The sequence below is a fragment of the Paraburkholderia sp. 2C genome, from assembly GCF_054589215.1.
Window position 1 is genome coordinate 210,276 of the sequence record NZ_BAAILL010000050.1, and the last position, 55,722, is coordinate 265,997.

The window sequence follows — 55,722 nt, forward strand, 5'->3', positions numbered from 1 at the left end:
ATCGAGAAAGCATGCGGCAAGACGCCCCAGACCGCCGTTGCCGAGCGCCGCGTCGGGCTCGAGATCGGTCAACGCTTCCATGTCGACGCCGAGGCCCGCGAGCGCCTCCTTCATCTGGTCGTAGATGCCGAGCGCCAGCAGCGCATTCGTAAACGTGCGGCCGATCAGAAATTCCATCGACAGGTAATAGACGCGCTTCACGTCCTGCTCGTATTGCTCACGCGTGGTTTTCATCCAGCGCGTGACGAGCCGGTCGCGCACGGCAAGCGCGGCGGCGTGCAGCCAGTCTTGTGGACGCGCGGTGACGGCATCCTTGCCGACGCCGTACATCATGCGATTCGAAATCGAGCGCCGCAGCGCGTCGACGGTACTGTTGAGCTGGTCGAATTCCAGATCCACCGCTGTCATCGAAACCTCCGGTAAAGCGACGCGGCGCGCACCTGAAACGCGCGCGAGCGGTAAGGCGCAGGCGGCGCGAGCCGGTCTGGTGGATAAATAAGCAGATTAGGACATTTGGCGGGTCCCGTCATCCGCGACGGCAGTTTACGCAAGGTATATGCCCCGCCCGCGCGGGCTGGCCCGGATGCGGTGCGACCTTCGACCCCGCTTGCACTAGTATGGAATTGAAAGAAGGCATATCGGCGACAGCGCTCGAGGGAGGTCGACATGAATGCACAAGCGATGCTCGGAGTCGTGCACGCACAGGAACTGCTGATCGTGTCGCTGATCCGCGCGATGCCACCGGACGAACGTCGCAGGATTGCCGACGAATTCCAGCAACAGGTCGATCTTGCCGAAGCACCGCATCTGAGTTCCGGACATGACCGCGAAATCAACGAAGCGTTCAAGGCTCATATTCGAAAATTGTCTATTCTGCTTGCCTCCCTGAGCTGACTGCCGGTGCCCGGAGCCGCTCGAGGCGAGAATCGCGTGCGGGGCCACGCGATGGCTCGCGGACGCGCGGCGGGCCAGACAGTTAGTTGCATTTTAGACGACGAGATCGGATATGTCGCTGCACTTCATGGGCATGTTGTGGCTCCGCAAAATGCGGGCACAATTTCGAACAAAATGTGCGAAAACTGCAAGGTGAACGGCGCAAAAAGGACAATTTGTAAGAATTCATCCTCCTGCCCTAATCGGCATTGCGCGAAACCCATGGGCTGACACGCGAATTGGGCGCAAAGAAGATATCGAGTCACGGACGCACCTGCGAGCGCCCTCAGGCGAACCGGTGGTCGCACCGATGCCAGCCCCGTTAGAGACGAAGGCCGCCTCCGCGGAGAGTTGAACACGACAGCCGGGCAGAACCGCGTGCGCCGCCAGATCGCCCAAGGCACTCGCACTCATGTGCGCGGGCAGCGATATCGCCGGTTACCCGGTGCTGCCGCGTGCGCGGATATTGACGTAGATGCCTCCCCATCATGGGCATGCACCCGGGAGCCGACGCAAGGTCAGTCCTCCCCGGGCGTCCTCGCGAACCACCCGCCCTTGATCGTCGCGCCCGCACCCATCATGGGGCGGGGTCGCCTCGCTGCATGCAGCAAGGCAGGCATCTATTCCAGTTCCTGCAACAGTTGATGTAGCACCTCGACTCGCTGAAGATGCCCGTTCCCGCGCTCGCGCAATCGCTCCGCGACCAGCGAGCAGATCAGGTTCACCAATGCCGATACGCCCACCACGCTGTCGAACAGCATGAGTCCGTCCGTGTGACAGCGGATCACCCAGCGCGCAAGACGCGCCGGCTTCCCCGCGATCACATCCGACAGATAAAGCGTGCTGACGCCCGCTTCGGCGAGCGCCGTTACCGCAAGTGAGACCGCCGGCACGCGTCGCCGGAAGCCGATCACGATGGCAAGATCCTTCGCCCCCAGATCACCGATGTACTCTGCCAGCGTATCGCCGGGCGCAGGCAGCACGGTCACGTCGCTGCGCACCTGGATCAGTTCGCGGCGAATCATCATCGCGATGGTATGGCTGTGCCGGTAGCCGATGATGACGACCCGCCGAGCGCTCGCTATGCTGCTTACGACGTCGGCCAGCACCTGGCGGTCGAGCGAGCGATACGTGTTCGCGAGATTCGTCACCTCGTGATTCAGATGCGCTTCGATCAGCTCGTCGAGCACGCCCTCCGACTCCTTCTTGCCGCGCTCCTGCAAGTAAAGCGGCGAGCCGCTCACCAGCGCCGCGCGCGCCGTTTCACGCGCATCGTCGTATGACGCATAGCCGAGTTTCTGAAAGAAGCGCGTGGCGGTCGCTTTCGAGACGTGGGCACTGGCGGCGAGCTCAGTCGCCGTCTGCATGGCCAGCTGGCCGGGCGCGCTCAGAATCACGTCCGCCAGCCGCTGATCGATCTCCGATAACTGGTCGTAGCACTCCGCAATGCGGCTCTCGATAGACGACGGGCGTTTGTTCTTCTTCGCCTGTGATGAAACCATGAACGTTCATTTAATCCGGTAGAGGGAATAACACGCGGCTGTGCAGCGCCGGCACCACGCCTGTGCGCCACGTCGGCTTCGCACTCGCACAGTGCATGCACTCCGATCGCTGGCATTCCTATTCTGTCATAGGTCGAACCCTATCTGGAACATCAGTTTCACGGATTTCCTTTTAGAATCACGTGTTTCACAATGCATCATCAAGAAACTGTTGTTTCTAAGATCGAACTGGTATAGATCGTGCACTACATGCGCTGCCGAATACAAATCAGACCATACTTACGGAGTCCGACCGATGTTCACGCAGCGCTTTTTCCGTCTCGCGATGACGGCGCTTTTTCCGGCCGCCGCCCTGCTTTCTCACGCCGTCACGACGCGTGCCGATACGCTCGACGACATCAGGAGCCGCGGCAAGATGATCGTCGCAATCGACCCGACCTTCGCGCCGTACGAATACACCGATTCGAACAACGCGATCGTCGGCTACGATCCGGCCATTCTTGCTTCAGTGGCAAAACATCTCGGCGTGAAGATCGAATATCAGCGTATGGCCTTCAGCGGCATCATCCCCGGTTTACTGTCGCATTCGTTCGATCTCGAAGGCTCGGCGCTGAACGTAACGGCCGAACGAGCGAAGCGCATTGCGTACGTCGTGCCGACCAGCAAGACGGTCAACGGCGCACTGGTACGAGCCGATTTCTCGAAGATTCCGTCGAAACCGACACCCGAATCGCTCACGGGTCTGACGGGCGCCGTCAAAACCGGCAGCGCGCCCGAGCAGATCCTCAAGCAGTTCAACGAAACACTGAAGACCAAGGGCCTCGCTCCAATCAATATTCTGAGTGTGGATAGCGTCGATCAAACCGTATCCGCGTTAATGACGCGCCGCGCCGATTTTGTCTTCGACGATCTGACCGTGCTCGCCGACGTGATCAGGCAGCATCCCGGCAAGATGAAGCTGACCGGTGAACTCGGCCCGTCGCAATGGATCGCGCTCGCGACACGACCGGACGACACAAGCCTGAACAAGGCGATCAGCGACGAAATTCTTGCGATGAAGAAAAGCGGCGAACTCGCACGTCTGCAAAAGCAATATCTCGGTGTGACGTTCGATACGCCGGTGTCCGACTTCATTCCGGCGCAGTGAGGCACGACGGCATGAGCGAACCCATTTTCCCGCTGATCGTGAAGGCCGGCCATGGACGTGCATTCGAAGTCAAAGCCGGCCAGTTCTTGACGATCACCGATGTGGAAGGCCAGCAAGCCGCCGACTTCGTCGCCGTGGTCGCGACGAACAAAGGCGAGAAGCTGTCACCGACCCATACACGGCGCCAGTTGCGTTCGTTGTTCTTCGACGTGGGCGACATGCTGTACTCGTCGCTCGGCCGCCCGCTGCTGCGCGTGGTCGAGGACACGGTCGGCGTGCACGATGCGAATGTGCCCGCGTGCGACGACACGCGCTTCACGGTCGACTTCAATGTGACGGGGCATCGCAACTGTCTCGACAACATGCATATGGGGCTCGCGCTGCACGGCCTTTCGCCATTCGACGTGCCCGAGCCGTTCAATCTGTTTCAGAATGGCCCCGTCACGCCGGATCGCCGCATGCAGGTCACGGACCCGACCAGCAAACCCGGCGATCACATCACGTTCGAAGTGCTCGCCGACCTGCTTTGTGCGGTCTCGTCGTGTCCACAGGACATTATTCCTGGCAACGGTCTGCGCGTCACCGAGATCGCCGTTTCGATCCATGACGCGGCCCCGTCCCCGCGCCCCAACGCCTGAACGCACCGACAGACATGCTTCTCCTAAAAGACGCCCCCACCCGTTCGCCGCTGCCACCGACGCGCGTATTCGTGCCCGCCGGCGAAAGCCGCGCAATTGACGTGAAAGCCGGGCAGATTCTGCGCATCGAAGCAAAAGAAGACGGCGCGACGGCCGCGCTATTCGGTTTCAGCCGCGCGAATCCGGACATTTTCCTGTCCGTGCATCACACGCGTGTGTTCAGCAATTCATACGTGCTGCAGGCGGGCATGCGCATCGTCAGCAACCGGCGCCGCGCACTGATGGTGCTCGGCAAGGACTCGACAGGCCGGCACGATCTGCTGCTGCCCGCGTCGACCACCGCGTTTCTCGAGGAGAACGGCTACGCGGGTCAAACCGGCTGCGTCGAATCGGTCGCACAGGCGATCGCCGCGCAAGGTCTCACTCCGCCGAAACTGCCCGACCCGATCAATCTCTTCATGCACGTCGACTTGCATCAGGACGGCGCGATCGAGCCGCAGCGCAACGCCACGCGCGCAGGCGATTTCATCGCATGCCGCGTGGTGGCGGACCTGGTTTTTATCGTGTCCGCCTGCTGCACGGGAATTTCCGGCAATGACCGGCCCGCTGCGCTGGAACTGGCGGCGGCCGAAGAACTGATCGAGTTGTAGAGGCCAGAGAACTGCCGTATGTGGCTTGATCCTCAAGTGGTCCAGAGCGTGCCGTCCTTGTTCGACGGATGGCTGGTGACCGTGGAACTGACGCTGCTCGGTGCAGCGGGCAGTCTTGCGTTCGGCCATCTCGCGCTCGGAATGCAACTGACGCGCTTCGCGCCGCTGCGCTGGGCAGCGCGCGTCTACATCAGCTTCATGCGCGGCACACCGTCGCTCGTCCAGCTTTTCATGGTGTTTTTCTCGCTACCGCTGATCGGGCTGGGTGGACGGCCAATGCTGGCCGCCGCGCTCACGCTCGGCCTGAACAGCGGCGCCTACACCGCTGAAATCCTGCGCGGCAACATGCGCGTGGTGACGAACGGCCAGATCGAAGCAGCGACCGCGCTCGGCATGGCACCGTGGCGTATCGCGCTGCGTATCGCGTTACCCCAGATACTCAAGGCGAGCGTACCCGCGCTCGTCAACGAGTTCACGATTCTGTTGAAGACGACGCCGCTCGCGTCGGTGGTCGCGGTCACCGAGCTCACCTACGCAGGCCAGATGGTGATCGCGCGCATCTACACGTCATCGCAGATCATGTTGCTCGTCAGCGTCGGCTATCTCGCGGTCGTGCTGCCGGTGATCTGGTTCGGCAGGCATCTGCAACGCAAGCCGGCGGCGGCACGCGCAGCGCGATCCGCGATGCGAGGCACCTGAGATGACATTCGATCCCAGCGTCATCATCCGCTATGTGCCGACGTTGCTGCGTGGCTTCGGCGATACGCTGTGGCTATGCGTGCTCAGTGGCGCGCTGGCCGGTGTGCTCGGCATTGCGCTGACTGCCGGTCAGCGGCGCGGCCCGCGCGCGCTCGCCGCGCTGATCGACGGTTATATCTCCGTCACGCTCGCGCTGCCGCTGCTCGTGCTGCTCTACGTGACGTTTTACGTATTGCCCGATTTTGGACTTCTGCTGCCCGCACCGGTCGCCGGCATCGCCACGCTCGCGATCTACTACGCCCCGTATGTCGCGCAGGTCATTCATGCGGCAATCGATGCCGTGCCGCGCGGCTCGATCGAAGCGGGCGTCGCGATCGGCATGTCGCCGCTTGCGATCGCGCGCCGCATCGTCGCGCCGCAGGCCTTGCCGCTGCTTCTCCCCACGCTGACCGGCCTGATGATCGGTCTCGTCAAGGACTCCGCGCTGCTGTCGGTGATTTCCGTGCATGAGTTCATGTTTGCGGCCAAGGGCATCGTGTCGGATACGTATGCGCCGCTCGAGGTGTATTGCGTCGTCGCGCTCGTCTACTGGGCAGCGACCGCTGCACTCCATTTCACGATGCGCCAGTGGGAACGCCGCCTTGAGCGCGCCCACGGCCTCACCATGCTTATCCGATGAGCGACGATGAACCTGAACGAAGCTACCGTATCCGCCGCCTCACGTGCGCTCAGCGCGCGCGACATCGTCAAGTCGTTCGGCGCGCAGCGCATCCTGGACGGCGTGAGCCTCGACGTCGCGCGTGGCGAAGCCGTATGCATTCTCGGACCCTCCGGTTCGGGCAAGTCAACCTTGCTCCGCTGCCTGAACTGGCTTGCACCGCCGGATTCCGGCGAAGTCTGGATCGGCGCAGATCGTGTCGGTATGCGTAACACCTCCCGCGGCGTGCCCGTGCCGCGGCCCGAGCGCGAAATTCGCGCGCAGCGCAGCCGCATCGGCATGGTGTTCCAGAGCTTCAATCTGTGGCCGCACATGAACGTGCTCGAAAACGTGATGGAGGGGCTGCTTTCCGTCAAACGCATGCCACGCCTCGACGCGAGCGATATCGCCGTCGACGCGTTGCGCAAGGTCGGGCTGTCCGGCAAGCACACAGCAATGCCCGCGAGCCTGTCGGGCGGCCAGCAACAACGCGTCGGCATTGCGCGAACGCTGGCGATGGCGCCCGAAGTGATCCTCTTCGACGAGCCGACGAGCGCGCTCGATCCCGAACTCGTCGGTGAAGTGCTCGCGGTCATGCGCGGCCTCGCGGCGGGACAGACGACGATGATCGTCGTCACGCATGAAATTGGCTTTGCGCGCGAGGTGGCCGATCGCGTCGTCTTCATGGATGGCGGAAAGATCGTCGAAGCAGGGCCGCCCGAGCAGGTCATCGATCACCCTTCGTCGGCGCGTCTGCGTCAGTTCCTTCACCGTTTCATACCCGCAACCACCCACCCATGACTTCTTCCTCTACTCCGATTACCGTGCCCGCCGGTCACGGCAAGGCCGTCCGGCTCGCCGCCGGGCAAGCCGTGCGCGTCATCAACACGCACGGCACGCAAGTTGTCGATTGCTGGGCCTGGAATGCATATGACCTCTCCGAGTTTATGTGCATGGAGACCACGCGCGTCTGGAACCAGCGGCTCAACCCGGTGATCGGCGATAGCTTCGTGACGAACCACCGGCATCCGATCCTGACTGTCATCGAAGACACGACGCCCGGTGTGCATGACACCTTCATGGCGGCATGCGACCGCAAGCGCTACGAACTGCTCGGCGTGCGCGGCTACCACCGCAACTGCTGCGACAACATGTTCGAAGGCATGTTCGAGTTGGGCGTGACGCCGCCCCGCGCGAATCTCGCGTCGTTCAACATCTTCATGAACATCCGCGTGCAGCCCGACGGCATCACGCTGCACACGCTACCGACAGTTACAAAGCCGGGCGAATACATCACGCTGCGCGCGGAGATGGATTGCTTCGTTGCGTTCTCAGCCTGCCCGCAGGACATCGTGAAGATTCAGGGCCAGGGCGACAACACGCCCAGGCCGGTCGATGTCGTCGTGCTCGACGATTTCCGCTCCGATCTGCCCGGTACCCAAACCTGGGTGCCGGCACCCTGATTCACTCACGTCCTCCGAAAAATGACGCTTCCGACTCTCGATGCCGACTCGTCCGCCTTCGTGCGCCGTGCCATCAATCTGGCCGATCCGCGCCTGGGTGCACAAGCGGTGCACACGAGCGACGACTTCTTCGCGCCGATGGCGCGCATGCTGAACCCCGAGCCGGCCGTATTCGTGTCCGGTCAATACGATAACCATGGCAAATGGATGGATGGCTGGGAATCGCGCCGCAAACGCGGGAGCGGCCACGATTTCTGCGTCGTGAAACTGGGCGTGCCCGGCACACTCGTCGGTGCCGACATCGATACGAGCCATTTCACCGGCAACTTTCCGCCCGCTGCGTCGCTACAGGCATGCGTTTCGTGTGCCGACATCCCACCTGAAGACACGATGTGGGCCGAAGTCCTGCCTGCGGTGCCGCTGCGTGGCAATGCGCATCACTATCATGCGTTGCGAACTGGAGATGCGATCTTCACGCACGTGCGTCTGAACATCTATCCAGACGGCGGCATCGCGCGTCTGAGACTGTATGGACGGCCGCGTCCTGTGCTCGACTCCCTCGCGGAAATCGACCTCGCGCTGGCGACCAACGGCGCGCGCGTGATCGCCGCCAACAACGAGCACTTCGGACTCGCGTCGAATCTGCTTTTGCCGACAAAGGCGACGAATATCGGAGAGGGATGGGAAACGCGGCGTCGCCGCGAGCCGGGCAACGACTGGTGCATCGTGGAACTGGCGAAGCCCGGATCCCTCAAGCGCGTCGTCGTCGATACCGCGCACTTCAAGGGAAATTTTGCGGATCGTTGCTCGCTGCAAGCTGCATGCGTCGAAGGCGGCACCGACGAATCGCTCATTACGCAATCCATGTTCTGGCCAACGCGACTCGCCGAACAGCCGTTGCAGATGGATCGCGAGCACACGTTCGAACTGGAAGCGTCGCCATGCGTCACGCACGTGCGCTTCAACATCTTTCCTGATGGTGGCGTGTCGCGGCTGCGTCTTTTCGGCGTCGCCCACGACGATGGTCGATAACTGCGCTCGTCCGCCACAGCGCCGACAGGTGTCCCCTGATCAGGAAGGCCCTGCAGGCATGGCGTCTTGCGCCGAGCTTGCGTTGCATCGGTGCATGCGCTTTGGTCGAACGATTGGCCTACGCCGCCTCAACAACGAGATCGAACATCGCCTGACTGCTCGGCGATAAAGACCGGCCCTTCAACCAGACCATGTGCAAAGGTCGTTCGATGCGTAGGTCGTCGACAGCGATTGTCGTCAGTTCGCCGCGTCGTATTTCATCCTTCACGCTGAGTACCGACAGATACGCGAGCGCATGCCGAGCAAGCAGCATGCGTTTGATTGCTTCGGTATCGCTGACCGACATCAAAGGTTCGATACGCGATCCGGTCCGCGCGTAGGCTTCCTCGACAACCGCTCGCGTGCCGGATCCCGGCTCGCGCATGATGACCGCTTGATTGACGAGGTGACACGCTAGCAAAGACGTTCCCGCGCGCGGATGAGACGATGCCGCGACGATGGCAATTTCATCCGAGCCGATGCGACGCGCGTGAAAAATCGAATCGTCGAACGGACCCTCGATAAAGCCAAGTGCAAAGGTGAGGTCGCGTAGTCCGGCTTCGACGCGTTCCGTATTCGTCACCACCAGATCGATCGACACACGCGGGTGCTGCGCATTGAAACGGGCGATGATGTCCGGCACGAAATAGACGCCGAGTGTCGCGCTTGCCCCGATCGTGATATGCCCGGCGTCGAGACCGGACAGCTCCTTCAACCGGCTTTCCGCGCCGTCGGCCAACTTGAAGATCCGCTCTGCGTAGTCATACAAAATGCTCCCCGCCTCGGTCAGCGCGACGCCGCGGGGCAGACGATCGAACAGGATCAAACCGAGGCGATCTTCCAGTTCGCGAATTTCGCGCGTCACAGCGGGCTGACTCACGTGCAGACGCTCGGCACCGCCGCTGATGCTCCCGGCACGGGCAACTTCATAGAATGCGTAGAGGTGAACGAAGTTCATCAGGCTTCCTGGCGTGGGGTGAGACCACTCCCTGGTGGCGCGGGTACAAGCGTGCAAACACGCGCGTGCGCCGGTTATTCCCGTGAACCATGGATGTTTTCGCAGAATGGCGCCGTCTAATCCGGCGCGAGGCCGCTGCGACTTCATGCCACTCTCGAATAAACAGCGCAGCCGGACAATGAATCGCGAAACCAACATCGCGGCTATCACGAGTAGCGCGCCGGACACGCTGTTATCGGTACGTGTCAGCACCTCGGCCAGATAGATCGCAATACCGATCACTGCGGGGTGGTGCAGGATGCGGCGGCCTGGCAGCACGTTCATGGTTAGACCTCGCGGCCGCTAAAGGAATGGGACGTCACACCGTGCTGTGATGGCACCGGGCGGGTACGGCAGCCGTTGCCGCGGCAAATGCTTCCCCGTGGCATACACAGCGGTCACGGTGCCTCACTCGCCGTAGTAGACGTCGCAGAAGCTCGCGGGACCCACACATGACGACGTCGAATCGCGAGGCGCGGTAGCCCGCTTCCCGGCAGCCGACGTGCCGCTGTCAGCCGTGCCGCCGACTGCGTCATGCGACGTCTGCCGGGCTTGCTCGGCGGCGACTTTTGCTTCGGCTGCCTGAATGTTTGCCGGGTAATACACATCGTCTCCCGAGGCCGGGTTGTAGCCCGCCTGCTCGAGGCGAATCAGATCGGCTCTCACCTCGGCGCGCGTCAGCGGAGCCGTGTTTTGGGCGAAGCACAGAACGGGGCTGAAGAGCGCAGCAACGGCAATGGAAGCGAATGTGAGCGTTTTCATGATGTCGGGTCCTTCGTGTCATGGGTTGTCAAAAGATCCATAAAGACTCAGGCGTGATTAGCCGCCGAAATAGATGTTGCAGAAGCTCACCGGCCCGACGCAGTCGTCGGAACGCGCGTCGTGGCGAGATCGCTCCGGCTTGCCGGTTTGCGAACTGCCAGCAGGCGTGCCGCCGTTGCCGTCTGCCTGCCCGGTGGCGGATCTGGCCTGATGCGAATAGATAAGGCCGATGTCGGGGTAGGACGTCTCGGTCACGAGACGTGAGCCATTGTTTTCCGCGTCTATGAGTTGCTGGCGTACTTCCGCACGGCTGAGGCGCTGAGCGGAAGCAGTGGAGACACAGCCGGTTGCCGCGAGAGCGAGCAAAGCACCAATCGTGATTGCGGGATAGATACGCATTTCAATATCCTTATTTAAATCGACATCTATTCATCAACAAGGCAAAGCACAGAGATTCCTGATGGTTGCCGGAGACGGCTCACGGGTGCTGGCCGAGGCGGCCTGTCAAGCGCGATTCGTTGAGTGAAAGATTAGCCGGGTAAGGAAGAGGCGAAAAATACCTACTTGCGATGCGTCCCATGCCTTTGGCTTATGCCTGCTCCTCCACCACTCCCGGCGCGGTTCACCTTCTTTATCGTGTGCGCACCAGGCTAGACAGAAGAGTAGTCACGTGAATAAGCGCCCACCTATCGCTATAGCGCTTTGACGATGTTTTATAGCTGGCGTCATCGTGACGAAAATGCAGCGACAGTTTTCTGGCAGCCGATGGAATAAAACCCGTAATGGGGTGGTTTGCGGGGGTATCACGACAGACTCGTTACGACCATGATCCACTCCACCCTTCGCTTTGTCGGTATGCCGTTGCGAGTACGGCATCTTGTAGCCATCGCGGCTCTGTTCTCCACCGCCACGACATGGGCAGCGGGGCCCGCTGCGCCGGTAGCGCCTGCCGTATCGAACAGCGCGGAAGCGGCATTTCTTGTGGAAAACGATACGGCCATGTCGAACATGATGGACCACATGACCATCAAGCCATCGGGCGACGTGGACCGCGATTTCGTCGCGATGATGGTGCCTCACCACCAGGGCGCTATCGATATGGCACAGGCCGAGCTGCGTCATGGCAAGAACGAGCAACTGCGCCGTATTGCGCAGGAAATCGTAGTCGAGCAGCAACAGGAAATCGTCGCAATGCGTCTCGCGCTTGGGCAGACGTTGCCGCCATCCGCGCCCGCGCCCGACCAGGCGAAGCCGCAGTCATCCGCTGACGGTCTGCCGTCTCTCCAGCACCATCACAACATGAGCAACATGAACAACATGAACATGCGCCAGGAGCCATGATGCAACCACGACAAATTACCTTCGCTACCATTCTCAGCGCCACGGCAATGGCCGTCGCCCAGCTGGCCTGGGCCGGACAGGCGCCTGGTGCGCTGTCCGATGCCGATGTACCGGTCAGTCATCATGACCGCGTCTACGCCGCCGAACAGTTCTCCAACACGGTGTCCGTGACCGACCCGGCGGATAACAGACTGGTCGGCGTGATTCGCCTCGGCGACCCGTCGCCGGGAAACTTCAGCCCGCTTTATCGTGGCCAGGTGCTCGTGCACGGGATGGGCTTTTCGCCGGATCACAAGACCATTGCGGTCGTATCGATCGGCTCCAACTCGGTGTCGTTCATCGACACGCAGACCAACGCAGTGAAGCACGTGACCTACGTCGGTCGTTCCCCCCACGAGGCTTTTTTCACACCGGACGGCAAGGAGGTGTGGGTGACGGTGCGTGGCGAGAACTATGTATCGGTGATCGACGCCACTACGTTCGAGGAGAAAACACGCATCACCGTGCCAGCGGGTCCAGGCATGCAGATATTCTCGCCGGACGGCAAGTACGGTTATGTGTGTTCGTCGTTTAATCCGGAGACCGATGTCATTTCGGTCGCGGATCACCGGATCGTCGGCAAGGTGCAGCAGGCTAGCCCGTTCTGTCCGAACATCGCCGCGACGCCCGATGGCAAACAGGTGTGGTTCACGCTGAAGGACGTAGGCAAGACCCAGGTGTTCGACGCGCGTCCGCCGTTCACGTTGCTCAAGACGCTGGATACGGGACCGATCACCAATCACGTGAACATCGCCAGGAACGCGAACGGCATGTTCGCGTACGTGACGGTGGGTGGTCTGAACGAAGTGAAGGTATTCCGTACTGACGATTTCTCGCAGGTCGCGACGATTCCGGTCGGCAACCTGCCGCACGGCATCTGGCCGTCGGGCGACGGCAGCCGCGTGTACGTCGGGCTCGAAAACGCTGACGCGATGGCCGCCATCGATACGCTGACCAACAAGGTGATCGCCACCGTACCGATCGGGCAGGCGCCGCAAGCCGTCACGTACGTGTCGAACGCCGTTCCTGACGGCGACGGCACGCAGAACCTGCAGCCGCTCGGCCTTGCCGGTCAGACGGCGCACCTTGCGTTGCAACCCGTCGGCACAAAGGGGGCGAACCCGTCTGGCGCGCCGACCAGCGTCGCGCTCTTCGATCAGGGTTTGCTGCAGGTTTTACAGGCTTCGGTCACAGGCCTGCAGCCGAAGCAGCCGTACGTGCTTGGCCTTGCGGATAACGCGGACGGTAGCGGGCCGGTCGAGCCACTGGCGAACTTCATGACGAACCCGGCCGGCTCGGCGATCGTCAACGCGATCGGGCAGATTCGCCAGGTCGTCGCGGTGAAGGCGAGTCAGACAACCGGCACCGCCGCGGCGGATAAACGGCGCTATCTGTTGATCGCCCCACAGGTCGACGGCAAGGCAGGTGCGCCGGTTCAGGTGCAGGCGCTCTGAGTCGTCAACTGGTACCGGCTCCCACGGCAGTATGTCGTGGGAGATGCGCGATCCATCAAGGTCGACCATGTGCGCCCTGCACAACCATCTCGTCACGGAGGTGGCGTCGAGGCGCGAGACCGTCCTGCACAACACCCTTCCGTTCGTCCACGTGATGGCGTGGATCAACAGTCCCTGGGACGTGGTCAGCCTTGGTTCGGATTAAGAAGGATGGATTCGTGGTTCGTACCACCAAAAGAAGATAAACGATGCACTCTGCCGAGGTATTCGAATGGCTCTCATCGGCCACCTATCTTCAAGCGCTCCATCTTCGAGAGGTATTTCATGACCCCGCTGGCGGCTGTTGCAAGTATTCTTGGCACCCTTGTTATCGGCGCTATGAGCCCGGGCCCGAGTTTTATCGTGGTTGCGCGCAATTCCGTTGGCCTGTCGCGCAAGGCCGGACTCGCTACGGCGTTGGGTATGGGCATGGGCGGCGTAGTGTTCAGTGCATTGGCGTTGTTTGGCATGTACTCACTGCTTATGGCCGTCCATTGGCTCTATGCCGGGCTTAAGATTGCAGGGGGAATGTATCTGGTCTATGTCGGTGTCATGATGTGGCGAGGAGCGCGCAAGCCCCTCGTACTCGATGGCGTACATAACGGGATGTCAAACGGCGCCCAGCACGCTTTTCGAACTGCACTGCGAACTGGACTGGTTACACAACTCAGTAATCCGAAGGCGGCGATTTTTTACGGCAGCATTTTCGCGGCGTTGCTGCCCCAGCATCCGCCTGTCTGGTGTTACCTGGCGCTGCCGCCGGCGGTTTTTCTGATCGAGGGGGGATGGTATGCGGCGGTAGCGGTGTTTTTTTCAAGCCGGCATGCGAGGGATCTCTACTCGAAAGCCAAAACGGCGATCGATCGTGTCGGCGCCACGATCGTCACAGCCCTTGGGCTCAGACTCATTTTGACCGCACATCGGTCTGGCATTTGAATGGCGACCAAGACGGAGCAGATCCTGATCGGATCCCCCGCCCACCCGATACTTCGATACGCTGAGCGTTGATCGATCGGTTGTCTTCGCCAAGCAGGCTCGAAATCGTCGGCCCGACGTCGTCGGGCGCGTCGTCGGGCATACCCACGCAGCCAGGAGCGGTGATGCCGGCAAAGAACGGCTTGTGCTCAGCCATGACGATATCGGAAGCGCCGATGTCCAATCAGGCACGGCAAGTTGTGTGCGCGCCCTCTTTATGCCACCGACGTTCGGCGACTTCTACGAACTTCGCCACCATCGGCTAAAGCCGGCCGGCATCACGCTCACGTAGCGAGTCTCCTGTCAGGCTTATCCGGCCGCGGCGCATCAGAGCACAGGCGTTCCCGGCGCGAGGCCTAGCAGGATGCGGCCTGGGGGAATCATCATGCGCTCGGCGAAGTTGATGTGCTGGCAGGCTGCGTGAATATCTCGAAGTTGCGCGGCGAAGGGCGCTTCTTCGAGTACGGCGCTGCTGCCCGCCGCCGCGTACATTCTTCCCACCACCTGCTTGCCGATATCGCCGGCGTTGCAGCATGCCATGCGCAGCAGCGCCTGCTGTTCGAGCGACACAGTCTCGCCCGAGGAGGCCGAAGCCCAAAGTGCGCCGACGGCTTCGAAGGCAAAGGCGCGTGCCGCGAGGAGACGCGCCTTTGCCCAGGCGACTTCGAGCTGAATATGCTCCTGCTCATAAAGCGGTGCGGCGCTGAAGAACGGGGTCTTTGTTCGGGCCAAGGCAATCAGTGCGTCGATAGCGGCGGCGGCAATGCCGAGCGGAAGACCGATAATCGAAATGGCGAAGGCCGAGGACATCGGCAGGTTATATAGCGGGCCCGGCTGCCGGGAAGGCATGTCCATTGTAGTGGTGTAATCGTCGGGCACTCGTCCGTCGGTACAGGTGATGTCATGGCTGCCGCTTGACCGTAGCCCGCCGCTATTCCAGTTACCCACGACCTGCACCATGGCCGAAGGAAGCAACGCGGCGCGCAGCACTGGGCTGCCGTTGGCTGCAAGGCGCGGGGAACCGTTCTCCTGTTCGACACACACCAACGCGGTGACGGTGCTATACCGGCTGAAGCTTGCCCAGGTCCAACGACCGTCGATGTGCCAACCATCTTTATCGCGGGTAATAGTACCGGTGGGATTTCCGCTGCCACTAAAGGCGTGCATCTTGCCGGACGGCATCAAACGACGCATTGGCTCAATTGCCGTCAGCCCGGCGAATCTGGAAGCGGCCGACGAGATCAGCGCCGACCAGGCTACCGAGCCATCCAGTTTAGCCAGCGTTTCGATTACACGAACCAATTCGAGCGGATCGGTCTCCGAACCTCCAAGGGCACGCGGCAGCCAGAGCTGCGTGAGGCCTGACTGCACCAGTGCGTCGGCGATGGCGGGGGGAATATCGGGTCCCTTGCCTAGGGCTTCCCGATGGTCTTTGACTAGCTGTGCCAGTTGCTGGGCAGCCGCGACCGGATTGAAAGTCTGGGCGGAAATGGCAGCGGCGGTGTCGGTGGTGAGCACGTTATCCTCTCATTCATTGCGTGGATGACCTTTCTAACGCCTGGGATCGGACGCTTCGCGCTGTCCCTGCATGCGAACTCGACCTCGCCAGGCGGCAGATTACGTTAGTTCTGCGGCTTATCAAACTGATGCTATGGCGCCTTCTTCACTTCACCCTCATGCGCTCCGCAGGAGGGTAAAGGACCCGGTGCCGGACGCGTCTGCGCTTCCCTTGGCGAGACACCGAATCGCTCCTTGAACGCGCGGCTGAAATGCGATGCGGTCTTAAACCCGCACTCGAATGCAACCTCCATGACAAGATTGCGTCGCCACGGTGTCGCCGCAAGCAGCCGCGCGCCGCGTTCCATGCGCACCGACTGCACATAGCGCATCAACGACATGCCTTGGGCAGCAAATAGACGGCTCAGATGCTTTTCGGACACACATGCGTGAGCCGCGATCTGCGACAGCGAAAGATCCGCGTTGCCGACGTTGCGAGCAATGAACTGTTTCGCCTTAAAGACAATGGCTGCGGGTCCACGGCCCGTGCGAACCGCGGTGCGATCGTCGACGACGATATCGAGCAGATCGAGCAACTGATCGCCTAGACGCCTTCTGACTTCGGCGCTCGATGTGCCCGATTGCTGGCCCAGGTACTCGATAAACGCGCGAACCGCCTGCACATCCGGAGAAGACACGTCGGGCAGGTAAATGCCGCGCAATGTGCATCGGAAGCCGCGTTCGCGCAAGGCGGAGCGCGGAAAACGCAAGCCAAACCCCGATGCACGTTCGGTGACGATTTCGCGGTACGGTTCCTTCGGATCGAGCAGGACGACGTCGCCCTCGCGAATCACGCGTGTTTGTCCATGCTGTTCGATCATGCCAGAGCCGTTTTTGACGACCTTGAGAAACAGATGATCGTGTGTCCACGGTGACTCGTCCGGCGAGACCGGCGTGATCGTCTGATGGCGAAAATCGGCCGACAGAACCGCAATCTGTCCAGCGTTCCAGGCCGTCAAACCCGAATCGACCGAACGCAGCGGATCGGTGCGGCTGTCGATGCCGAACGCGCGCAGGCCTTGCCGCCATTCGTGCTCGCCAGCGGGCCCGCGACGATAGGAGAGGTGTCGGATTGGCGTGGTCATCGCTGTGTCTCAATGAAGACGGCTGCGCTAGCTCATATCCGTTTTGCGCTGCCGCGGTTTATAGTGAAACACGCGGTCGATAACGTTTATTCCGGACTTCAGATTTTCTCTTTCCAGCCGGGCATCTTCAAGGAGCACGCTGCTGCAAACAGGTCGGACTTCCGGGTGACCGGAGCGCGGCATCGCGTACCGCGTACCGCGTCCGCTTCCGGCCTTTGTCACGCGGTGGCGGAATAGCGTTTGTTGCAGCAAAGCGAGGCGCATATGGGGTGGCGACTGACCTCGTTCAACGAACGCTTTGCCGATCGGGCGGGACTCGACGAACGGTAATTGTCGCAATCAGCTCGAGATCGGTACGTCGATGAGGTTCGGCCGTCCCGAGCGAATGCCATCCTCTACGGCACCGGCAATGTCAGCCGCTCGCTCGACACGCCGCGCCGGCACACCGAGCGAACCGGCGAGTGCCACGAAATCGATGGTCGGGTCGGTGATGTCCATGCCGATGAACCGGTTGGTTCCGGCGCTGCGGTAGTTTGTCTGGGCACGGGCGTAGTTCTTCAGTATGTTGTATTCACCGTTGTTCAAGACCACGAAAGTAACAGGGAGGCGCTCGTGCGCTGCGGTCCATAACGCCTGCGGCGAGTACATGGCGGAGCCGTCCCCGACAAGGCACACCACGGGACTGCGATCCAGCCCCAGCGAGGTACCGACCGCCGCTGGCATGCCCCAGCCGAGGATCGCACTGCGTGTGAACAGATATTGTCGAGCTGAGGCCGAATTGAGGCATGCGCGCACGTGCGGAATCGTGACAGGGGCCTCGTCGACGATCGGGACGCCCGGTCCGACCGCCCGGATCGTTTCGAATGCCGCGACGAAGGGCGTCGTCGTCGGCGCGTTGAACTCGCGGGCCGAGCGTTCAACGGCCTCCGTGCGACGCGCATCGCGCTCGAGAATCGCCGCTTCGCGCAGCCTCGCGATCGCTCCAGCCTCCGGTTGAATTTTCCTTGCAAGCATCGGCAGCAGCGCTTGAAGCGAAAGCCGCAGATCGCCGACGAGACCCAGCGTCGTCTGGTGGACCCGGCCGACCTGGTGGCCGTCGCCCGTCAGCTGGAAGAGCTGGCAATGCGGCGGGACGGCGGGGCCTTCCGAATAGGGATAGGTGATCAGCGAATGACCGCCGAGAAGGAGGACGGCGTCGAAAGGTGCGAGTATCTCCCGGATTTCAGAAGCCTTCGGCGGCAGTGGTCCTCGCCACTGAGGATGGGCAGTCGGAAACGGGATGTGGCCAGGCCATGACGCGCCGAAGACCGGTGCGCCGAGTGCTTCGGCAAGCGCCACGGCTTCGAGGTCGGCATCTGCGGCGAAGACCTCCTCGCCAGCGACGAGCGCGATGCGACCATGCGTTAGCTCCGCCAGCGCGGTTGCCAGCACGTCAAGCATGTTGGCCACGGAGCTGCGCTCGATTCTCGATGCCTCACCGGCGCCCATGATCGTGCGACGCTCCATCGTGTCGACCGGCAATGACAGGAACACCGGACCGGCTGGCCCTGTACGGCAGTCTTGCAAAGCGCGGCGCAACAACATGGGGATGTGCTCGGGATGGCGGATTTCTTCCGCCCACTTAACGTTCGGGCGAGCGATCCCGACGAGATCGCCGTAAAGCAATGGATCTGTTACGCCGTGCCGTGTGTCCTGCTGTCCGGCAGTGACGACGAGCGGGGTATTCGCCATTTTCGCGTTAAGAATTGCGCCGATCGCATTGCCGAGGCCACCAGCCGTGTGAAGGTTGACCAGTCCCGGCCGGCCGGACGCCTGCGCATAACCGTCCGCCATGGCAACCACCGATGCCTCATGGAGGCCTAGAACATAATCTATGCCGGCGATGTCCGTCAGCGCGTCCAATAGCGGTAGCTCGGTCGTCCCCGGATTACCGAAGACATAACGCACCCCTTCGCTTTGCAGCACCTCTACGAACAGATCTGCGCCGCGCCGCTCGCTTGTACTCAGTGGTCTCGATGACATGGAGGCAGCCCTTAAAATTGTTGATCGTGAAAAAGTCTAGCCCTACCCGCTGCGTACGCGATTGCGAATTCGTAAAACATCGCGTTAAATAAAGCACGGGATTTCCCATTAACCATCTTTTGCGCAATCCAATGTCCACTAAACTCGACGCGCTTGATATTCGTATCCTTCGTGCACTTCAGCGCGATGGCAGACTGCAAAACCTGCAACTTGCGGAGACGGTGGGACTGTCGCCGTCGCCTTGCCTCAGACGGGTACGGCGGCTGGAGGAAGCGCGGGTCATCGAGCGCTACGTAGCCTTGCTCAATACCAGCGCGATCGGCTTGGGGCTGACGGTGTTCGCGCGCATCTCGCTGGTGTCACAGGATGCAGAAACCGTGGAGCGCTTCGCTGAAACGATGCGTCAGTTACCACAGGTCCTCGAGTGTTACATCATGGCCGGCGAATGCGATGCCCTGCTACGCGTCGTCGCCGCTGACATCGACGCCTATCGGCAGTTCCAGAGCACGCATCTGACCCGGTCCAACGGCGTGCAGACGGTGAAAACCGACATACCGATGCAGAAGATAAAGCAGTCCACCGAATTGCCGATCTAACGCCCGAAGAGTCCGCCCGAACAGTCCGCCCGAACAGTCCGCCCAGACGAGCGCATGACTACGCTTGTCAAGCAATCCTGGATAACTGAATGTTTCGTCCCGGCAATGGATGTACGCAAGCGCGTGAACCACACGTGCCGGCGCTTGCCAAGCGCATCGCCCGGCAATCTGATGTGCACCCTATGCACAGCCGGGCTTTAAGGCGACACGCCAAGCCTAAAAATTGAACTAAAAATTAAGCGCACGACTTGGCATCGCCAAGCACGCCGTCGGATCGCATCAAATCATTCCTCTCCCGTTCCCGTCGATAGAATCGCTCCGACGTGACGATAAGCGCGCCCGGTTTAACTTCCCGACACTAAGGCTTCCGATGAACAGTCTAAAACTTGCCATGGCGCTCGTCGCTCCGCTTTTTGGAATGACCGCACTCGCAACTGCGGCAATCGGGCAAGCGGACATTCAACGCTATGCGACGGAACCGATGTGCAAGACGATGGACCCGCAAACCCGCATCGAAGCCACCGCTCGCGAGCAGATCGCTAAAACGCCACGCGGACGTTTCGCTTATTACAGGCTCGGCAAAGGCAGCCCGCTCGTGCTTGTCACAGGCTTTCGTGCGACGTTGACCGAATGGGATGCGGCCTTTCTCACCGAACTGGCGAAGCACCACGATGTGATCGTCTTCGACAATCGTGGCGTCGGCCGCTCGGAGGCCGATACGAGCACGTTCTCGATCGGCGACATGGCGGGCGATACGGCCGCGCTGATCGATGCGCTGCATCTGCAAAAGCCGACAGTCCTCGGCTGGTCGATGGGCGGCGCGATCGTGCAACAACTGGCCATCGATTCGCCCGCGTCGCTGGGCAAGATCGTGCTGTTGAGCGCACCGGCGCCCGGTCGCGTCGGCACGCCCATCTCGCCACACGTTGAAGCGACGTTGTCCGGCAAGCCCGGCGTCGCGTTGCGCGACGTCATAAGCGTGCTTTTTCCGGCCGCCGATGTGAGCAACGCCGTGCGCTGCTTCAGGCAGGACATGTTTACGCCCACGGACTATGGCAGGCATCCGATTTCCTTCAAGCAGGACATGTTGACGCCCACCGACCACGGCAAGCACCCAATTCCCAGCGCCGTCACGGCAGGTCAAACCGAAGCGCTGCATAGCTGGGAGTCAAACGACAAGGCCGCTAAGGCGCTGCGTTCCGTGCTTATCCCGACGCTCGTGATGAGCGGGAACGACGATGCGGTCGTCCTTCAGAAAAACGCAGAAGCGTTGCAGCAGTTGCTGCCGAATGCCCGCCTGCTGCTGGTCGATCGGGCCGGTCACGCGATGATGTATCAATACCCGCTAGCGCTCGCACGCGCGATCAATTCATTTGCGGGCGAATGATACGCTAGCACGCCTGTGCTTCTCTTCAGGGCACTTTGCTCCTTGTCTTCGTGGCAACATCGTTCAGCCCCACCGCCCCTCCGGGTCCGCGTACGTCAAGTGCCTACTCTTCCCGAACGAGACCTTGACCGATCAATGCATCGACCGTCCGACAGGCACGCGAAAAGAGGTTAATCACGGTTCGGATCGGCATACGCAGCACTTCCGCCGTCTGCTCATAGGTCATACGTTCCGCAGCAACAAGCAGCATCACTACCCGTTGCGGTTCAGGCAAACGTTCGACTGCGCCGATGATCCGTGTATGCACAAGCGGTGTATCGAGGCCTTGATCACCCCTATCGTCGATGTCCTCTATCAAATCGTTATCCCGCTCCGACTTGAAACGTTTGCGCATGTTGTGTGCACGGAATTCGCCGACCCACGTGGAATGTACGATTGAGAACATCCAGCTGAGCGAAGCCGTTTCGACGCGCAACTGATCCGCGCGCTCCAGTGCACGCAGACAGGCACGCTCGATGAGATCTTCCGCGCAACGCTTGTCGCCTGTGAGGCGGAATGCAAACGACCACAACCGCGGCAAGAGGTCGAGTAGCGGGACGGGCAAGTGGGCACAACTCATCGGTCAACACTCCTGTTCTTGCTCGCCGCACCGTGCACCCTACGGAAAGCAGGCCGTCCTTGCCAGGGCCATGGGACGCTGTCTCAAACTGCCTGATTACCCTTCTGCTTGCAGGGTTGCGCCAACGAGGTCATTCGGAAACAGCGTGTCCCGCTTGAGCCAGCATTGTCACCCGACCGAACCTTCCATCTCCCGGGGAAGTCTCTTGTGCAGTCGAATAGCTAACTGTAACTTCAAGGGTGATCTCCGAGGTAGCGAAGATTTTTTGCACCTGATGTGAGTTAAATCGACGTCCTTAGCCAATTTCACAGCGGATAGCAATTTTCCTCATAGCCAGCACCAACTACAGCGCCAGATATCCATTTAGGAAACCTGGATAAATATAAAACCATCGGCACGTCATGACCGCTTGCCCCTGATCAGCGCCGCCACGCCGTATCGCGTCGACTCGCCGAGCAAGCCGATACACAATGACAGCGTCATGTCACACCATCACGTGGAATAACGCGTGAACGCAGGCTGTTCTTGCTGCATTGCCGTCCACCTTCACGCTTGTTGCGGTTCGCTTCCGACGGCGGCTATTTCGCCCGTCCGTCTACATCCGCACCACGAAGTCATCTCTCGGCAGGGCATGGGAGTGCAAGCATCGCGAACCTCACGCAGGAAGGCATGATGATGCTAACCGTCACGCACGAGCACGAAGGCAGCGAAGCGTCCCATAGCGTGGGATTGCTCAAAGGAATATTGCCTAAGAGCTAGCTGAGCACAAGTTGCAGCGTCGGCGACGCTGCCAGTGGCTGTCATGGCCTTTTCCTCGGCGAGCGATGACCGGACTCGTTGTCGGCGGGCAATAAGGCAAAAGACACGCCACCGTTTCGGCTCGCCATGTGCCGCATGGACATGGCCTGCCTCACGAAGGAGGAAAGCGGATCTAGCACTTTGAGACGCTATGGATTTATTAATAAATGCGCATGGTTATTTTCGTAGACTGAGCGGCAACCGCGTCCGCGATGGCTCATGCCACTGGACGGTCGCCTCGAACTGTTGCCGAGTGTTTTCATGTCTAAATTGCCGCCCGCCGATTCGTCGCCCGAAGTCGCGCTTATGCCTCACTCCTCCGCACGCGAAGATCTGACGCCAGACGTCCATGTCGAAGTTGACTGGGCACTCCACGAACTATTCTTTCGACGCGAGATGGCCAAACTCGTCGGACGGTATTCGAACTCGACTGAAACGCTACGAGAGGTCTTTCATTTGTTGTCGGAGTTTCTTGGCTTGAATCGTGGAAGACTTTTTCTCTTTGACCCTGTGCGCAGAAAGCTGGTTCTTCGATGTGCATACGGATTGACACACGACGAAATGGAACGAGGCGTCATCTCGCCTGGAGAGGGGATGACCGGAATCGCGTTTGAGTCTGGTCAGTTGATGATCGTACCGGATATCGATGCGGAACCGCGCTGCCTGTGGCGTACCGTGGCTCGCAGCGCGCTTCCGGCCGGTACCATAGCGATGTTCTTCGTGCCCGTTCCGGTTAGCGGTCAGACGAGAGGCGTTTTTTGTGTCAATCGTTTTCGGGGTATCTCGCGCACGCTCTCCGCCGATCTGGAAATCCTGAGCGAGGTCGCGTCACAGGCCTCACAACTGCTTCGGCTCGATGATCTCGTAGCGGAACGTATCCAGATCCGGACAGCCGCGCTCGAGCACCAGAATCCCGCGAGCCTTGACCCGCACGATAAAAGGATGCCGGGCTTCGGCGTAATCGGTGAGTCTGCCAGGATTCGTACCGCGATCCGCCAGATTGAACAGGTTGCGCCAAGCGATGCAACGGTCCTTTTGCTAGGTGAGTCCGGCACGGGCAAGGAACTGTTTGCGCACGCCGTACACATGGCGAGTTCACGCCGCAACGCTCCGTTTATCAAGCTCAACTGCGGCGCGGTACCCGAGATGCTTTTCGAGTCCGAACTGTTCGGACATGAAAAAGGCGCGTTTACCGGTGCGACCAGCGCTCGCCAGGGGCGTATCGAGGAGGCGCACGGCGGAACGCTGTTTCTGGACGAGATTGGGGACCTGCCTTTGAGCCTGCAGGTCAAGCTGCTCCGCACATTGCAGGAAAAGACCGTGACCCGTGTGGGCGGGCGGCGCGAGCAGCACGTGGATGTACGCATCGTCGCTGCCACCAACCAGGATCTGCGCAAGCGCGTGGGTGAAGGAACGTTCCGACTCGATCTGTTTTACCGGCTATACGTTGTTCCTCTGACCCTTCCCTCGCTTCGGGAACGTCCCGAAGACATTCCGCTATTGATCCAACACTTCCTGCAGGATGCCAGCAGGCGGTTCAAGAAAGACGTGCGGCTTTCGGACAAAGCGCTGACCGGTTTGATTCGATATACGTGGCCCGGAAATGTGCGACAGGTGCAAAACGTCGTTGACCGCCTGACACTGCTGACGGAAACGTCGGTCATCGATGAACGGGATGTCGCGTCGGTTCTCGAAGCAGAGGGCTACGCCATGATGCCGGTCCCGGAAGCGATGCTATCCGACAAGGCAGAACGAACGACATTTTCCCGTCAGATCAGCGACGAGCAGCGAATATACATCGTCGACGCATTGACGCAGGCGGGCGGCGTGAAGTCACGCGCGGCACAGCGCCTTGGATTGACGCTGAGCCAGTTGAACTACCGGATACGCATACTGGGCATCGATGCCGATATCGACCACTGAGCCGCGCCAGGACGCGTCCGCACCGGCAGATGCGTTGGCCGGGCAGTAATGGATTGACTTAACCGTTTGTGCATTTATTAATAAAGTCCTTGTGCCCGGGACATGTGGTTGAGTGGAATTTTTTAGTCTGAGTCCTCAAACACAGTGGCTGCAGGTCGCGTCATCCTGCAACAGGCAGCAACTGGCGCGCTATTTGCTCAAGGTTTCTTTCGCTAGCTATCGACTACCCGATAAACGGCGGTAGTCTTTTGGGCATCGGTCATTTGACCGATGCCCTTGCGACGTTTTACCTGAGATTCTCTCTCTGAGGCTGCCCTCAGCTAAATCAGGATCCGCCATTCGCGCTGCCGTACACCATCATTCTCTACCGTCCAAAAAACGCTCGGGTCCGGTGGGTTGTTTCAAAGCGGCCCCTTCTGTCTATCGATGGATCGGCCAGCTACGGCAGGCCCGTTTCGAGAGATGCGGCCTCGCTGTAGCGTCCATGCCATCTTTGGGGTGGTGATGAATTTGAATAAGATGGTGTGAGTTGAATCGACGTCTTGGCCTCATGCGCCGACTACCCCCGCTTAATGCGCTTCGTGCTTTCGATGCGGCAGCTCGTCAACAGAGCATTTCTGGTGCGGCACAGGAACTGCACGTGACCCACGGTGCGGTGAGCCATCAAATTCGCCAGCTTGAGCGTTGGCTCGGCAAAACGCTGTTTGTGCGCCATGCGGCCGGCGTACGGTTGACCGCTGAAGGGCAAAGCCTGAAGCAGGCGGTCGATCATTCATTTTCGATGCTGGCAGCCTGTTGCGCCGAGATCACAACCCAAGCGCCGATTACCGAAATCGTGCTCGGCGCACCCAGCAGCATCTTGTCAAACTGGCTTATCCCCCGGCTTGACCGGTTCGAGACGGCCTATCCAGACACCCGCGTCCGCTTGCAGACGATTACGACGATAGGCGACCTGCAACGACATGTCGTCGATTGCGCGATTGTCAGTGACCGAAACTGGCCCGCGGATGTCGAGGTAGTGAAACTCGTTGATGAAACGGTCGGCCCCATCTGTGCGCCGACGTGGCCTCATCGCATTGCAACGCCGGCGGATCTGATCGGGCAGGCGCTTCTACACACTACCTCGCGTCCGGACGCGTGGATAGAATGGGCATCGCGGAACGGGGTCGAACCAGCGATGTTTGCTGAGGGACGTCGATTCGACGACTCGTCGTTGCTCCTTGAAGCAGCGGCGGCTGGTCTTGGGGTTGCGATTGCTCCGACGTTGATCGTCAAGCGCGAACTGGCACAAGGAAGACTAATCGCGCCGCTTGGCTTCGGACCGAGCGATGCCGTCTTCGCTTTCTGCACGATGCGCGGCAGGTCGGACAAAGCACTTTCCAGTCTCCGTGAGTGGCTGGAAGACGAGAGAGCGACGTTTCACCGCTGCAGCCAGATCTGACGCTCGTGCGGCCAGTCTAGCGAAGAAAAGTTCGAGGGCGCCCAGTTGAATCGATACGAGCATGCGCCGCCAGACCGGTGCGCGCGAAAGCGTGAAGCGTGAACGCGACTTCCGACGACGCGTTGGCAGACAGCACTTTAGCCATGAAAACACCCGGCGACAGTTCGAGGCGGCTGTCCAGCAATGTGACCCGTTCGGACGCCGTTGCCATTCAGCTTTTCAAAAACAACAATGCGCGTTTACTAACAATTCGGTAGGGCCTTGGCGCCTTGAACCCGACTTCCACCTCCGCGCAATCGCTCGCGAAGCAAGCCGCGCCAGCACGCTATAGAGCGAATCGAGGGATGGCGCGTTCTTTGCATATGCTCCCCGGCAACGACGCGGCATTGGTTGCTCATTGAAATAGATGTTGTCCGTCAGTTATATCTTCGTTCACATCGGTATCGTACAGAGAAGCGCGCCCAGCATCGCTGATCGCTAACAGACTTGGAGAGAACCACGCCTATGGCAGACAGACCAGGTGATGCGAGCCGTAATAGCCCTTTCGAGGCGATGGCACCGTCCTATGAACGCTGGGCCGATCCCGTCACGACCGCATGGGCCGTCCCGGCGCTGGAATCGATGGGTGTGGCTAAGGGAATGCGACTGCTCGATATTGGAGCCGGCGCGGGCGGTCCTGCCGTTCTGGCTGCGGCGCGAGGGTGCGAGGTGGTCGCCATCGATAACGCTCCCACCCTGGTCCGGCGCCTGCGGCAACGCCTCTCACCCTTTCCGCAGAGTCGGGCAGAAATGCGCAGTCTTCACCACCTCGACTACGAGTCGGCCAGCTTCGACGCGGTGATGTCACTCTTCTGCGCTGCGTTTTTTGCCGAGGGGCCGGATATCTTCCGGGAGATGGTGCGGCTGACTCGGCCCGGTGGCTCGGTCTGCCTCGTTAACTGGACCACGGAGTACGGCGGCCCCCAGTTCAAAGTGCTGTCACAAGCCCTGGAGACGCTGGGTGGTCATGGGGATCTGCCCACTTCCCCCGGGGTATCACGGCTCCTCTCAGCGCCGGAGCTGAAGCAGGCTTTGCTGAACGCCGGCTGCGACGAGGTAGCGGTGGAAGCCGTGGAAGTTTCCTGTCCCTTGCCCGATCCGTTCGGTTTCCTGAAGGAACTGGAAATCTGGTTTGCTTCCGTGCCTGCCTTTCGCGGACTCACACTGACCGATAAAGAGCGGTTGCAGCCGTGCCTCGAAGAGGTATTCAAGGATATTCCCATGCGCAATGGTATTCATGCGCTTCCCGCGATTGCCCACGTCGCGATTGGCAGAGTCTAATTCCAGCCGCGTCGAGCCAAGCAGTGCCGGCTGCAATCGTCGCCTTTTCGCCCAGTCTGGACCCCACTCGATCCGGGGCGACGATGAGCAAGAAGGATGGTGTCGATCCTTTTTTTACCCGGGAAAGCATGGGGCACACCGACGCCATGCATCTCGCTGGCCGGAATCCAGCTTGTCCGTTGCTCGCGCCCGCTTTGCATGCCGATCTCAGCGGCGTCCCTCCCATGCTGCTTCAGGCCCGCACGAACGAGGTGCTACTTGACGACTCCGCGCGACTCGCGGCACGCGCCCGTGATGCCGACGTCGATGTGATCCTCGACGTCACCGCCGGGGTGCCACACGTTTTTCAATTTTTTTCGGCATGCTCGACGAAGCCGTTTTCGCACCGTGACGTGAGACAAATTGACATGAGCGGCCTTGGAATTTGCGGCCCGCTGAAACGTCCGGGTGTTGATGCCCTACTGAGCGCGCTCCGTTTTCAGCCATTCGCGAAGGCTGCCAAGCGCTTTGTCTGACCGGCCGCTCATCGTGCAGAACGCGAACACGGCGCCGCTCGGTCCGAAGCCAAGTGGAGCGACCAGTCGCCCTTGCGAGAGCTCGCGCTCGACAAGTAGCGCAGGGGCGATGGCGACACCAAGGCAGGCAGCCGCCGCTTCGAGAAGCAAAGACAACTGGTCGAAGCGACGACCGTCCGCCACCAATGCCGGTTCAACCTCATTGCGGGACGCCCACTCGCTCCACGCGTTGAGGCGTGACGTTGTATGCAGCAGCGGTTGATCCAACAGATCCGCCGGCGTCGCAATGCCATGAGGCCAGTCCGGCGAGCAGACGGGTCCGACGGTTTCTTCGAAGAGGGTCGTGACCTCGACATCCGCCGGCCAGCTCCGGTCGCTAACGATCAGGCAATCGACAACCTGTCGCTGCAGGTCGTCCATCGTCGTGCTCGTCTGCAAACGGACTCGAACCTCGGGATGCGCCGTCTCGAATCGATCGAGCCGCGGGATCAGCCAGTTCATCAGAAAGCTGCCAGGCGCGCCCAACACGATTTCGGTGATCTGGGCCTGCCCCACAATCTCCGCGCAACTGGCCTCCAACAACGAAAAAATATGGTCGGTGGTCAGTTGCAGCTTTTGCCCTTCGGCGGTCGATCGTACGCCGCCCGCGTGGCGCACGAACAGTGCTTTGCCTAGCCATTGCTCCAGTTGACGAACCTGGTGACTCACCGCACTATGGGTTACGTGCAGTTCCTGCGCGGCCGCCGAAAAGCTGAGCTGACGAGCCGCTGCGTCGAAGGCACGCAGCGCATTGAGTGGGGGTAATTGGCGCATGGGCTAAATCAAAGCTCAAGCAGCTTTGCGCCGCATGTCGCTCACGGACAACCATATCGCCGAAACCAGAAAGTAAATGGCGCCTACTGCGGCATAACCTGCCACCCTGGCGATCGCTTCAGGTGCCGGCGCGTAGGCCTGGGTGATAAAGAAGCCACCCGCCAGGGCCGACTGGGCGCCGCTCAGAATCATGGCCCATTGCGCACCGGACTCCTTCCACCGGCGCACGGCGGTGCCGAGCTGGAGTAACCCCGAGAGGACGGCCCAAACGCCAAATACCCCGAGCATGCCGGCCATGCCAGCCTTCAAAGCCACGATGACCGCAACGGTCGCCGCAAGACTCACGATTACATTGATCGCTTGCGTCCGGTTTTCGAGCGATCCACCGCTACGCGACATATCGATGTAGTTGGCGAGCGCATCCCATGCAGGATAGACGACGAACAGGGCGGCTGCGATGTCCGGCGAACGTCTGCCCACACCAAACGCAAGCGCCACCCAAACGACGGAAAACGCGGTCCGCAAAAAGTAATAGCGTTTTAACCATCTCTGCTTTTCAGCACGCGAAAGATCCGCTCTGCGATCTGGCATTTCAGTTCCTTTGGCAATTTGTAGAATAAGGTTCGGATCTCCTGGCGCGCGCGGATGTCGTCACCAACGGGATAATAATCACAGACGAGGCGCTGCAACGGTATCGGTCGAATGACCGATACCGTTGCATCTTTTCAGGCGCGAGGAACGTGAAGCTCGTCTAACCCCTTCCGCAGTAACGCCTGATGACCGGCCGATCCATCGACGGGCAAAAGCGTTCGTCTTGCAATCATCCACTTGCCATCGGACCGCACGAGCTCCCAGCGATTCACAACAACGCGGTGAATCCTGTATCCATTTGATACACCATGGTTCGGCAAATCGCGCGCTTTACCCTCGTGATCGAGGTGAACGATCTGCAGGTAGGACGTCACCACGGCGACATCGCCTCGCAGATCGATCAAAGGCAGGCTGGTGAAATGAGCGAGGCCGGCGCGAATCGCTGCGTGGTGCTCGGGTTTCTCGATGAATGCGGCGATATCTTTAGCGCCTTTCGCGCCATCCAGCGTCGGACCACGATCGAACACGCTGTTTTCGCGATAAACGGAAATCGTGTAGTCGGCAGCGCCTGTATCGGCACTTGGCGGATGCGATGCGATAAGCTCGTATATGGCGAGCTTATCTTCGACAATTTGCAGTCTACGTTGCAGTTCGGTCAAGCCAACGGAATTCATATTCGACCTCTCTCCGTTTTGGACAACGTTCAGGGGGGCGATCGGCCAGATAGTCTTCGGTTAGCTTATCGACTGCGGCGCGTGCGGCAACGTCCTGTTCTGAGCGACGTCGTGATTGACCCACAGTGTCGCGCCCTCCGACGCCAGCAGTTCATCGACCTTGTCCATCGACGCTATCGACTGCAGTGCATTCGCATTGAACGCCGGAACGCAGCGGCAACGAAAGTTGCGTCGATTGTGGGCGACATCGCCGCTTAACAGAATACGACCTGCGTCAGGCAGCGTGACAAGCAGCGAACAATGGCCGGGCGTATGACCAGGCGTAAAGATGATGCGCACCGCACTATCGCCAAATACATCGTGATCGCCGTCAATCAGCTCGATCTGGTTGTCGCGTAGCGAATCGTACAACTCAGGCCGGAAGCCATAGAGGTCTGGGTTTTCGCCAAACATCGCATCATATTCGGCTTTCTGGGCAATCCATTTCGCGTGTTTGAACAGCCGGCAATTGCCAACGTGATCGTAGTGAGCGTGCGAGATCGCGAGCGTGCCGATTTCATCCGGTTTCACACCTATCTCATGCAATTGCGACACCACCGTTCGCTTCACTGTGCCGCGAATGCCGTGAGCAATGACGCGCCCTTCCGGCTCTTCGATCAGATCGTCCTGGGTACCGGTGTCCCAAAGCATCCATTCGCCACGATGCCGAATCAGATAGACGTTGCAGCTTAGTGTCATCGGCTTGCCGACATCGACACCCGGAGAATAGATCGACGCGTCGTCGACCTGGGCAATGCCGCCGTCGAGAATATAGAGTCGTTCAATTGCCGTTTTGTCGTGCATCATGATTTCCTCGCTCTTGAGCACGTTCGCCGCTGTAGCCACGGCGAACATCTTCGGTTTGAGAAAGTCCGCGTAACCTCTTACCGTGGTTCGTCAAAACAAGATTCGCAGGTGGGCCATCACAGCGGTATCGGTCAAACAACCGATACTGCTGTGATAGTGATGGCCGTGCATTTTTTTATCATCCTGGTCGCTTTGGGAAGAGAATGCCTTCCTTGATTCGGCTCCCCGGTTTGACACGATCGCCCCGACGCAAGCTCCAACCCTGTTCTCCAGATGTGCCAGGTAATAATTGCGACTCGAGCATCTTGCCAGGCATCACCGCAGACAGCAGGTTGGACACGTTGTATATCGCTTCGAGCAGCGTATAGGGCACAGTATCCAGCCGGTCGTTCGTTACTGGCCCACCTTGACACTCATTCCGCCGTCCGCCATCACGACCGATCCGACCATAAAGCTGGCTCGCTCAGAAGCGAGAAATAACACGACCTCCGCAATCTCTTCAGGCTCAGCTGCGCGCTTGATCGGCGCGCCTTGCCCGTGGGCGGCTAACGCTGCGACGCCATTGCCCTCGGCAGCCACCGGATTGAGGATATTCGTAAGCACATCGCCGGAGCCGACGGCATTGACCCGAATGCCGTATTCGACCGCTTCCAGTGCGAGCGTCCGCGTAAGTTGCGCAAGTGCCCCTTTGGACGCAGCGTAAGCGGCGATCGCAGGAAACGCAAAATACGACGCGTAGGAAGCCACATTGACGATCGCGCCCGAACGTTGACCGATCATGGCCTTCATCGCTTCGCGCGAGTGCAGGAAAGCGCCGGTCAGGTTGACGTCGATGATCCGCTCCCAATCGGCTCGCGACATATCCACCACCAGTTTGTTGATGATGATGCCCGCATTGTTCACAAGCAGATCGAGCCGCGAAAATCGTTCAATCGCGAGCGACACCGCTTTTTCCGCGCTCCCGTCCGCGGAAATGTCGGCGACGAGCGGCACGACGTTGGGCTCTGCCAGCGCCTCGACCGCTGGATCGATATCCTCGGCCACCACACTTGCTCCACGAGCCACGAGCAGCTTCGTGACCGCTCGTCCAATGCCGCTTGCCGCTCCGGTGACGATCGCGACCTTACCTTCGACTTCGTTCATACCGTACATGTCATTTCCTCGAACCAGATTGTTTGGCAAGCTAAGCATCAGCTTGATATAGCAGGAGTAAATGTACGTGTGCCGGGCAACGCTAGCCATGGCTGCCGTTCTCGCACCCTTGCCTAAAAATATCAAATGAATAAACGGGGCTGCATATTGGCTAATATCGGCTATCGCGATGTAACGACACCAGAGGATGACGAATGCTTGCGCGACAAAGACGGATAGTCGGGTTGATCAAACGGCTCGCGCCTAACGAGGGATACACCGCCTCCATGCTGGAAGGCGTCAGCTTCATGCGCTCGAACCGTTCGCTCGGCCGCACGCAGGTCCTGTACGAACCGTGCATCGTGCTCGTCTGCCAGGGCTACAAACGGGGGTTTCTTGGCAACGAGGTTTTTCTCTACGACGCGAATCACTATCTGGTGCTGTCCGTGCCGTTGCCGTTCTCGACAGAAACCGAAGCCACGCCTGACGAGCCGTTTCTTGCCGTGACGCTCCGTCTCGATCCGGGCATGACCACCGACCTGATGCTGGCCGTGGATGCCACCGACACGGAACCGCGCGCGACGCCGCGAGGCATCTATTCCACGCCGTTCAACAGTCGGCTTTCGAGCGCGCTGCTGCGTCTGCTGGAGGCGCTCGGCTCAACGCTGGAGGCCCGGATCGTCGCGCCACTCGTTATGCGCGAAATATTCTTTCTGGTGCTGAACGGCGAGCAAGGCGACGCAATGCGCGCGTCGCTTGCCGCCACCGGACATTTCTCACAGATAGCGCGGGCGTTGCGACGCATCCATGCCGACTACGACACGCGTATCGATGTGGATGCCCTGTGCAGGGAAAGCGGCATGAGCGTCCCGACGTTTCACCGCCATTTCAAGGCGATGACTCACACGACGCCGATTCAGTATCTGAAGTCGACGCGTCTGCATCAGGCTCGCCTGCTTATGATCCGCACGGGGTTGACAGCGGCCGCCGCGTCGGCAAAAGTCGGCTATGAAAGCCCATCGCAATTCAGTCGCGAATTCAAGCGCCTGTTCGGCCGGGGGCCGAAGGAAGAGGTCGCACAAATGAAAACACCGTTCGCGTGGTCCGAGCCGATGCTTCAGACCGAATCGCCGTAGCCAACGCTTCCTGCGACACTGCCAGTCCCGCTGCTGACCACCTTAACGACGTCGCCACATCGCGTCGAACGAAAATCGACCGCTCGAACACGGCTTCGCTTGCAACGACCTTTCATCGCGTAAACCGCTTCGTGCACGCCATGCACGTGATCCAGCAAGAATTTTCTGTCTCTGCAACAATTGCAAAGTTCGCGCAGCGCTGCCGCGCGTCGCCGGTTTCGTACCGCGATCCGTACCGGTTCGCCGCCCCCGCCACTTCATGCAGAGCCCCGGTTTTGTCCGCACACGACCCCGCCCCCGATCTCACCCGCGTCGCCGATCAACCGATGTCCACCGGCCTGCGCTTCGCGCTCGTCGCCATCATGCTGTCCGTCGCGCTCGCGTCGATCGACACCGCGATCGCCAACACCGCTCTACCCGCCATCGGTGCCGATCTGCGCGCGAAACCGGCGGCATCGGTATGGATCATCAACGCGTACCAGCTCGCGATGGTCTCGACGCTGCTGCCGCTCGCCGCGCTCGGCGACATCATCGGCCATCGGCGTGTGTACATCAGCGGCATTGCGCTCTTCACCGTCGCTTCGCTGGGCTGCGCGCTGTCGCCGACCCTGGCGTGTCTCGCCGTCGCCCGCGTCGCGCAGGGCGTCGGCGCCGCGGCGATCATGGGTGTCAATTCGGCGCTGATTCAAACGCTTTATCCGCCGCATCGGCTTGGGCGCGGGCTCGGTCTGAACGCGCTCGTGGTCGGCGTGTCGTTCGCCGCGGGGCCGACCGTCGCTTCGCTGATTCTTTCGGTGGCGAACTGGCCCTGGCTATTCGCAGTCAACGTGCCGCTCGGCATCCTGGCTATTTCGTTTGCGCTGCCGGGCCTGCCGAAAACCGCGCGCGGCAAGCATCAGTTCGATCCCGTCGCGGCGGTGCTCAACGTCATCATGTTTGCCGCGCTGATCTTCGCGCTCGCGGAAGCCACGCAGCGCGCGTCGACACCGCTCGTGCTGACCGCGGCGGCCATTGCGCTGGTATTCGGCTTGCTGATGGTGAAGCGCGAGGCGGGACATCCGGCGCCGATGCTGCCCGTCGATCTGTTCAAGCGGCCGGTGTTCGCGCTTTCAGCCGTGACCGCCGTCTGTTCGTTCGCGGCGCAAGGGCTCGCGTTCGTGTCGCTGCCGTTTTATTTCGAAACGGTTCTGCAACGCAGTCAGGTCGAAACAGGTTTTCTGATGACGCCATGGTCGGTCGTCGTGGCGCTCGCAGCGCCGTTCGCCGGCCGGATGTCCGACCGCTATCCGCCGGGCCTGCTCGGCGCGATCGGGCTCGCGGTGTTGAGCGCGGGCATGGTGTCGCTTGCGCTGCTGCCGCCGCATCCGTCGGTACTCGACATCACGCTCAGAATGTCGTTATGCGGCGCGGGCTTTGGCTTTTTCCAGTCGCCGAACCTGAAGGCCATCATGGCGAGCGCGCCGCGCGAGCGCAGCGGCGGCGCCAGCGGCATCATCGCGACCGCGCGCCTGCTCGGACAGACCACGGGCGCTGCGCTCGTCGCGCTGAGCTTCGGTATTGCCGGCCGTCACGGGCCGACGCTCGCGCTCGCCACGGGCGCCGTATTCGCGGGCGCCGCAAGCATCGTCAGCGGCTTGCGGCTCTTCGCGCCGTCGCATCGCACGAAGCAGCGCGAAGGCGCCGAACCGCAGCCGCACGCTGCGCCGCCGGTGAAACCGCTCGGTCAGCGCGCGAAATAGTCCTTTACCGCGGCAATGAACGTGTCGATATCGGCACGCGAAACATCCTTATGCGTGACGAAGCGCGACGCGTACAGCATTTGCGTGAGGATGCCGCGCTCCTTGAGGAAGGCTTCGAGCGGCGCGCAATGCTCCTGCGGCACGTGCGCGAACACCATGTTCGTGGCCTGCGATTGAACCTTGATCGCGCCGATCTGCGCCAGACCGGCGGCCAGATGCGCGGCGTTGTCGTGATCTTCGGCGAGACGCTCGACTTGATGCTCGAGCGCGTACAGGCAAGCGGCCGCGAGCACGCCGGCTTGCCGCATGCCGCCGCCGAGCACCTTGCGCCAGCGATGCGCGCTTTCGAGCAGCGCCTTGCTGCCGACGAGCACCGAGCCGACCGGCGCGCCCAACCCCTTCGAAAAACAGATCGAGACCGAATCGAACGGCGCGCACAGCGCCTCGATCGGCTTTTGCGACGCGACCGCCGCGTTGCAGACACGCGCGCCGTCCAGATGCGTCGCGAGCCCGCGCTCGCGCGCGAACTGCGTCGCCTCGGCGACATAACCCGCGAGCAGCACCTTGCCGCCAATCGTGTTTTCCAGCGCAAGAAGACGCGTGCGCGCGAAGTGATCGTCGATCGGCTTGATCGCCGCGGCGATCTTGTCGAGCGGCAACGACCCGTCCAGCGCGTTTTCGATCGGCTGCGGCTGGATGCTGCCGAGCACGGCCGCGCCGCCGCCTTCGTACTTGTACGTGTGCGCGGCCTGGCCGACGATGTATTCGTCACCGCGCGCGCAGTGCGCCATCAATGCCGCGAGGTTGCTTTGCGTGCCGCTCGGAAAGAACAGGCCCGCCTCCTTGCCGGCGCGCTCGGCGACGGTCGCCTGCAGGCGCAGGACGGTCGGGTCGTCGCCCCAGACGTCGTCGCCGACCTCGGCGGACGCCATCGCGGCGAGCATGGCCTTGCCCGGCCGGGTAACGGTATCGCTGCGCAAATCGATCATGGGCTTTTCCTGTAAGGATGGCGGAAGTCGCGGCGCGCACGGGGCGCCGCGAACATGATTTGAATGCGCGAGTGTATCAATTCTTAACGATGCGAACCGCACGTAAGCCCGTGCGGTTCGCGAAGCAACGGGCGCCGCCTAGCGCGGCAGCCACGCCAGCGGATCGGCCGGACGGCCGTCCTGACGCACTTCGAACTGGATCGACCCGACGCCATTGCTGTCCTGACCGGCCTCGGCAACCGGCTGCCCTTGCGTGACGGCCTCGCCTTCCTGCACGAGCAGCTTGCTGTTCTGGCCGTAAGCGGTGATCAGCGAGTCGTTATGTTTGATGATGACGAGCGGCCCGTACGCGGGAATACCGGTGCCCGCATAGACGACGCGCCCTCCCGCCGCCGCCCTGACCGTCTCGCCGACACGCGCGCCGATCACGATGCCGTTCGTCTTGCCGGGCACGAAGCGCTTCAGTAGCGGCCCGCGCAGCGGCCAGGTCAGGACGCCCTGCTGCGCCGCGGCCGACGAAGGCGGCTGCGGCGCGCCGACCGGCGGCACCGCGGCCGCGCCCGGCGTGAGCGACGGCGGCGACACGCGCAGCACCTGCCCCGGCGTCACCGACGTCTCCATGCTCATGCCGTTCCAGGTCGCGATGTCTTGTGGACGCTGGCCGAACGCGCCCGCGATGCTTTGCAGCGTATCGCCGGGGTTCACACGGTAGAACCCCGCCGGCACACCGGTCGACGCGGCGCCGCCGGTCGCCGGACGCGCGCCGATGGTGGTGGGCGGCGGCGAAGTGCTCTCCCATGGCGGCGCAAACGACGAGCATGCGGAGAGCATGGTCGCCAGCGAAAGGAGAATCCAGGCTTGCGTATGTGCGGTATGCCACTTGCCGGTCATTTTTAATGATCCTCGACACGGTCCGAAACAAACGTTGAAAAACCATTATGCCGTCGCTCGATGGGAGTCGTCACGCGCGGCGGCGCACGAACTTCATGAACTTTAGCGGTGTCGTGTCGGGCATTCCTACATGCTTGCCGCGCATGCGTCGCGAGACCGACGTGTTTCTCGCGCATGTCGAGAATCCCGGGCGGGGCGACTCGTCAGATCAGCTTGCATCGTTTGCATTGCAGATCAATTAGCGTCGGTCGCTTCTACCTGTTGATGCTTTACCTGGCACCGCTTTACGTGTCGGATTTCACACACCTTCACAATCTACACACTGCCTTCAGATTCGACGACGAGAATACGCGCCTCACCGACCGGGTGCGCGACATGCTCGGTGCCGACCGACGCATGAAACACATCTCCGGTTTCGAGCATCGTCGACTGCTCGACGCCGTTTTCGCGGTAGCGCATCTCGACGCGGCCATCGAGCACGGCGAACACTTCTTCGCCGTCGTTGATATGCCACGTGTATGGTCGATCGGTCCAATGCAGGCGCGTCGTGATGCCGTTCATGGTCGCGATATCGAGTGCGCCCCAAGGACGTTCAGCGGTAAAGCTGCGGCTGCGAATGATCTTCATGGTAGCCAGGCCTGACGATGATGTTGCAAGCCCACCCATTATAGGGGCCGCAAAGCTCGACGCCCGCCGCCTGCGGATTCGTGCGACCATTGCTTCCCACCACCGCTCGCCTATACTGGTTCAAGCTGCCGCAATGCACAGCGGGCGAGCAAGCCGCCGCAATGTCCTGTCCATGAGGAGTTCGAGCATGAACAAAGCCATGTTTCTGGCTGTGCAGCTCAGTGTCGACGATGTTGCGTCGTCACGCAGTCTCGTCGAACTGTTGAACACGCATCTCGTGTTCGCGGCGGATGTCGCCGAGGCCGCCGACGCACTCGTGCAGCTTGCCAGCGTGTCGCGCCTGTCGAGCGGCGTCGAACCGACCGTCGAGATTCCCGCTGTTGCGATCGAACGTCTGCGCGATGCGCTCGACACATTGAGCGGCTACGACGAATCATGGCTCTTCGCACTCGAACCGAGCCACGCGCTATTCGACGAAATTACGCGCCCGCAACGCACGCTGCACTAGCCCGCCGCTTCATCGGCCCCGCTTGAACCAGAAAAAGTCTCCTTACGTTGCAGCATCGACCCATTAGTTAGCTATCCGCACGAATATGGAGGTGATGCCTTGAAGCTGCTTCTGAACCGGCGCCGTACGGTGCCCGCCGCCGATGGCATTACGCATCTGGTGCGTATCGATCGCAACGCCTCTTTATCGGCCGATGCGATCGTCGATGCGCCTGTGCACGATGCGCCGCCCGCTGCGTCCTCCGCGTCCGGACAGGCGGCCGAACGGCCCGTGCGGCCAGTGGCGACCTTGCATCCGATGCCCGCGATGCCGTCGCAATCGAACGGCCGCATCGCCCATTTCGCCGATCCCAGGGAGATCGAGTGGCTTGTCGAAGCCGGCGCGCTGACGCCGTTTCGCGTATTTCGCGCGTTCGACTATTCGGTGAGTCTGCTGTTTCACGCGAAGGAGTTGAAGTACTACGTCGCGCTATATCAGGACGGCACACCGTGGCGCGCATTGCGAGCGAACGACCTCGATGCGGCGCAAGGCATCTTCTTCCAGTTCGAGCAGCAGGCGATGCGCCTTGCCGACGGACAAACGCGCCGCGTGCAGCTCGAAGCGCAGAACGAGCAGTTGACGAAGATGATCGCGCAATCGGAGGCGCAGGCCGAGCAGTTGCGTAAGGCGCTGCAGCGATCGTCAACCCAGGAGCAGGCGGTAACGAGCCGCCAGCATCAGGTGCGCCGCGAGGTGGCGCAACTGGAAGCGCAGCGCGTCGCGGCGCAAGCACAGTTGAACAAGGCGCACCGGCAGATCCACCAACTCGATCTGGCCGCGCACGACGGCGTGCCGCATCTGACAAGCCGCTAGCTCGCGCGGGCGCGCCGGCAAGCGCACGGCGAGCGCACATGAAACGACGCCGGCCAGATCGCTCTGGCCGGCGTCGTTCTTCGTTCTGTTTCGTCGACCCGGCGGCATTCGCCCGCCGCGCCGCTTACCTCGGCATTCAGTGGCCTGCTTGCGACGTGCCGCCTTCCTGCGCACCGTAACCGCTCGTGTCGCCGTGAGCCACGGCGTTTTGCGCCTTTTGCGCCTGCAGGCGCGCTTCGGCCGCCTGGATGTTGCGCGGATATTCCTGACGGTCGCTCAGCGGGTCGTAGCCGGCGTTTTCCAGCGCGATCAGTTCGGCGCGCACTTGCGCGCGCGTCAGCGGCTGGTTCGACTGCGAAGACTGCGCGAACGAAACAAGCGGAGCGGCCAGAAGCGTGGCGACCAGTACTGCCGGAATCAGCGTTTTCATGACTTATAACCTCCGAGACTTTTTGTTGTCGGTATGCCGGGAACATGAAGTTCGGGGCGTTGACAGAAGTCTACGGGAGGGCTCCCCTAGGGTAAATACCTAGTCAGGCGATACACCATTTCTATTTCAACAATAATTGCGCAGTCAAATAATGATTTTTCTTATCCTATATTTTGCGGCGCAACAATAATGGGCCCAAGCCGCCCGCAGCAGAAAAAACGGCGGCGCCACCGTGTAGTGGCACCGCCGCCGTCTTTACGCTTCACGCCGCGAAACACACGCCGGCCAACGAACCTGCCTCCTGCTCAAGCCCACTCGGCGTGAAAGCTGCCCGGCTTGTCGATGCGCTCGAACGTATGCGCGCCGAAGAAATCGCGCTGCGCCTGCACGAGGTTCGCCGGCAGCCGCTCGGAGCGATAGCCGTCGAAGTACGCGATCGCCGACGAGAACGCCGGCACCGGCACGCCCGCCGCGACCGCCGCCGTCACGACGTCGCGCAATGCGCCCTGGTAGTTCGCCGCGATGTCGCGGAAGTACGGGTCGAGCAGCAGGTTCGCCAACGCCTTGTCTTTCGTATAGGCGTCCGTGATCTTCTGCAGGAAACGCGCGCGGATAATGCAGCCCGCCCGGAAAATCTTCGCGATCGTGCCGTAGTCGAGATCCCACTTGTACTCTTCGGACGCCGCGCGCAATTGTGCGAAGCCCTGTGCGTACGAAATCACCTTGCTGAAGTACAGCGCGCGGCGCACCGACTCGATAAACGCCTCGCGATCGCCGGCGAACGGCTTCGGCTTCGGCCCTTCAAGCACCTTGCTCGCGGCCACGCGCTGTACCTTCAGCGACGACAGCACGCGCGCAAACACGGCTTCGGTGATCAGCGGCAGCGGCGCGCCGAGGTCGAGCGCGTTCTGGCTCGTCCATTTGCCCGTGCCCTTTTGCGCGGCGCGATCGAGAATGATGTCGACGAGATCCTTGCCGGTCGCGTCGTCCTTCTTGCCGAAGATCTTCGACGTGATTTCGATCAGGTAACTGTCGAGTTCGCCCTTGTTCCACTCGGTATAGACGCGGCCCAGTTCCTCGTTCGAGAGGCCGAGCACCTGCTTGAGCACCGCATAGCTCTCGGCGATCAGTTGCATGTCGCCGTATTCGATGCCGTTGTGCACCATTTTCACGAAGTGGCCCGCACCGTCCGGTCCCATGTACGCGACGCACGGCTCGCCGTCGTCGGGCGCCTTTGCAGCGATTTCGGTCAGGATCGGCGCCACGAGGTCGTACGCGTCGCGCTGGCCGCCCGGCATGATCGACGGGCCTTTCAGTGCGCCTTCCTCGCCGCCCGACACGCCCGTGCCGATGAAGTGCAGCCCCGCTTTCGCGAGATCCTGGTTGCGCCGGATCGTGTCGGTGAAATGCGTGTTGCCGCCGTCGATCAGGATGTCGCCTTTTTCAAGCAGCGGCTGCAGCGCGGCGATCGTTGCATCGGTCGGCGCGCCGGCCTTGACCATCAGCAGAATGCGGCGCGGCTTTTCGAGCGACGCGACGAATTCTTCCATGGTGAAAGCCGGTACCAGCTTGCGGTCGGGAAACTCGGCGATCAGCTCGTCGGTTTTCTCGCGCGTCCGGTTGAACACAGAAACCGCGTGACCGCGGCTTTCGATGTTGAGCGCCAGATTGCGGCCCATGACCGCTAGCCCCACTACGCCGATTGCCTGTTTGCCCATGTGAGTTCTCCAGATTTCCGGGTGACGTCAAGCCGCGCGAGCCTGCATTGCGCGAGGCGCGCGCGGCGTCGAGGATGAAAGAATAAAAGAAATGAACGAGCGATGCTCGAACTACCGCTTCCGGCACGGCGCACGCAGCCTGCGCGACGCGCGAGACGTGCGGCACGCATCAGCGTTTGCGGAACACGAGGCTGAAGTTGTTCGCAGGCATCGCGATCGGCTCGTCGCATGCGAAACCCGCCGCGTCGGCAAGCTGCACGACCGCCTCCATATCGCGCACGCCCCATGCCGGGTTGCGACTCTTCAGATGCTGATCGAATGCCTCGTTGGACGGCGACGTATGCGCGCCGTTGCGCCGGTAAGGGCCGTACAGAAAGAGCACCGCGCCGCGCTCGCCGAGCACATGCGATGCGCCATCGATCAATGCTTCGGTGGCCGCCCACGGCGAGATATGGATCATGTTCAGGCAGAGCATGGCTTGCGCGCTATCGATGCCCCATGGCTTGCGGCAGACGTCGAGATCGAGCGGCGGGCGGATATTCGTCAGACCGCCAAGCGCCGTCCATGCCTCGATCGAGGCACGCGCGCCCGCTTCGGCGTCGCTCGGCTGCCAGTCGAGCTCGGGGAACGCCGCGGCAAAGTGGATCGCATGCTGGCCGGTGCCGCTCGCGATTTCGAGCACGGTGCCGCGTTGCGGCAGCACGGTGCGCAGCACGGCGAGAATCGCGTCGCGATTGCGCTCGGCCGACGGCGAGTGCTCGCGTAAATCGGAAGTCCTGTGGGTCGAATCGGTGCTCGTCATGACTGTCATGCCTCGTGGGATTCGGTTTCTATAAACATCAGTAGAGGCTCGTGCGCAGTCTTTCCGCGAGGTCGAGATCGTAGGCTTGCGCATCGAACGACGGCCCGTTCAGCCGCCGATGAATCTCGCCGGCGGACGGCAGCCGCGAACGCTCGACATGATGCGACGGATCCCACAGTTTCGAACGCGCGAGCGCTTTCGAGCAGTGATAGTAGACCGCGTCGATATCGACGATCAGCACGGCGCGAGGCCGTTTGCCGTTCACCGCAAAACTGTCGAGCAGTTCGCCATCGACGCTGATGCGCGCGCGGCCGTTGACGCGCAGCGTCTCGCCGACGCCGGGTACGATAAACAGCAAGCCCACATGCGGATTCGCGACGATGTTGCGCAGGCTGTCGATGCGGTTGTTGCCGATGCGGTCCGGAATCGCGAGCGTGTGATGATCGACGATGCGCACGAAGCCCGGCGCATCGCCGCGCGGCGAACAGTCGAGCCCCGCGGGGCCGCTGGTCGCCAGCATGACGAGCGGCGCGTACTCGATAAACGCGCGATAGTCCTCGTTGACGAATGTGATTTCCTTGCGCACCGAGCGTTCGTGCGGCGAGCCGTAAATCGCTTCGAGTGCTTCGATCGTCGTCACCGTCGACATGGTTTGATCTCCCGTATTGGCGTCATTCGCGTGCGTCGTTCTTGCAAGAATCGCTGCACTTCAGTCGATCGCCAGCTGCGCGGCCAGCGCGGTCAATGTGTCGGCGCATGGCGCCGCGATTTTCAGCGACAGCAATGGGTCCGCGCGCGTGAGCCCCAGATTGATCGCGGCAATCGGCTTGCCCTTCTGTTGCGCCCACACGCAAAAGCGATAACCCGAATACACCATCAACGACGACCCGACCACCAGCACCGCATCCGATTCATCGAGCGCGCGCGCGGCCGCGTCGACGCGCGCGCGCGGCACGCTTTCGCCGAAGAACACCACTGACGGTTTCAGCAATCCGCCGCAATGCGTGCACGCCGGCACGCGGAACGTATCGAGCGCGTGCCATTCGAGATGCGCGTCGCCATCGGCGGCCGGTTCGGCCTCGGCATCAAGCAGCGCAGGGTTTTCCGCTTCGAGTATCCGTTGAATCGACGCGCGCGTATGCTGCGCACCGCAATCGAGACACGTCACCGCACCGATGCTGCCGTGCAGTTCGATCACCTTCGTGCTGCCGGCCCGCTGATGCAAACCGTCGACGTTTTGCGTGACGAGCGCCGTGATATGCCCGGCCGCTTCGAGCCGCGCGAGCGCGTGATGCGCCGCGTTCGGCTGCGCCTCGCCGACGACGGGCCAACCGACCATGCTGCGCGCCCAATAGCGGCGCCGCGACGCATCGGCGTCGAGAAACGCCTGCAGCGTGATGGGCGGCGAGCGCTTCCATTGACCGTTTTCGTCGCGATAGCCGGGAATGCCGGAGTCGGTGCTGATGCCGGCGCCCGTCAGCACGAACAGGCGCGGATAGCGCACGACGAAGTCGTGCAACGCGTGGAGCGTGTCGGGTTCGATCGGCGGGATGGCAAGTTGAGTCATAAAGCGCGGCTGTCAAGCAAAACGCGAGCAAAGCGCGAACGATGCACGGCGTTCAAACCGCACTGCTCGGACTTGCACACGCTATCGCACACGCACTATCGCGCACGCGAGCCGCGCCGCTTTTCCCACGCGGCGAGCGCGGCGTGATAGCGCTCCAGCGCCTCATTGTACAGATCGAACACACAAGGATCGCAACCGCTGCGGCAGCAGTCGTCGGCGGAAGGCCGAACCGGCGGCTCGGGGCGCGGATCGTCCTGCACGGCCGGCGTGTCCCTGCGCCGGGACCTGCTCACGTCATCGTCACCCGCTACCTTCGAATGCACCCTTGCACCCTCGCAGCCACCGTCACCCGCGGCCGACAAACGGCATCTTGCTCGCCATGATCGTCATGAACTGCACGTTCGCCGAGAGCGGCAAATCCGCCATATGCAGCACCGCATCGGCCACATGCCCGACATCCATCAGCGGTTCGACGGCCACCTGGCCGTTCGCCTGCGGCACACCCCTGGCCATGCGCGCGGCCATCTCGGTCTCCGCATTGCCGATATCGATCTGCCCGCACACGATGTCGTACGGACGCCCGTCGAGCGATACGGATTTGGTGAGCCCGGTGATGGCGTGCTTCGTCGCCGTGTACGCAATGCTGTATGGACGCGGCGCATGCGCGGAGATCGAACCGTTGTTGATGATGCGCCCGCCGCGCGGCATCTGCGCTTTCATCATCGCAAAGGCGGCGCGCGTGCAGAGGAACACGCCCGTGAGGTTCGTATCGACGACGGCGCGCCAGTCTTCGATCGAAAGCGCGTCGATTTCGACCGGCGGCGCACCGCGTCCCGCGTTGTTGAACAGCACGTCGAGACGTCCGTAGCGCGCGCGGATCGCATCGAACAGCGCGGCGACGCCGTCCGCATCCGCCACGTCGCACGCGTGCGCACACGCGTCGAAGCCGCTCGCGAGCGCCTCGGCCGCGAGTTCGTCGAGCGGCTGTTGCCGGCGGCCCGTCAGCACGACGCTATAGCCGTGCTCGAACAGCTTGCGCGCGGTCGCGCGGCCGATGCCGCTGCCCGCGCCGGTAACGAGCGCCACCTTGCCGACCGCGGTTTGCCGGGTTCTCGGCGCATCCTGCGCGCCGAACGCCATCTGTGCTTCGCGGACATCGTCCGCGCTATGTTCAGCCACTGTGCCCTCCTTCGGTTGAGCACGCGGTGCTCGACTGATGCATGGATCATGCGCGCAACATCATGACGCCACTGAACGCGCACGGCCTTGCCGCAATGCATGCGTGGAATTGGCGCGAGAAACGCATCGCGCATGCTTGCGCCCCCGGTTGCAGCTCGATGGCCGCAAACCGGGGGCACCGACGAGGCCCATGATGACCGATTCGCACGCGCCGCGCAGTCGGGCCGGCAACACATGAAGAAGCATGCGCGGCGGGTTCGGGCAACCGCGCAGGCAACCGCGCGGCCGACTGCGCAGGCAACTGCGGGGACAACTGCGGGGACAACTGCGCGGACAACCGCGCGGGCAACTGCGCGCCGCAGCGGTTAAGGCGCGATTACATCCGTCTGCGGATCAGGCCGTAAATGACGAGCAGCACGATCGCGCCGATCACCGATGCGATCCAGCCCGCACCCTGTCCCGGCTGATACCACCCGGCCGCACGCCCGACGTAGCCCGCAATCAGCGAGCCGGCGATGCCGAGGATGATGGTCATGATGAGACCCATCTTGTCGTCGCCGGGTTTGATCGCGCGCGCGATCAGGCCGACGATCAGGCCGACGATCAACGTCCCGATGAATGAAAGCATATGCACCTCCCTCTTTAGTGAAGCCACGTGTCGTGGCCGGATGGCACGGCGTGCCGTGAAACAACCGGTTAGCGCGTCCGCATACGGAATCTAGATGCGGAAATCGGCGGCAAAGTCTTCGTCGGTGCGCGCGTCGAGCGCGCCGCTGCGGCATGCTTTCAGGAATGCATCGTAGTCGCGCTCGACCTGGTCCGCATAGGCGGCGGCGTACTGGGCCAACGCCTCGGCGAACTGATCGTTGCGGCCAATATAGGCGGCGATCCCGATCGCCTGGCCGCTCGCTTTCGCATGCGCTCGCGCGAGCGCCCAGCCGCATACGCGCGCGTAACCATCGAGCAGCTCCGCGTCGACGTGTTCGATATTCGGCGACAGCTTCATGTCGAGCACTTGCCGCACGTAGAACGGACGCCCGCCGGGCCCCGTGGCCCAGCCGAGAAAAATGTCGCCGGCCGCCTGCAGCATCTGCTGCCCACGCACGACGCGCTCGCCTTCGTGACGCGGCTCCTTCGACTTGAAGTAGCGCGCGACGACCGAAGGCTGCGCTTCCTTCAGCTGCAAAAACAGGGGCTTTTCGGTGGGGTCGACGGCCAGCAGCATGAGACAGCGCGCACCGACGCCGCCGACGCCGGCCACCTTGAACGCGAGGTCCTGAATCGCGAACCGGTCGAGCAGCGCGCGCCGGTCGGGCGGCACCGTCTGCAGATAGCCCGCGAGCATGCCGTCGACCAGCGTGTGCCAGTCGTCGATGCCGAACCAGTCGTCGCCGGGGGTGAAAAGCGTCCCCGCGCTATCCGGATGAAACAGGCTGGGCGGCATGTCGCGCATCGCGAAGCGGCCGTCGACGCGCTCCGCGATCTTGTCGAGCATGTTTTCCGGCGTGCGCGTCACCGCCTTTTCCATGCCGCGGCGAATCCGGCGGCGCGCTTCGGGCGTCAACGCCGCTTCGATCATGCGGTCGAACGTGATGCGCTCGTGCCAGAGTTCGAGCGCGCCCGACTGCGCGTAGTGCGCCATGCGGTCGCGGTACTGCAGCACCGCCGACATCGCCGTATCGTGCGCGGCGCCGCGGCTGAAACCAAGCTGACGCGCGGTGACGGTGAAGCTCGCGACGAGACGCTTCAGGTCCCATTCGAACGGACCGTGCGCGGTTTCGTCGAAATCGTCGACGTCGAAAATCAGTTGCCGCTCCGGCGTTGCAAAGCCGCCGAAGTTCAGCAGGTGGCTATCGCCGCAGATCGGCTGCACGAGCGAGGTATGCGGCAGCTGGCCCAGATCGTGCGCCTGCAGAATGGCGCTGCCGCGAAAGAAGGCGAGCGGCGAAGCGGCCATGCGGCCGTAGCGCAGCGCAACGAGCCGCTCGATGCGGCCCGCGTTGCTTTGCGCAAGCAGATCGAGCGGGTCGCGGCGAATCTCGCCGATGCTGCGATGGCTCGAGCGTTTCGAGTGCTCGCGTGCGGTCCGGCCAGCGGCTTCCCGTTCCGCAATGGTGCTGCCCTTCATGCGCCTCTCCGTTCTTGTTGATCGTCGTGCCGCGGGTAGCCATTGAATAGCCTGTCGAATTCTAGCAACAATCACTGTGATGTCAGCGTTGGCTAACCATCTTTGACAAACCTGGCCTCGCGCCGCGCGGGCACGCTGTGCAGTACGCTGTAAAAGCGATAACCGGTCACCGGGGCATAACCGGACCTATGGAGCAGTGCAACATGTCGATCGAAGTCGGTACCGCGTCGTGGACGGACGCCACGCTGATCAAGTCCGGCAAGTTCTATCCGAAGGGCTGCACGAGCGCCGAGGCGCGGCTGCGCTTTTACGCGGAGCATTTCCCGATGGTCGAAGTCGATGCGTCGTACTACGCGATGCCGAGCGCGGCCAATAGCGCGCGGTGGGCGCAGCGCACACCGCCGGGCTTCACGTTCAACATGAAGGCGTTCCGGCTCTTCACCGGCCACCAGACAGAAGCGAGGTTCTTTCCGCCCGACATCCAGCAGGCGCTGCCGCAAACGGGCAAAAAGAACCTCTACTACCGCGACATTCCGCCCGACATCATCGACGAGCTATGGGCGCGTTTTTTTGAAGCGCTCGAGCCGCTGCGCGCCGCGGGCAAACTCGGCGCGGTCCTGTTCCAGTTCGCGCCATGGATCACCACCGCGCCGCGCGACAAGGCGCACGTCGCACATTGCGCGGACCGCATGGCGCCGTATCTGACCGCGTTCGAGTTTCGCAACGCAAGCTGGTTCGACGAGCGGCACCGCGCGTCGACGCTCGCGTTCGAACGCGAGCACGGGCTCGTGCATGTGGTGATGGATGCGCCCGACGTGGCGACGCGTGCCCATACCGTTTGGGAAGCGACGTCGCCGCGCCTTGCGATCGTGCGTTTGCATGGCCGCAATGCCGAGACATGGTCCGGCAGCACCACTGCGTCCGGGCGTTTCAACTACGACTACAGCGATGAAGAGCTCGAAGAGCTGATCATTCCGATTCGCGAGATCGCGCGAAGGGTGGATCGCACCGATGTCGTGTTCAACAACTGCTTCGAAGACTCGGCGCAACGCAACGGGCTGTCCATGATGCGGCTGCTCGGGCAGCGCTATGCGGGGTCCGGGTTCGAGTTTGGGTGAGCGAGAGCCGGCAAACTTCGCCGGCGTACCGCGGCGGCGCGTTATGGCGATGCATGGGAGAGCCGGCAACTTCGCCGGCATAGCGCGGCGACGCGTTGTGGCGATGCGTTACTGCGATGCATTACCGCGATGCGTTACTGCGGCGCGTTACTGCGATGCGCCACTCGCCGCACCGGAAGGCGCGGCGGCCCCGTTCGTGTGCTGATTGATCCATTGATCGAGCGGAGTCTGCCCGGACGACGACGCCCCACCCGGCGCACTCGGAACCGCCGACGCCGAACCGGGCAGCAAGCCGCCCGCGGCCGCACCGCTTGCGGATGCCGCGCCTTGCGCACTTTGCGCACTGTTACCGTTCGCCGCGCCAGGCGGCGACAGCAGCGGCGGCACCGACGCACCGTGCGGCGCAACGACCTGCGGCGGCTCGACATCGCGCGGCTCAGCCGATGACGCAACCGGCGCCGGACCAGCGGGGACAGCCACCGTTGCGGGCGCCCGTCGCGGCGCGCGCGGCGGCGCCGACGCCGGCGCGGGCTTGTTCTCCGCGCCGAACAGATGCCCCCACCACGTACTGATCGTGGTACGCAGCGAATCGAACACGCCCGTCTGTTTCTCCTCGACGAACTTCGCGCGCGGATCGACCAGCCGCGAGCGCAGCGCGCGCTGGAAGAAATCGCCGACGATCGGCAGCGCGCTATGCGCGCCCTGCCCCCAGTAATCGCTGCGCAGCGTCACGCGACTATCGTTAAAGCCCACCCATGCGCCCGCCACCAGTTGCGGATGCATCAGGATGAACCAGCCGTCCGCATCGTCCTGGGTCGTGCCGGTCTTGCCCGCCACATCGCCGCGAATGCCGAAGCGCGTGCGGATCGCGGTTCCCGTCCCTTTATCGACCACGTCGCGCATCACGTCGAGCAGCGTCTGCGCGGCGGCCGGCGGCAGCGTTTGCTCCGGCCGCGCGGGGCGGAATTGCGCGAGCACGTTGCCGTCGCGATCTTCGATCTGCGTGACAAACATCGGCGGAATATAGGCGCCGCGATCGGCGATCGTGCTGTACGCCGAGACCATTTCCTTCAGCGTGACCGGGCTCGTGCCGAGCGCGAGCGACGGCACCGCGTCGAGCCGGCTGTCGCGCACGCCCATCGAATAGGCGAGCCGCGCGACCTTCGACGGGCCGACTTCCTCCATCAGCTGCGCGGTGATGCGGTTCTTCGAATACGCGAGCGCGTCGCGCAGCGTGACGGGTCGGCCGCTTGGCGGCGTATCGTCGGTCGGCTTCCAGATTTCACCGCCCGCGAGCGTGATTTCGACCGGCTGATCGACGAACGTGTCGTCGGGCTTCGCGCCGTTTTCGAAGGCGGCACCGTACACAAACGGCTTGAACGTCGAGCCCGGCTGGCGCCGCGCCTGCTGCACATGGTCGTACTGATCGTCGCTGAAATCGCGGCTGCCCACATAGGCCTTGATCTCGCCGTTGCGCGGATCGATCGCGATAAACGCCGCCTGCACGCGCGTCTTGTCGTCGCATAGCGACTGCATCAGATGGCGGTCCGCTTCGACCTGCTTGAGCGCCACGTCGTCGGCGAGGCCCGACTGCTTTGCCGCGCGATATTCGGGCGTCTCGCGCACGAACGCGGCGAACACATCCTTGTGCGCGGAACACGCGTTACGCGTGCCCCACACCGAATTCGCGACCGTTTGCAGCTGGTTGCCCTGCCAGACGAGCGCCTGCGTGGCCATCGTTTGCAGACGCGAATCGAGTGTCGTGCGCACGATCAGGCCGTCGGAGTAGATGTTGTAGTCGTTCGCGTCGGCCCACGCGATCAGCCACTTGCGCAATTGCTGGGCGAAATGCGGCGCCGGACCGGGCGGCTCGGTCTGGCGCTCGAAATCGACGCCGAGCGGCCGGCGCTGCAGCGTCTGATACGCAGCGGGCGTGAGCCGCTGGTACTTCACCATCTGCGCGAGCACGATATTGCGGCGCTGCAACGCGCGCTCGGGATTGATCACCGGGTTGTAGTAACTGTTGCCCTTCAGCATGCCGATCAGCGTCGCGCTCTCGATCACCGTCAGGTCGTGCGCCGATTTATCGAAGTAAGTGCGCGCGGCCATTTCGATCCCGTACGCGTTGTACAGGAACGGCACCGTGTTCAGATAGGTTTCGAGAATCTCGCTCTTCGTATAGACCGCTTCGATCTTGAAAGCGGTGATCGCTTCCTTGATCTTGCGCGTGAGCGTCGGCGCGCGGCCGATTTCGTCAGGGTACAGATTGCGCGCGAGCTGCTGGGTGATCGTCGAGCCGCCCTGGCGGTCGCCCGAAAACGTATGCAGCGCCGCCGACGCGGTGCGCTTGAAATCGATGCCGTGATGCTCGTAGAAGCGATGGTCTTCGGTCGAGATCAGCGCGTCGATCACGTGCGGCGACACATCCTGCAGTTTCACCCATTCGCGGTTCGACGGCTTGAACGTGGCGAGCAGCTTGCCGTCCGCGGAAAGCACCTGGGCCGGCTGTTCGACCTTCGCCTTGCGAATGTCGCCGATGCCCGGCGTAAACGGAATCAGGATCAGCACGTACAGCAGCATCAGCGCCGGCACCGCGGCGATCGTCAACACGACACCGCGCCGTGTCGGATGACGCGCGCGCTCGAGCGCGCGCAGTGCGTAGGGCTTGAGGAAGTCGAGCGTCGTCGCGCAGAGACTACGGACGAACGGCGCGATGGGTCGTTTCACGCGAGGCTTACCGTCGGCAGAAAAGGCTGCATCGTACCAAACCAGTGCGCATAGGCCGGCGTTTTTGCGTTGAAACGACGGTCGCGGCGCGATACGGCATGCGCAAAACGAAAACAGCCGCCTGAATGTCACTCAGGCGGCTGTGTTTCAACAGGCTAGGTTGCTGGCGCTTATGCGTTCGCCTGCACCACTGCGCGCTTCGGCGTCACCACCGACACCGCGAACGTCACGACGATATTCGCGGCGAGCGCGATCAGGCCGATATAAAGCGGCCAGCTCGCATCGCCGATATGCACCGTGAACACCGGTTTCAGACCCTGCGCGATCGCGAGTCCCGTGCCGAGCACGATGCCGACCAGCCAGCCGAAGAACAGCCCCGCCGTATTGAGGCGCCGCGTGTACAGCGTGAACACGATAGCCGGGAAGATCTGCAGAATCCACACGCCGCCGAGCAGTTGCAGGTCGATCGCGTATTGCGTCGGCAGGAACACGATAAACAGCAGCGCGCCGAACTTCACGACGAGCGACACGAACTTCGCCGTCGACGCTTCCTGCGCGGGCGCCATATTCGGCGACACGAGCGGACGCCACAGGTTGCGCGTGAACAGGTTCGCGGCGCCGATCGACATGATCGCGGCCGGCACGAGCGCGCTGATCGCAATCGCGGCCGCGGCGAAGCCGACGAACCACGACGGGAACAGCGTGCCGAACAGCGTCGGCACGACGTCGGAAGCCGACTTCACATGGATGCCGGCGGCGATCGCCATATAGCCGAGCAGCGCGATCAGGCCGAGCAGCAGCGTGTACGCGGGCAGGAAAATCGCGTTCTTGCGCACCGTGCGTGCCGACGACGACGACAGCACCGCCGTCATCGTATGCGGGTACATGAACGCGGCGAGCGCCGAGCCCAGTGCCAGCGAGGCGTACGCGGTGAACTGCGTCGGCTTCAGGATGATGCCGGTCGCGCCCCCCTTCGCCTTGAAGTAAGTATCCGCCGCATCGAACACCTGACCGTAGCCGCCGAGCTTCTGCGGAATCAGCCAGATCGCCGCGATCACGACGATATAGATCATGATGTCCTTGACGAAGGCGATCATCGCCGGTGCGCGCAAGCCGCTCGTGTACGTGTAGAGCGCGAGGATCACGAATGCGATGACGAGCGGCAATTCGCCGGATACGCCAAGACCCTTGATCACGACCTGCATGCCGACGAGCTGCAGCGCGATATACGGCATCGTCGCGACGATGCCGGTCAGCGCGACCGCCGCCGGGAACCACTTGCCGCCGTATTCGCCGTGCACGTAGTCCGCCGCCGTGATGTGGTTTTTCGCATGCGCGATTTTCCACAGCTTCGGCATCACGGCGAACACGAACGGATAGACGATGATCGTGTACGGCAGCGCGAAAAAGCCGTACGCACCGACCGAGTAAACGAGCGCGGGCACCGCGATCACCGTATAGGCGGTGTAGAAGTCGCCGCCGACGAGGAACCACGAGATGATCGTGCCGAACTGGCGGCCGCCGAGGCCCCACTCGTGCAGCTGCGTGAGGTCGCCGCGCTTCCAGCGCGCCGCGAGGAAGCCGACTGCCGTAACCAGCACGAAGAAGGCGATGAAGACGGTCATCGCAACCGGGTTGACGGGGTTCAGGTCGCTCATCGGATACCTCGGTAGACGACGTAGATCAGCAGCGACGTGAGCGGAACCCACAGGAACTGATACCAGTAAAAGAACGGAAAGCCGGCGAAAGATGGACGCGTGTCGTTATAGAAAGGCAACCACAACAGCGCGACATAGGGGATCAGCAATATAAGCCAGAGCCATGAACGGCCGGCCTGATCTGATTGTTCCACGATTGTCCCTCTTGATTTATATAGGAAAAACGAATATTCCCCGCGTCGGCGGCAAGGTCTGAGCCTTGCCGTTCGGTCAGCCCCCGCGCAAAGGTACGCGCATTATCCAGGAATTTGTTCGTCAATGCCTATGTTTAGAACAGGGACGGTTTAGTGCAGTGCGTCATGATCGGAGCGGGCCCGCGGCGCGGTCTACGGGCCCGCCCGATCGCACGACGCCTTCCGCACTACGTCTTGTCGCCGACCATCCGGCTGCCCGCCGCCTCGAGTTTCTGCTCGAGCGCCTCCATGCGCGCCGCGAGCTTCTTGCCGAGCGCGCCGAGGTCGGCGCCGCTCTTGCGCAGCTCCGGAAAGAGGCTCTTCTCCTCTTCCTCGACGTGATGGCGGACCATCTCCGTCAGCACCTTGAACGTCGCATCGAAGCCGCGCTGACCCGGCTTTAAGGTATCGAAGCGCGCAATCAGCGTTTTCACGAGGAAATGCTCGACATACGCCTCGTCGACATCGATCACGTCGCGGACGTTGAGCGCGTCGTGCGCGGCCGGATAGAGAATCTCTTCCTCGACGATCGCGTGGACGGTCAGCTTCTCGCAGGCGCGCTGCGCCAGCGCGCCCTTCGCGTCGTGGTCGTCGTCGGCGGCGCGCTCGAACGCGTCGAATAGCTTGTCGACCGCGCGGTGGTCTTCCGTCAGCAGCGCGATCGCATCGGTGGCCGCCTGGGCGGTGGCTTTGGTGGGCGTGGCAGTACTCATCGTGGCTCCTGTGGGGTCGGTGTCGGGGCATACGCGAAGGCATACCCCCAGCTTCGCGAGGCGCTCGACGGCGCGTTCGCGGCGCCTTCGAAGGCGCTCGTATCACCGACGCGCAAGGGATGTTCCACGACCGCGCGACGCGCGAGGCGCATGGGAATAAAGCCTGCCGCCGCGTTTTCACGGCTACCGCTACGGTGACGGCCGGACTCACGCACGGAGGAACGCATCGTGACCACGCAGCGCAAAGCTGCACATCGACATATCGGGCTGGCGATACGACGGATGGCGCGGGCGCAAGCGCCCGAGGCCAATCAGGCACGCGGCTCCTGAGTGAACCGCTCCCGCAGAAACTGCGTGAACGCGCGTATCGTCACCGAGCTTTGCCGGTGCTGCGGATAGACCGCATAAAGCGTGATCGGCGGCGAGGCGAACGCTTCGAGCAACGGCACGAGCCGCCCGCTCTGAAGCGCGCCCGCGACGATAAATTCGGGCAGCAGCGCGATGCCGATGCCGGCCATCGCCGCATCGCGAATCAGCTCGCCGTTGTTCGCGCGCAGCGGCCCGTGCACTTCGATATGCCGCACCGCGCCGTCGATCCCGAACGCCCAGCCGGTACGCGCTTCCTCGCCGTACAGCAGGCACGGATGACGCGCGAGCTCAGCCGGCGTCACGGGCAGGCGCCGCGTGTTGCGGTACAGCGGGCTGCAGCACGCAATCATGCGGAATTCCGCGAGCTTTTGCGCGATCAGCGTCGAATCGGCGAGCGTGCCGATGCGCAGCGCCATGTCATAGCCCTCGCCGACCACATCGACAACACGATCGCTGAGTTCCATATCGATCCGCACCTCCGGGTTCGAACTCAGGAACGCGCCGACGAGCGGCGACAGATGCACCATGCCGAACGATAACGGCGCACTGACGCGCAACAGGCCGCGCGGATACGCGCGCTGCGACGACATCGCCAGTTCGGCGTCGGCGACGTCCGCGAGGATTCGCGTGGCGCGCTCGTAGAACTCGTAGCCGAGGTCGGTCACCGCGAGCTTGCGCGTATTGCGCACCAGCAGCCGCACGCCGAGGCTCGCCTCGAGCGCCATCACGCGGCGGCTGACGAACTGCTTCGATAACTGCAGGCGGTCCGCGGCAACCGTGAAATTCCGTGCATCGACGGTCGCGACAAAGATTCTCAGGTCATCGAGTTGCATCGGTAGGGTGCCCCATTGTCAACTTGAACATGACAGTCAATCCCGTTTCAACGTGATTATAGCCATCTGAATTGACCTAAACTTCGATTCAACGCGTGAGGCTTCGTCGCTGACATCGAAGCCGCCACCTTTACGGAGATCGCCATGATTGAAATCAGACATGCCAACGAACGCGGCCACGCCAATCACGGGTGGCTCGATTCGCACCATACGTTCTCGTTTGCGAGTTACTACGACCCGAAGCAGATCGGCTTCTCGGACCTGCTCGTGATCAACGACGACCGGGTCGCGCCGGGCCGCGGCTTCGGCAAGCATCCGCACCGGGACATGGAAATCTTCTCGTACGTGCTCGAAGGCGCGCTCGAACACAAGGACTCGATGGGCACCGGCTCGGTGATCGTCCCCGGCGATATCCAGTTGATGAGCGCCGGCACCGGCGTCGCGCACAGCGAGTTCAACCATTCGGCCAACGAACTCGTCCATTTCCTGCAGATCTGGATCGTGCCGTCGGTGAAAAACGCGACCCCGCGCTACCAGCAGCAGCATTTCGCGGCCGAACAGAAGCGCGGCAAGCTGCGCCTCGTCATTTCGCCGGAGGGCGCCGACGGGTCGCTCGAAGTGCGTCAGGACGTGCGCGTCCATGCGGGGCTGTTCGACGGAGCGGAAACGGCTGACGTCGAACTCGCGGCGGACCGCTACGCGTATGTGCATGTCGCTCGCGGCGCAGTCACCGTGAACGGCGTGCGTCTTGCCGAAGGCGATGGCGCGCGTATCCGCGACGAACGCAAGCTCGCCTTCAGCGCTGGCGACGACGCGGAAGTGCTCGTGTTCGACCTGCGCAACAACGAAGTATCGGAACTGTGGTCGTGAGCGCTCGCGCCGCGATCGTCATTCGCCACGCTATATAAAGAGAGGAAAAAAGCATGAACAACCTGATCGACCAACGGCGCGACGCGATTCTGCTCGTCGCTCGCGTGCTGCTGATGGTGCTATTCGTCGTATTCGGCTGGAGCAAGCTGACCGGTTTTTCCGCCGCCGCGGCGTATATGGCGACGACCGGTGCGCCGGCGCCGTCGGTGGCCGCGGCGATCGCCGTCGTGATGGAACTGGGCGTGGGCGTGCTGCTCGCCGTCGGACTGCTGACGCGGCCGCTCGCGTTGCTGCTCGCGCTCTATACGCTCGGCACCGCGCTGATCGGCCATCACTTCTGGACGCAGACCGGCATGGAGCAGTACGCGAATATGGTCAACTTCTACAAGAACATCAGCATCATCGGCGGGCTGTTGCTGCTGGCCGTGACGGGGCCTGGGAAGTATTCGTTCGACAGGCGGTAGAGGTTGAACGCGGCGGGCGGCCCAGGCGCCGCTTGTCGTTGGACGAAGTCCGGGCGGCCAAGGTGCCGCCCTTTTCTTGTTTGCGCGCCTACGCCGCGCCGGGCGGCCGAACGCCCGGAACCCTGAATCCGAACGCTATTCGGCGAGACAGTAAAACCCGCCCAACCGGTCGATCCAGATAATTTCCTGCGCCTCTTCGAGCCGGCGCCATTCTTCGTCCGTCACCATGACCTCGGCCTCGTCGCCGAGCTCATAAAATTCTTCGTCTTCTTCGGTGAACTGCTGAACCTTGACCGTTCGCATCGCCGCACCTCGCGCTTGAGATGAACCGCGCCTGCCGCAGCCGGCCGCGCGCTTCGCGTGCGGCCGGCACGATTCCAGACGCGGCCATTCTACCGGCATTGTGCGCATGCAAAATTAACTCGCGCGCACCACAAAAAAGCGGG

At 62.1% G+C, this 55,722-nt stretch carries 57 protein-coding genes (1 of these 57 cut by a window edge); 25 read left to right on the forward strand and 32 right to left on the reverse strand.

The genetic code is table 11. From position 1 onward, the window contains the following. On the reverse strand, window positions 1-408 hold the 5' portion of the coding sequence (locus ACYPXD_RS27855; protein ID WP_459719115.1) for a glycogen/starch/alpha-glucan phosphorylase. 2,046 nt of this gene lie to the left of the window's left edge; only the first 408 of its 2,454 coding nucleotides appear in the window; the start codon lies at window positions 406-408; the stop codon falls past the left edge of the window. A gap of 258 nt (window positions 409-666) precedes the next feature. Between ACYPXD_RS27855 and ACYPXD_RS27860 the strand changes: the two genes are divergently transcribed. Beyond that, on the forward strand, window positions 667-894 hold the full coding sequence (locus tag ACYPXD_RS27860; RefSeq protein ID WP_219801666.1) for a hypothetical protein: 228 nt from the start codon (window positions 667-669) through the stop codon (window positions 892-894). 659 nt (window positions 895-1,553) lie between these two features. Here ACYPXD_RS27860 and ACYPXD_RS27865 read toward each other — a convergent pair. After that, the gene (locus ACYPXD_RS27865; protein WP_459719120.1) at window positions 1,554-2,435 is read right to left on the reverse strand and encodes a MurR/RpiR family transcriptional regulator; all 882 of its coding nucleotides are present in this window, start codon (window positions 2,433-2,435) and stop codon (window positions 1,554-1,556) included. A gap of 295 nt (window positions 2,436-2,730) precedes the next feature. On the opposite strand from ACYPXD_RS27865, the gene ACYPXD_RS27870 reads away from it, so the two are divergent. From ACYPXD_RS27870 to alc, 8 genes are read left to right on the forward strand one after another with little or no spacing between them, the layout of a single operon-like run. Beyond that, window positions 2,731-3,582: a transporter substrate-binding domain-containing protein gene (locus tag ACYPXD_RS27870; protein WP_459719123.1), complete on the forward strand. Its 852-nt coding sequence runs from the start codon at window positions 2,731-2,733 to the stop codon at window positions 3,580-3,582. A gap of 11 nt (window positions 3,583-3,593) precedes the next feature. Continuing rightward, window positions 3,594-4,220 carry a DUF1989 domain-containing protein gene (locus ACYPXD_RS27875; RefSeq protein WP_459719126.1) on the forward strand — a complete coding sequence of 209 codons (627 nt, stop codon included), beginning with the start codon at window positions 3,594-3,596 and terminating at the stop codon, window positions 4,218-4,220. A gap of 14 nt (window positions 4,221-4,234) precedes the next feature. Next, window positions 4,235-4,870: an urea carboxylase-associated family protein gene (locus ACYPXD_RS27880; protein WP_459719130.1), complete on the forward strand. Its 636-nt coding sequence runs from the start codon at window positions 4,235-4,237 to the stop codon at window positions 4,868-4,870. Window positions 4,871-4,888: 18 nt separating this feature from the next. Next, window positions 4,889-5,569, forward strand: a complete 681-nt coding sequence (locus ACYPXD_RS27885) for an amino acid ABC transporter permease (RefSeq protein WP_459719133.1) — start codon at window positions 4,889-4,891, stop codon at window positions 5,567-5,569. Window position 5,570: 1 nt separating this feature from the next. Beyond that, window positions 5,571-6,248, forward strand: coding sequence for an amino acid ABC transporter permease (locus tag ACYPXD_RS27890; protein WP_459719136.1), 678 nt, complete (start codon window positions 5,571-5,573; stop codon window positions 6,246-6,248). Between the two features lie 6 nt (window positions 6,249-6,254). After that, window positions 6,255-7,067, forward strand: coding sequence for an amino acid ABC transporter ATP-binding protein (locus ACYPXD_RS27895; RefSeq protein WP_459719140.1), 813 nt, complete (start codon window positions 6,255-6,257; stop codon window positions 7,065-7,067). Beyond that, a complete protein-coding gene (locus ACYPXD_RS27900; protein WP_459719143.1) occupies window positions 7,064-7,729 on the forward strand; it encodes a DUF1989 domain-containing protein in 666 nt (221 codons plus the stop codon). Before ACYPXD_RS27895 ends, ACYPXD_RS27900 begins: the two co-directional genes overlap by 4 nt. A 21-nt stretch (window positions 7,730-7,750) precedes the next feature. After that, the gene (gene alc / locus ACYPXD_RS27905) at window positions 7,751-8,761 is read left to right on the forward strand and encodes an allantoicase (RefSeq protein WP_459719146.1); all 1,011 of its coding nucleotides are present in this window, start codon (window positions 7,751-7,753) and stop codon (window positions 8,759-8,761) included. 118 nt (window positions 8,762-8,879) lie between these two features. On the opposite strand, the gene ACYPXD_RS27910 is transcribed toward alc, so the two are convergent. From ACYPXD_RS27910 to ACYPXD_RS27920, 3 genes are all read right to left on the reverse strand, one after another. Next, complete coding sequence (locus tag ACYPXD_RS27910; protein ID WP_459719655.1) at window positions 8,880-9,758, reverse strand: LysR family transcriptional regulator; 879 nt, start codon at window positions 9,756-9,758, stop codon at window positions 8,880-8,882. A gap of 447 nt (window positions 9,759-10,205) precedes the next feature. Next, a complete protein-coding gene (locus ACYPXD_RS27915; RefSeq protein ID WP_459719658.1) occupies window positions 10,206-10,562 on the reverse strand; it encodes a DUF4148 domain-containing protein in 357 nt (118 codons plus the stop codon). A 54-nt stretch (window positions 10,563-10,616) separates the two neighbouring features. Beyond that, window positions 10,617-10,958: a DUF4148 domain-containing protein gene (locus ACYPXD_RS27920; protein ID WP_459719148.1), complete on the reverse strand. Its 342-nt coding sequence runs from the start codon at window positions 10,956-10,958 to the stop codon at window positions 10,617-10,619. Window positions 10,959-11,414: 456 nt separating this feature from the next. Between ACYPXD_RS27920 and ACYPXD_RS27925 the strand changes: the two genes are divergently transcribed. The 3 genes from ACYPXD_RS27925 to ACYPXD_RS27935 all read left to right on the forward strand — a co-directional run bounded on the left by ACYPXD_RS27925 (window position 11,415) and on the right by ACYPXD_RS27935 (window position 14,368). Next, window positions 11,415-11,900, forward strand: a complete 486-nt coding sequence (locus ACYPXD_RS27925; protein ID WP_459719661.1) for a DUF305 domain-containing protein — start codon at window positions 11,415-11,417, stop codon at window positions 11,898-11,900. After that, window positions 11,897-13,393 carry a YncE family protein gene (locus ACYPXD_RS27930; RefSeq protein ID WP_459719151.1) on the forward strand — a complete coding sequence of 499 codons (1,497 nt, stop codon included), beginning with the start codon at window positions 11,897-11,899 and terminating at the stop codon, window positions 13,391-13,393. Before ACYPXD_RS27925 ends, ACYPXD_RS27930 begins: the two co-directional genes overlap by 4 nt. Before the next feature lie 324 nt (window positions 13,394-13,717). After that, on the forward strand, window positions 13,718-14,368 hold the full coding sequence (locus tag ACYPXD_RS27935; protein WP_459719154.1) for a LysE family translocator: 651 nt from the start codon (window positions 13,718-13,720) through the stop codon (window positions 14,366-14,368). A 366-nt stretch (window positions 14,369-14,734) separates the two neighbouring features. Here the strand turns inward: ACYPXD_RS27935 and ACYPXD_RS27940 are convergent, their stop codons facing one another. The 3 genes from ACYPXD_RS27940 to ACYPXD_RS27950 all read right to left on the reverse strand — a co-directional run bounded on the left by ACYPXD_RS27940 (window position 14,735) and on the right by ACYPXD_RS27950 (window position 19,071). Then, window positions 14,735-15,925, reverse strand: a complete 1,191-nt coding sequence (locus ACYPXD_RS27940; protein ID WP_459719157.1) for an acyl-CoA dehydrogenase family protein — start codon at window positions 15,923-15,925, stop codon at window positions 14,735-14,737. 131 nt (window positions 15,926-16,056) lie between these two features. Next, entirely contained in the window at window positions 16,057-17,049 is a 993-nt protein-coding gene (locus tag ACYPXD_RS27945) for an AraC family transcriptional regulator (protein WP_459719160.1), read from the reverse strand. A 339-nt stretch (window positions 17,050-17,388) separates the two neighbouring features. After that, window positions 17,389-19,071, reverse strand: a complete 1,683-nt coding sequence (locus ACYPXD_RS27950; protein ID WP_459719163.1) for a thiamine pyrophosphate-binding protein — start codon at window positions 19,069-19,071, stop codon at window positions 17,389-17,391. A gap of 131 nt (window positions 19,072-19,202) precedes the next feature. On the opposite strand from ACYPXD_RS27950, the gene ACYPXD_RS27955 reads away from it, so the two are divergent. Further along, a complete protein-coding gene (locus ACYPXD_RS27955) occupies window positions 19,203-19,667 on the forward strand; it encodes an Lrp/AsnC family transcriptional regulator (RefSeq protein WP_459719167.1) in 465 nt (154 codons plus the stop codon). Window positions 19,668-20,037: 370 nt separating this feature from the next. Beyond that, complete coding sequence (locus ACYPXD_RS27960) at window positions 20,038-21,054, forward strand: alpha/beta fold hydrolase (protein WP_459719169.1); 1,017 nt, start codon at window positions 20,038-20,040, stop codon at window positions 21,052-21,054. A 103-nt stretch (window positions 21,055-21,157) separates the two neighbouring features. On the opposite strand, the gene ACYPXD_RS27965 is transcribed toward ACYPXD_RS27960, so the two are convergent. Then, window positions 21,158-21,673 (reverse strand): RNA polymerase sigma factor, encoded by a 516-nt coding sequence (locus ACYPXD_RS27965; RefSeq protein ID WP_459719172.1) that lies wholly within the window; start codon window positions 21,671-21,673, stop codon window positions 21,158-21,160. A 1,059-nt stretch (window positions 21,674-22,732) separates the two neighbouring features. Here ACYPXD_RS27965 and ACYPXD_RS27970 point away from each other — a divergent pair. The 4 genes from ACYPXD_RS27970 (at window position 22,733) to ACYPXD_RS27985 (ending at window position 27,670) form a co-directional block, all read left to right on the forward strand. Then, window positions 22,733-24,394 (forward strand): sigma-54-dependent Fis family transcriptional regulator, encoded by a 1,662-nt coding sequence (locus tag ACYPXD_RS27970; RefSeq protein ID WP_459719174.1) that lies wholly within the window; start codon window positions 22,733-22,735, stop codon window positions 24,392-24,394. Window positions 24,395-24,944: 550 nt separating this feature from the next. Beyond that, window positions 24,945-25,835, forward strand: coding sequence for a LysR substrate-binding domain-containing protein (locus ACYPXD_RS27975; RefSeq protein ID WP_459719177.1), 891 nt, complete (start codon window positions 24,945-24,947; stop codon window positions 25,833-25,835). 552 nt (window positions 25,836-26,387) lie between these two features. Next, the gene (locus ACYPXD_RS27980; protein WP_459719180.1) at window positions 26,388-27,155 is read left to right on the forward strand and encodes a class I SAM-dependent methyltransferase; all 768 of its coding nucleotides are present in this window, start codon (window positions 26,388-26,390) and stop codon (window positions 27,153-27,155) included. A gap of 23 nt (window positions 27,156-27,178) precedes the next feature. Beyond that, complete coding sequence (locus ACYPXD_RS27985; RefSeq protein WP_459719183.1) at window positions 27,179-27,670, forward strand: alpha/beta hydrolase fold domain-containing protein; 492 nt, start codon at window positions 27,179-27,181, stop codon at window positions 27,668-27,670. On the opposite strand, the gene ACYPXD_RS27990 is transcribed toward ACYPXD_RS27985, so the two are convergent. The 5 genes from ACYPXD_RS27990 to ACYPXD_RS28010 form a co-directional block, all read right to left on the reverse strand. Further along, entirely contained in the window at window positions 27,614-28,483 is an 870-nt protein-coding gene (locus ACYPXD_RS27990) for a LysR substrate-binding domain-containing protein (protein ID WP_459719188.1), read from the reverse strand. The two genes, ACYPXD_RS27985 and ACYPXD_RS27990, sit on opposite strands and share 57 nt — an antisense overlap. Before the next feature lie 15 nt (window positions 28,484-28,498). Then, complete coding sequence (locus ACYPXD_RS27995; RefSeq protein ID WP_459719192.1) at window positions 28,499-29,074, reverse strand: DUF308 domain-containing protein; 576 nt, start codon at window positions 29,072-29,074, stop codon at window positions 28,499-28,501. Between the two features lie 134 nt (window positions 29,075-29,208). Further along, window positions 29,209-29,748 carry a nuclear transport factor 2 family protein gene (locus ACYPXD_RS28000; protein WP_459719197.1) on the reverse strand — a complete coding sequence of 180 codons (540 nt, stop codon included), beginning with the start codon at window positions 29,746-29,748 and terminating at the stop codon, window positions 29,209-29,211. Between the two features lie 60 nt (window positions 29,749-29,808). Then, window positions 29,809-30,633 (reverse strand): N-acyl homoserine lactonase family protein, encoded by an 825-nt coding sequence (locus tag ACYPXD_RS28005; RefSeq protein WP_459719200.1) that lies wholly within the window; start codon window positions 30,631-30,633, stop codon window positions 29,809-29,811. Between the two features lie 354 nt (window positions 30,634-30,987). Continuing rightward, complete coding sequence (locus tag ACYPXD_RS28010) at window positions 30,988-31,746, reverse strand: SDR family NAD(P)-dependent oxidoreductase (protein WP_459719664.1); 759 nt, start codon at window positions 31,744-31,746, stop codon at window positions 30,988-30,990. Window positions 31,747-31,940: 194 nt separating this feature from the next. Here ACYPXD_RS28010 and ACYPXD_RS28015 point away from each other — a divergent pair, with 194 nt between their 5' ends. Together ACYPXD_RS28015 and ACYPXD_RS28020 are read left to right on the forward strand one after the other, a co-directional pair. Further along, a complete protein-coding gene (locus ACYPXD_RS28015) occupies window positions 31,941-32,861 on the forward strand; it encodes an AraC family transcriptional regulator (protein ID WP_459719203.1) in 921 nt (306 codons plus the stop codon). Window positions 32,862-33,187: 326 nt separating this feature from the next. Beyond that, window positions 33,188-34,600: an MFS transporter gene (locus ACYPXD_RS28020; protein ID WP_459719206.1), complete on the forward strand. Its 1,413-nt coding sequence runs from the start codon at window positions 33,188-33,190 to the stop codon at window positions 34,598-34,600. Here the strand turns inward: ACYPXD_RS28020 and ltaE are convergent. From ltaE to ACYPXD_RS28035, 3 genes are all read right to left on the reverse strand, one after another. Continuing rightward, on the reverse strand, window positions 34,585-35,589 hold the full coding sequence (ltaE, locus tag ACYPXD_RS28025; protein ID WP_459719209.1) for a low-specificity L-threonine aldolase: 1,005 nt from the start codon (window positions 35,587-35,589) through the stop codon (window positions 34,585-34,587). The genes ACYPXD_RS28020 and ltaE overlap by 16 nt on opposite strands. Before the next feature lie 138 nt (window positions 35,590-35,727). Further along, the gene (locus ACYPXD_RS28030) at window positions 35,728-36,480 is read right to left on the reverse strand and encodes a peptidoglycan DD-metalloendopeptidase family protein (RefSeq protein ID WP_459719214.1); all 753 of its coding nucleotides are present in this window, start codon (window positions 36,478-36,480) and stop codon (window positions 35,728-35,730) included. 315 nt (window positions 36,481-36,795) lie between these two features. Then, on the reverse strand, window positions 36,796-37,107 hold the full coding sequence (locus ACYPXD_RS28035) for a cupin domain-containing protein (RefSeq protein ID WP_459719218.1): 312 nt from the start codon (window positions 37,105-37,107) through the stop codon (window positions 36,796-36,798). Between the two features lie 187 nt (window positions 37,108-37,294). On the opposite strand from ACYPXD_RS28035, the gene ACYPXD_RS28040 reads away from it, so the two are divergent. Together ACYPXD_RS28040 and ACYPXD_RS28045 are read left to right on the forward strand one after the other, a co-directional pair. Further along, the gene (locus ACYPXD_RS28040) at window positions 37,295-37,615 is read left to right on the forward strand and encodes a hypothetical protein (RefSeq protein WP_459719221.1); all 321 of its coding nucleotides are present in this window, start codon (window positions 37,295-37,297) and stop codon (window positions 37,613-37,615) included. 99 nt (window positions 37,616-37,714) lie between these two features. Further along, window positions 37,715-38,467, forward strand: coding sequence for a DUF2968 domain-containing protein (locus tag ACYPXD_RS28045; RefSeq protein ID WP_459719224.1), 753 nt, complete (start codon window positions 37,715-37,717; stop codon window positions 38,465-38,467). Window positions 38,468-38,603: 136 nt separating this feature from the next. Here ACYPXD_RS28045 and ACYPXD_RS28050 read toward each other — a convergent pair whose 3' ends face one another. From ACYPXD_RS28050 to ACYPXD_RS28090, 9 genes are all read right to left on the reverse strand, one after another. Next, window positions 38,604-38,897, reverse strand: a complete 294-nt coding sequence (locus ACYPXD_RS28050) for a DUF4148 domain-containing protein (protein WP_459719227.1) — start codon at window positions 38,895-38,897, stop codon at window positions 38,604-38,606. 305 nt (window positions 38,898-39,202) lie between these two features. Further along, window positions 39,203-40,615: an NADP-dependent phosphogluconate dehydrogenase gene (gndA, locus tag ACYPXD_RS28055; RefSeq protein ID WP_459719230.1), complete on the reverse strand. Its 1,413-nt coding sequence runs from the start codon at window positions 40,613-40,615 to the stop codon at window positions 39,203-39,205. A 169-nt stretch (window positions 40,616-40,784) separates the two neighbouring features. After that, on the reverse strand, window positions 40,785-41,417 hold the full coding sequence (locus ACYPXD_RS28060; protein WP_459719233.1) for a DUF938 domain-containing protein: 633 nt from the start codon (window positions 41,415-41,417) through the stop codon (window positions 40,785-40,787). Between the two features lie 37 nt (window positions 41,418-41,454). Further along, window positions 41,455-42,066 carry a pyridoxamine 5'-phosphate oxidase family protein gene (locus ACYPXD_RS28065; protein ID WP_459719235.1) on the reverse strand — a complete coding sequence of 204 codons (612 nt, stop codon included), beginning with the start codon at window positions 42,064-42,066 and terminating at the stop codon, window positions 41,455-41,457. Between the two features lie 60 nt (window positions 42,067-42,126). Continuing rightward, complete coding sequence (locus tag ACYPXD_RS28070; protein ID WP_459719238.1) at window positions 42,127-42,984, reverse strand: NAD-dependent protein deacetylase; 858 nt, start codon at window positions 42,982-42,984, stop codon at window positions 42,127-42,129. A 95-nt stretch (window positions 42,985-43,079) separates the two neighbouring features. Then, window positions 43,080-43,307 (reverse strand): oxidoreductase-like domain-containing protein, encoded by a 228-nt coding sequence (locus ACYPXD_RS28075; RefSeq protein ID WP_459719242.1) that lies wholly within the window; start codon window positions 43,305-43,307, stop codon window positions 43,080-43,082. Window positions 43,308-43,329: 22 nt separating this feature from the next. Continuing rightward, window positions 43,330-44,124 (reverse strand): SDR family oxidoreductase, encoded by a 795-nt coding sequence (locus ACYPXD_RS28080; protein ID WP_459719667.1) that lies wholly within the window; start codon window positions 44,122-44,124, stop codon window positions 43,330-43,332. 415 nt (window positions 44,125-44,539) lie between these two features. Beyond that, window positions 44,540-44,791: a GlsB/YeaQ/YmgE family stress response membrane protein gene (locus ACYPXD_RS28085; RefSeq protein WP_459719245.1), complete on the reverse strand. Its 252-nt coding sequence runs from the start codon at window positions 44,789-44,791 to the stop codon at window positions 44,540-44,542. A 90-nt stretch (window positions 44,792-44,881) separates the two neighbouring features. Beyond that, window positions 44,882-46,291: a DUF2252 domain-containing protein gene (locus ACYPXD_RS28090; protein WP_459719247.1), complete on the reverse strand. Its 1,410-nt coding sequence runs from the start codon at window positions 46,289-46,291 to the stop codon at window positions 44,882-44,884. A 203-nt stretch (window positions 46,292-46,494) separates the two neighbouring features. Between ACYPXD_RS28090 and ACYPXD_RS28095 the strand changes: the two genes are divergently transcribed. Further along, on the forward strand, window positions 46,495-47,409 hold the full coding sequence (locus tag ACYPXD_RS28095) for a DUF72 domain-containing protein (protein ID WP_459719250.1): 915 nt from the start codon (window positions 46,495-46,497) through the stop codon (window positions 47,407-47,409). Between the two features lie 147 nt (window positions 47,410-47,556). On the opposite strand, the gene ACYPXD_RS28100 is transcribed toward ACYPXD_RS28095, so the two are convergent. From ACYPXD_RS28100 to ACYPXD_RS28120, 5 genes are all read right to left on the reverse strand, one after another. Beyond that, a complete protein-coding gene (locus ACYPXD_RS28100; RefSeq protein WP_459719253.1) occupies window positions 47,557-50,136 on the reverse strand; it encodes a penicillin-binding protein 1A in 2,580 nt (859 codons plus the stop codon). Window positions 50,137-50,306: 170 nt separating this feature from the next. Beyond that, entirely contained in the window at window positions 50,307-51,794 is a 1,488-nt protein-coding gene (gene mctP, locus ACYPXD_RS28105; protein ID WP_459719256.1) for a monocarboxylate uptake permease MctP, read from the reverse strand. Further along, window positions 51,791-51,988: a DUF3311 domain-containing protein gene (locus ACYPXD_RS28110; RefSeq protein ID WP_459719258.1), complete on the reverse strand. Its 198-nt coding sequence runs from the start codon at window positions 51,986-51,988 to the stop codon at window positions 51,791-51,793. Before ACYPXD_RS28110 ends, mctP begins: the two co-directional genes overlap by 4 nt. 227 nt (window positions 51,989-52,215) lie before the next feature. Further along, the gene (locus ACYPXD_RS28115) at window positions 52,216-52,740 is read right to left on the reverse strand and encodes a hemerythrin domain-containing protein (protein WP_459719262.1); all 525 of its coding nucleotides are present in this window, start codon (window positions 52,738-52,740) and stop codon (window positions 52,216-52,218) included. Between the two features lie 311 nt (window positions 52,741-53,051). After that, complete coding sequence (locus ACYPXD_RS28120) at window positions 53,052-53,942, reverse strand: LysR family transcriptional regulator (protein WP_459719264.1); 891 nt, start codon at window positions 53,940-53,942, stop codon at window positions 53,052-53,054. Window positions 53,943-54,086: 144 nt separating this feature from the next. On the opposite strand from ACYPXD_RS28120, the gene ACYPXD_RS28125 reads away from it, so the two are divergent. Both ACYPXD_RS28125 and ACYPXD_RS28130 read left to right on the forward strand, forming a co-directional pair. Further along, window positions 54,087-54,812, forward strand: a complete 726-nt coding sequence (locus ACYPXD_RS28125) for a pirin family protein (RefSeq protein ID WP_459719267.1) — start codon at window positions 54,087-54,089, stop codon at window positions 54,810-54,812. Between the two features lie 53 nt (window positions 54,813-54,865). Next, window positions 54,866-55,276 carry a DoxX family protein gene (locus ACYPXD_RS28130; RefSeq protein ID WP_459719270.1) on the forward strand — a complete coding sequence of 137 codons (411 nt, stop codon included), beginning with the start codon at window positions 54,866-54,868 and terminating at the stop codon, window positions 55,274-55,276. Window positions 55,277-55,411: 135 nt separating this feature from the next. Here the strand turns inward: ACYPXD_RS28130 and ACYPXD_RS28135 are convergent, their stop codons facing one another. Beyond that, window positions 55,412-55,579 carry a hypothetical protein gene (locus ACYPXD_RS28135; RefSeq protein WP_459719273.1) on the reverse strand — a complete coding sequence of 56 codons (168 nt, stop codon included), beginning with the start codon at window positions 55,577-55,579 and terminating at the stop codon, window positions 55,412-55,414. Window positions 55,580-55,722: the final 143 nt, after the last annotated feature.

Coding starts and splice junctions, on each gene's coding strand:
- ACYPXD_RS28015 (WP_459719203.1), top strand. CDS start 31,941: ATGCTTGCGCGACAAAGACGGATAGTCGGGTTGATCAAACGGCTCGCG.
- ACYPXD_RS27955 (WP_459719167.1), top strand. CDS start 19,203: ATGTCCACTAAACTCGACGCGCTTGATATTCGTATCCTTCGTGCACTT.
- ACYPXD_RS27935 (WP_459719154.1), top strand. CDS start 13,718: ATGACCCCGCTGGCGGCTGTTGCAAGTATTCTTGGCACCCTTGTTATC.
- ACYPXD_RS27960 (WP_459719169.1), top strand. CDS start 20,038: ATGAACAGTCTAAAACTTGCCATGGCGCTCGTCGCTCCGCTTTTTGGA.
- ACYPXD_RS28135 (WP_459719273.1), bottom strand. CDS start 55,579: ATGCGAACGGTCAAGGTTCAGCAGTTCACCGAAGAAGACGAAGAATTT.
- ACYPXD_RS28035 (WP_459719218.1), bottom strand. CDS start 37,107: ATGAAGATCATTCGCAGCCGCAGCTTTACCGCTGAACGTCCTTGGGGC.
- ACYPXD_RS28060 (WP_459719233.1), bottom strand. CDS start 41,417: ATGACGAGCACCGATTCGACCCACAGGACTTCCGATTTACGCGAGCAC.
- mctP (WP_459719256.1), bottom strand. CDS start 51,794: ATGAGCGACCTGAACCCCGTCAACCCGGTTGCGATGACCGTCTTCATC.
- ACYPXD_RS28040 (WP_459719221.1), top strand. CDS start 37,295: ATGAACAAAGCCATGTTTCTGGCTGTGCAGCTCAGTGTCGACGATGTT.
- ACYPXD_RS28080 (WP_459719667.1), bottom strand. CDS start 44,124: ATGGCGTTCGGCGCGCAGGATGCGCCGAGAACCCGGCAAACCGCGGTC.
- ACYPXD_RS27895 (WP_459719140.1), top strand. CDS start 6,255: ATGAACCTGAACGAAGCTACCGTATCCGCCGCCTCACGTGCGCTCAGC.
- gndA (WP_459719230.1), bottom strand. CDS start 40,615: ATGGGCAAACAGGCAATCGGCGTAGTGGGGCTAGCGGTCATGGGCCGC.
- ACYPXD_RS27880 (WP_459719130.1), top strand. CDS start 4,235: ATGCTTCTCCTAAAAGACGCCCCCACCCGTTCGCCGCTGCCACCGACG.
- ACYPXD_RS27995 (WP_459719192.1), bottom strand. CDS start 29,074: ATGCCAGATCGCAGAGCGGATCTTTCGCGTGCTGAAAAGCAGAGATGG.
- ACYPXD_RS27910 (WP_459719655.1), bottom strand. CDS start 9,758: ATGAACTTCGTTCACCTCTACGCATTCTATGAAGTTGCCCGTGCCGGG.
- ACYPXD_RS27945 (WP_459719160.1), bottom strand. CDS start 17,049: ATGACCACGCCAATCCGACACCTCTCCTATCGTCGCGGGCCCGCTGGC.
- ACYPXD_RS28090 (WP_459719247.1), bottom strand. CDS start 46,291: ATGAAGGGCAGCACCATTGCGGAACGGGAAGCCGCTGGCCGGACCGCA.
- ACYPXD_RS28030 (WP_459719214.1), bottom strand. CDS start 36,480: ATGACCGGCAAGTGGCATACCGCACATACGCAAGCCTGGATTCTCCTT.
- ACYPXD_RS28065 (WP_459719235.1), bottom strand. CDS start 42,066: ATGTCGACGGTGACGACGATCGAAGCACTCGAAGCGATTTACGGCTCG.
- ACYPXD_RS27950 (WP_459719163.1), bottom strand. CDS start 19,071: ATGTCATCGAGACCACTGAGTACAAGCGAGCGGCGCGGCGCAGATCTG.
- ACYPXD_RS27990 (WP_459719188.1), bottom strand. CDS start 28,483: ATGCGCCAATTACCCCCACTCAATGCGCTGCGTGCCTTCGACGCAGCG.
- ACYPXD_RS27930 (WP_459719151.1), top strand. CDS start 11,897: ATGATGCAACCACGACAAATTACCTTCGCTACCATTCTCAGCGCCACG.
- ACYPXD_RS27870 (WP_459719123.1), top strand. CDS start 2,731: ATGTTCACGCAGCGCTTTTTCCGTCTCGCGATGACGGCGCTTTTTCCG.
- ACYPXD_RS28085 (WP_459719245.1), bottom strand. CDS start 44,791: ATGCTTTCATTCATCGGGACGTTGATCGTCGGCCTGATCGTCGGCCTG.
- ACYPXD_RS28050 (WP_459719227.1), bottom strand. CDS start 38,897: ATGAAAACGCTGATTCCGGCAGTACTGGTCGCCACGCTTCTGGCCGCT.
- ACYPXD_RS27980 (WP_459719180.1), top strand. CDS start 26,388: ATGGCACCGTCCTATGAACGCTGGGCCGATCCCGTCACGACCGCATGG.
- ACYPXD_RS28020 (WP_459719206.1), top strand. CDS start 33,188: ATGTCCACCGGCCTGCGCTTCGCGCTCGTCGCCATCATGCTGTCCGTC.
- ACYPXD_RS27965 (WP_459719172.1), bottom strand. CDS start 21,673: ATGAGTTGTGCCCACTTGCCCGTCCCGCTACTCGACCTCTTGCCGCGG.
- ACYPXD_RS27890 (WP_459719136.1), top strand. CDS start 5,571: ATGACATTCGATCCCAGCGTCATCATCCGCTATGTGCCGACGTTGCTG.
- ACYPXD_RS27860 (WP_219801666.1), top strand. CDS start 667: ATGAATGCACAAGCGATGCTCGGAGTCGTGCACGCACAGGAACTGCTG.
- ACYPXD_RS28115 (WP_459719262.1), bottom strand. CDS start 52,740: ATGAGTACTGCCACGCCCACCAAAGCCACCGCCCAGGCGGCCACCGAT.
- ACYPXD_RS27900 (WP_459719143.1), top strand. CDS start 7,064: ATGACTTCTTCCTCTACTCCGATTACCGTGCCCGCCGGTCACGGCAAG.
- ACYPXD_RS27970 (WP_459719174.1), top strand. CDS start 22,733: ATGTCTAAATTGCCGCCCGCCGATTCGTCGCCCGAAGTCGCGCTTATG.
- ACYPXD_RS28095 (WP_459719250.1), top strand. CDS start 46,495: ATGTCGATCGAAGTCGGTACCGCGTCGTGGACGGACGCCACGCTGATC.
- ACYPXD_RS28000 (WP_459719197.1), bottom strand. CDS start 29,748: ATGAATTCCGTTGGCTTGACCGAACTGCAACGTAGACTGCAAATTGTC.
- ltaE (WP_459719209.1), bottom strand. CDS start 35,589: ATGATCGATTTGCGCAGCGATACCGTTACCCGGCCGGGCAAGGCCATG.
- ACYPXD_RS28130 (WP_459719270.1), top strand. CDS start 54,866: ATGAACAACCTGATCGACCAACGGCGCGACGCGATTCTGCTCGTCGCT.
- ACYPXD_RS28070 (WP_459719238.1), bottom strand. CDS start 42,984: ATGACTCAACTTGCCATCCCGCCGATCGAACCCGACACGCTCCACGCG.
- alc (WP_459719146.1), top strand. CDS start 7,751: ATGACGCTTCCGACTCTCGATGCCGACTCGTCCGCCTTCGTGCGCCGT.
- ACYPXD_RS27925 (WP_459719661.1), top strand. CDS start 11,415: ATGCCGTTGCGAGTACGGCATCTTGTAGCCATCGCGGCTCTGTTCTCC.
- ACYPXD_RS27875 (WP_459719126.1), top strand. CDS start 3,594: ATGAGCGAACCCATTTTCCCGCTGATCGTGAAGGCCGGCCATGGACGT.
- ACYPXD_RS27920 (WP_459719148.1), bottom strand. CDS start 10,958: ATGCGTATCTATCCCGCAATCACGATTGGTGCTTTGCTCGCTCTCGCG.
- ACYPXD_RS28120 (WP_459719264.1), bottom strand. CDS start 53,942: ATGCAACTCGATGACCTGAGAATCTTTGTCGCGACCGTCGATGCACGG.
- ACYPXD_RS27865 (WP_459719120.1), bottom strand. CDS start 2,435: ATGGTTTCATCACAGGCGAAGAAGAACAAACGCCCGTCGTCTATCGAG.
- ACYPXD_RS28125 (WP_459719267.1), top strand. CDS start 54,087: ATGATTGAAATCAGACATGCCAACGAACGCGGCCACGCCAATCACGGG.
- ACYPXD_RS27975 (WP_459719177.1), top strand. CDS start 24,945: ATGCGCCGACTACCCCCGCTTAATGCGCTTCGTGCTTTCGATGCGGCA.
- ACYPXD_RS27885 (WP_459719133.1), top strand. CDS start 4,889: ATGTGGCTTGATCCTCAAGTGGTCCAGAGCGTGCCGTCCTTGTTCGAC.
- ACYPXD_RS28010 (WP_459719664.1), bottom strand. CDS start 31,746: ATGTACGGTATGAACGAAGTCGAAGGTAAGGTCGCGATCGTCACCGGA.